The sequence below is a fragment of the Pseudomonas sp. Mn2068 genome, assembly GCF_049319725.1.
In the GTDB taxonomy this organism is placed as follows: Bacteria; Pseudomonadota; Gammaproteobacteria; order Pseudomonadales; family Pseudomonadaceae; genus Aquipseudomonas; species Aquipseudomonas gingeri.
Genome location: NZ_JBMOUG010000007.1, coordinates 341,698 through 399,034, shown reverse-complemented (window position 1 = coordinate 399,034; position 57,337 = coordinate 341,698). Strand labels below are relative to the sequence as shown.

The 57,337-nt window shown below is 63.5% G+C and carries 47 protein-coding genes, 4 tRNA genes and 1 pseudogene (1 of these 52 cut by a window edge); 23 read left to right on the top strand and 29 right to left on the bottom strand.

The window, feature by feature from the left end:
• From ACL9RJ_RS18765 to leuC, 3 genes are all read right to left on the bottom strand, one after another.
• Positions 1–744: the 5' portion of a class I SAM-dependent methyltransferase gene (locus tag ACL9RJ_RS18765; RefSeq protein WP_017129392.1), read on the bottom strand. 21 nt of this gene lie to the left of the window's left edge; the window shows 744 of its 765 coding nt (coding positions 1–744); the start codon lies at positions 742–744; its stop codon lies beyond the left edge, outside the window.
• Positions 745–903: 159 nt separating this feature from the next.
• Positions 904–1,548, bottom strand: coding sequence for a 3-isopropylmalate dehydratase small subunit (gene leuD, locus ACL9RJ_RS18760; RefSeq protein ID WP_177119196.1), 645 nt, complete (start codon positions 1,546–1,548; stop codon positions 904–906).
• Positions 1,549–1,558: 10 nt separating this feature from the next.
• A complete protein-coding gene (leuC, locus tag ACL9RJ_RS18755; protein WP_422765540.1) occupies positions 1,559–2,977 on the bottom strand; it encodes a 3-isopropylmalate dehydratase large subunit in 1,419 nt (472 codons plus the stop codon).
• A 153-nt stretch (positions 2,978–3,130) separates the two neighbouring features.
• On the opposite strand from leuC, the gene ACL9RJ_RS18750 reads away from it, so the two are divergent.
• Complete coding sequence (locus ACL9RJ_RS18750; RefSeq protein WP_103033074.1) at positions 3,131–4,021, top strand: LysR family transcriptional regulator; 891 nt, start codon at positions 3,131–3,133, stop codon at positions 4,019–4,021.
• A gap of 70 nt (positions 4,022–4,091) precedes the next feature.
• On the top strand, positions 4,092–7,376 hold the full coding sequence (locus tag ACL9RJ_RS18745; protein ID WP_177086734.1) for a PAS domain S-box protein: 3,285 nt from the start codon (positions 4,092–4,094) through the stop codon (positions 7,374–7,376).
• Positions 7,377–7,422: 46 nt separating this feature from the next.
• Here the strand turns inward: ACL9RJ_RS18745 and ACL9RJ_RS18740 are convergent, their stop codons facing one another.
• The 10 genes from ACL9RJ_RS18740 to gltX form a co-directional block, all read right to left on the bottom strand.
• Positions 7,423–7,872, bottom strand: coding sequence for an Hsp20 family protein (locus tag ACL9RJ_RS18740; RefSeq protein WP_017129396.1), 450 nt, complete (start codon positions 7,870–7,872; stop codon positions 7,423–7,425).
• Between the two features lie 111 nt (positions 7,873–7,983).
• Positions 7,984–8,943, bottom strand: a complete 960-nt coding sequence (locus ACL9RJ_RS18735; RefSeq protein ID WP_177119195.1) for a tRNA dihydrouridine synthase — start codon at positions 8,941–8,943, stop codon at positions 7,984–7,986.
• Positions 8,944–9,049: 106 nt separating this feature from the next.
• Positions 9,050–9,484 (bottom strand): acyl-CoA thioesterase, encoded by a 435-nt coding sequence (locus ACL9RJ_RS18730; protein ID WP_017129398.1) that lies wholly within the window; start codon positions 9,482–9,484, stop codon positions 9,050–9,052.
• 43 nt (positions 9,485–9,527) lie between these two features.
• Positions 9,528–10,361 carry an alpha/beta fold hydrolase gene (locus tag ACL9RJ_RS18725; RefSeq protein ID WP_042937080.1) on the bottom strand — a complete coding sequence of 278 codons (834 nt, stop codon included), beginning with the start codon at positions 10,359–10,361 and terminating at the stop codon, positions 9,528–9,530.
• Positions 10,362–10,393: 32 nt separating this feature from the next.
• Entirely contained in the window at positions 10,394–10,933 is a 540-nt protein-coding gene (locus ACL9RJ_RS18720) for a TetR/AcrR family transcriptional regulator (RefSeq protein ID WP_017129400.1), read from the bottom strand.
• 188 nt (positions 10,934–11,121) lie between these two features.
• Positions 11,122–11,197 (bottom strand) — tRNA-Glu (locus ACL9RJ_RS18715).
• Between the two features lie 143 nt (positions 11,198–11,340).
• Positions 11,341–11,416: transfer RNA gene (locus ACL9RJ_RS18710), tRNA-Ala, on the bottom strand.
• 56 nt (positions 11,417–11,472) lie between these two features.
• Positions 11,473–11,548: transfer RNA gene (locus ACL9RJ_RS18705), tRNA-Glu, on the bottom strand.
• An 86-nt stretch (positions 11,549–11,634) separates the two neighbouring features.
• Positions 11,635–11,710: transfer RNA gene (locus ACL9RJ_RS18700), tRNA-Ala, on the bottom strand.
• A 223-nt stretch (positions 11,711–11,933) separates the two neighbouring features.
• Positions 11,934–13,415, bottom strand: coding sequence for a glutamate--tRNA ligase (gene gltX / locus ACL9RJ_RS18695; RefSeq protein WP_103033075.1), 1,482 nt, complete (start codon positions 13,413–13,415; stop codon positions 11,934–11,936).
• Positions 13,416–13,644: 229 nt separating this feature from the next.
• Here gltX and ACL9RJ_RS18690 point away from each other — a divergent pair, with 229 nt between their 5' ends.
• Positions 13,645–14,691, top strand: coding sequence for an HlyD family secretion protein (locus tag ACL9RJ_RS18690; protein WP_017129401.1), 1,047 nt, complete (start codon positions 13,645–13,647; stop codon positions 14,689–14,691).
• Positions 14,681–16,231 carry an MDR family MFS transporter gene (locus ACL9RJ_RS18685; RefSeq protein WP_177118812.1) on the top strand — a complete coding sequence of 517 codons (1,551 nt, stop codon included), beginning with the start codon at positions 14,681–14,683 and terminating at the stop codon, positions 16,229–16,231. The genes ACL9RJ_RS18690 and ACL9RJ_RS18685 overlap by 11 nt, the downstream gene beginning before the upstream one ends.
• A gap of 108 nt (positions 16,232–16,339) precedes the next feature.
• On the opposite strand, the gene ACL9RJ_RS18680 is transcribed toward ACL9RJ_RS18685, so the two are convergent.
• Positions 16,340–17,239, bottom strand: coding sequence for a LysR family transcriptional regulator (locus tag ACL9RJ_RS18680; protein WP_177086727.1), 900 nt, complete (start codon positions 17,237–17,239; stop codon positions 16,340–16,342).
• A 103-nt stretch (positions 17,240–17,342) separates the two neighbouring features.
• On the opposite strand from ACL9RJ_RS18680, the gene ACL9RJ_RS18675 reads away from it, so the two are divergent.
• The 4 genes from ACL9RJ_RS18675 to ACL9RJ_RS18660 all read left to right on the top strand — a co-directional run bounded on the left by ACL9RJ_RS18675 (position 17,343) and on the right by ACL9RJ_RS18660 (position 22,391).
• A complete protein-coding gene (locus tag ACL9RJ_RS18675; RefSeq protein WP_017129404.1) occupies positions 17,343–18,779 on the top strand; it encodes an aldehyde dehydrogenase family protein in 1,437 nt (478 codons plus the stop codon).
• Between the two features lie 263 nt (positions 18,780–19,042).
• Positions 19,043–19,987: a 2-hydroxyacid dehydrogenase gene (locus tag ACL9RJ_RS18670; protein ID WP_177118811.1), complete on the top strand. Its 945-nt coding sequence runs from the start codon at positions 19,043–19,045 to the stop codon at positions 19,985–19,987.
• Between the two features lie 61 nt (positions 19,988–20,048).
• Positions 20,049–20,444: an SH3 domain-containing protein gene (locus tag ACL9RJ_RS18665; RefSeq protein ID WP_042937194.1), complete on the top strand. Its 396-nt coding sequence runs from the start codon at positions 20,049–20,051 to the stop codon at positions 20,442–20,444.
• Between the two features lie 105 nt (positions 20,445–20,549).
• Positions 20,550–22,391: a glycoside hydrolase family 15 protein gene (locus ACL9RJ_RS18660; protein ID WP_177118810.1), complete on the top strand. Its 1,842-nt coding sequence runs from the start codon at positions 20,550–20,552 to the stop codon at positions 22,389–22,391.
• On the opposite strand, the gene ACL9RJ_RS18655 is transcribed toward ACL9RJ_RS18660, so the two are convergent.
• The 3 genes from ACL9RJ_RS18655 to ACL9RJ_RS18645 all read right to left on the bottom strand — a co-directional run bounded on the left by ACL9RJ_RS18655 (position 22,392) and on the right by ACL9RJ_RS18645 (position 25,648).
• Positions 22,392–23,597, bottom strand: coding sequence for an OprD family porin (locus tag ACL9RJ_RS18655; RefSeq protein ID WP_370590965.1), 1,206 nt, complete (start codon positions 23,595–23,597; stop codon positions 22,392–22,394).
• Positions 23,598–23,750: 153 nt separating this feature from the next.
• On the bottom strand, positions 23,751–24,230 hold the full coding sequence (locus ACL9RJ_RS18650; RefSeq protein WP_017129409.1) for a DMT family transporter: 480 nt from the start codon (positions 24,228–24,230) through the stop codon (positions 23,751–23,753).
• Between the two features lie 14 nt (positions 24,231–24,244).
• A complete protein-coding gene (locus ACL9RJ_RS18645) occupies positions 24,245–25,648 on the bottom strand; it encodes an amidohydrolase family protein (protein ID WP_042937084.1) in 1,404 nt (467 codons plus the stop codon).
• Between the two features lie 113 nt (positions 25,649–25,761).
• Between ACL9RJ_RS18645 and ACL9RJ_RS18640 the strand changes: the two genes are divergently transcribed.
• Positions 25,762–26,655 (top strand): LysR family transcriptional regulator, encoded by an 894-nt coding sequence (locus ACL9RJ_RS18640; RefSeq protein WP_017129411.1) that lies wholly within the window; start codon positions 25,762–25,764, stop codon positions 26,653–26,655.
• Positions 26,656–26,663: 8 nt separating this feature from the next.
• Here the strand turns inward: ACL9RJ_RS18640 and ACL9RJ_RS18635 are convergent, their stop codons facing one another.
• The 3 genes from ACL9RJ_RS18635 to ACL9RJ_RS18625 all read right to left on the bottom strand — a co-directional run bounded on the left by ACL9RJ_RS18635 (position 26,664) and on the right by ACL9RJ_RS18625 (position 29,017).
• Entirely contained in the window at positions 26,664–27,863 is a 1,200-nt protein-coding gene (locus tag ACL9RJ_RS18635) for an MFS transporter (protein WP_017129412.1), read from the bottom strand.
• Positions 27,864–27,968: 105 nt separating this feature from the next.
• The gene (locus ACL9RJ_RS18630) at positions 27,969–28,325 is read right to left on the bottom strand and encodes a zinc-binding dehydrogenase (RefSeq protein ID WP_422765539.1); all 357 of its coding nucleotides are present in this window, start codon (positions 28,323–28,325) and stop codon (positions 27,969–27,971) included.
• Positions 28,313–29,017 (bottom strand): zinc-dependent alcohol dehydrogenase family protein, encoded by a 705-nt coding sequence (locus tag ACL9RJ_RS18625; RefSeq protein ID WP_422765538.1) that lies wholly within the window; start codon positions 29,015–29,017, stop codon positions 28,313–28,315. Before ACL9RJ_RS18625 ends, ACL9RJ_RS18630 begins: the two co-directional genes overlap by 13 nt.
• A gap of 150 nt (positions 29,018–29,167) precedes the next feature.
• Here ACL9RJ_RS18625 and ACL9RJ_RS18620 point away from each other — a divergent pair, with 150 nt between their 5' ends.
• The 3 genes from ACL9RJ_RS18620 to ACL9RJ_RS18610 all read left to right on the top strand — a co-directional run bounded on the left by ACL9RJ_RS18620 (position 29,168) and on the right by ACL9RJ_RS18610 (position 32,387).
• Entirely contained in the window at positions 29,168–30,073 is a 906-nt protein-coding gene (locus ACL9RJ_RS18620; protein WP_017129414.1) for a LysR family transcriptional regulator, read from the top strand.
• Positions 30,074–30,231: 158 nt separating this feature from the next.
• Positions 30,232–30,735, top strand: coding sequence for a hypothetical protein (locus ACL9RJ_RS18615; protein ID WP_017129415.1), 504 nt, complete (start codon positions 30,232–30,234; stop codon positions 30,733–30,735).
• A 329-nt stretch (positions 30,736–31,064) separates the two neighbouring features.
• A complete protein-coding gene (locus tag ACL9RJ_RS18610) occupies positions 31,065–32,387 on the top strand; it encodes an Nramp family divalent metal transporter (RefSeq protein ID WP_017129416.1) in 1,323 nt (440 codons plus the stop codon).
• A 46-nt stretch (positions 32,388–32,433) separates the two neighbouring features.
• Here the strand turns inward: ACL9RJ_RS18610 and ACL9RJ_RS18605 are convergent, their stop codons facing one another.
• From ACL9RJ_RS18605 to ACL9RJ_RS18580, 6 genes are all read right to left on the bottom strand, one after another.
• Positions 32,434–34,569 (bottom strand): PKD domain-containing protein, encoded by a 2,136-nt coding sequence (locus ACL9RJ_RS18605; protein WP_422765537.1) that lies wholly within the window; start codon positions 34,567–34,569, stop codon positions 32,434–32,436.
• Positions 34,570–34,976: 407 nt separating this feature from the next.
• Positions 34,977–36,080: a type VI secretion system protein TssA gene (gene tssA / locus ACL9RJ_RS18600; RefSeq protein WP_177118808.1), complete on the bottom strand. Its 1,104-nt coding sequence runs from the start codon at positions 36,078–36,080 to the stop codon at positions 34,977–34,979.
• A complete protein-coding gene (locus tag ACL9RJ_RS18595; protein WP_177118807.1) occupies positions 36,077–39,886 on the bottom strand; it encodes a type VI secretion system protein in 3,810 nt (1,269 codons plus the stop codon). The genes tssA and ACL9RJ_RS18595 overlap by 4 nt, the downstream gene beginning before the upstream one ends.
• Entirely contained in the window at positions 39,883–40,644 is a 762-nt protein-coding gene (locus ACL9RJ_RS18590; protein WP_177108992.1) for a DotU family type IV/VI secretion system protein, read from the bottom strand. The genes ACL9RJ_RS18595 and ACL9RJ_RS18590 overlap by 4 nt, the downstream gene beginning before the upstream one ends.
• 18 nt (positions 40,645–40,662) lie before the next feature.
• On the bottom strand, positions 40,663–41,994 hold the full coding sequence (gene tssK / locus ACL9RJ_RS18585) for a type VI secretion system baseplate subunit TssK (protein ID WP_422765536.1): 1,332 nt from the start codon (positions 41,992–41,994) through the stop codon (positions 40,663–40,665).
• Between the two features lie 43 nt (positions 41,995–42,037).
• A complete protein-coding gene (locus ACL9RJ_RS18580; RefSeq protein WP_370590967.1) occupies positions 42,038–42,469 on the bottom strand; it encodes a type VI secretion protein in 432 nt (143 codons plus the stop codon).
• 246 nt (positions 42,470–42,715) lie between these two features.
• Between ACL9RJ_RS18580 and tssB the strand changes: the two genes are divergently transcribed.
• From tssB to ACL9RJ_RS18530, 10 genes are all read left to right on the top strand, one after another.
• On the top strand, positions 42,716–43,267 hold the full coding sequence (tssB, locus tag ACL9RJ_RS18575) for a type VI secretion system contractile sheath small subunit (protein WP_017129423.1): 552 nt from the start codon (positions 42,716–42,718) through the stop codon (positions 43,265–43,267).
• A 28-nt stretch (positions 43,268–43,295) separates the two neighbouring features.
• Positions 43,296–44,783: a type VI secretion system contractile sheath large subunit gene (gene tssC / locus ACL9RJ_RS18570; protein ID WP_017129424.1), complete on the top strand. Its 1,488-nt coding sequence runs from the start codon at positions 43,296–43,298 to the stop codon at positions 44,781–44,783.
• Positions 44,784–44,859: 76 nt separating this feature from the next.
• Positions 44,860–45,357 (top strand): Hcp family type VI secretion system effector, encoded by a 498-nt coding sequence (locus tag ACL9RJ_RS18565; RefSeq protein WP_103033076.1) that lies wholly within the window; start codon positions 44,860–44,862, stop codon positions 45,355–45,357.
• Positions 45,358–45,372: 15 nt separating this feature from the next.
• Positions 45,373–45,822 (top strand): type VI secretion system baseplate subunit TssE, encoded by a 450-nt coding sequence (gene tssE, locus ACL9RJ_RS18560; protein WP_178990822.1) that lies wholly within the window; start codon positions 45,373–45,375, stop codon positions 45,820–45,822.
• Positions 45,806–47,599, top strand: coding sequence for a type VI secretion system baseplate subunit TssF (gene tssF, locus ACL9RJ_RS18555; protein WP_017129426.1), 1,794 nt, complete (start codon positions 45,806–45,808; stop codon positions 47,597–47,599). Before tssE ends, tssF begins: the two co-directional genes overlap by 17 nt.
• Positions 47,563–48,582, top strand: coding sequence for a type VI secretion system baseplate subunit TssG (tssG, locus tag ACL9RJ_RS18550; protein WP_177118805.1), 1,020 nt, complete (start codon positions 47,563–47,565; stop codon positions 48,580–48,582). The genes tssF and tssG overlap by 37 nt, the downstream gene beginning before the upstream one ends.
• Positions 48,583–48,584: 2 nt before the next feature.
• Positions 48,585–51,143 carry a type VI secretion system ATPase TssH gene (gene tssH / locus ACL9RJ_RS18545; protein WP_178990826.1) on the top strand — a complete coding sequence of 853 codons (2,559 nt, stop codon included), beginning with the start codon at positions 48,585–48,587 and terminating at the stop codon, positions 51,141–51,143.
• 166 nt (positions 51,144–51,309) lie between these two features.
• Positions 51,310–52,287 carry a hypothetical protein gene (locus tag ACL9RJ_RS18540; RefSeq protein WP_103033078.1) on the top strand — a complete coding sequence of 326 codons (978 nt, stop codon included), beginning with the start codon at positions 51,310–51,312 and terminating at the stop codon, positions 52,285–52,287.
• 81 nt (positions 52,288–52,368) lie between these two features.
• The gene (gene tssI / locus ACL9RJ_RS18535) at positions 52,369–54,378 is read left to right on the top strand and encodes a type VI secretion system tip protein VgrG (RefSeq protein ID WP_178990820.1); all 2,010 of its coding nucleotides are present in this window, start codon (positions 52,369–52,371) and stop codon (positions 54,376–54,378) included.
• A gap of 9 nt (positions 54,379–54,387) precedes the next feature.
• Positions 54,388–54,933 (top strand): toxin-antitoxin system YwqK family antitoxin, encoded by a 546-nt coding sequence (locus ACL9RJ_RS18530; RefSeq protein WP_177118803.1) that lies wholly within the window; start codon positions 54,388–54,390, stop codon positions 54,931–54,933.
• 3 nt (positions 54,934–54,936) lie between these two features.
• Here the strand turns inward: ACL9RJ_RS18530 and ACL9RJ_RS18525 are convergent, their stop codons facing one another.
• Entirely contained in the window at positions 54,937–55,332 is a 396-nt protein-coding gene (locus ACL9RJ_RS18525; protein ID WP_017129431.1) for a DUF4280 domain-containing protein, read from the bottom strand.
• A gap of 99 nt (positions 55,333–55,431) precedes the next feature.
• Between ACL9RJ_RS18525 and ACL9RJ_RS18520 the strand changes: the two genes are divergently transcribed.
• The gene (locus tag ACL9RJ_RS18520) at positions 55,432–56,295 is read left to right on the top strand and encodes a LysR family transcriptional regulator (RefSeq protein WP_017129432.1); all 864 of its coding nucleotides are present in this window, start codon (positions 55,432–55,434) and stop codon (positions 56,293–56,295) included.
• 3 nt (positions 56,296–56,298) lie between these two features.
• Here the strand turns inward: ACL9RJ_RS18520 and ACL9RJ_RS18515 are convergent, their stop codons facing one another.
• A complete protein-coding gene (locus ACL9RJ_RS18515) occupies positions 56,299–56,679 on the bottom strand; it encodes a CZB domain-containing protein (RefSeq protein ID WP_244861912.1) in 381 nt (126 codons plus the stop codon).
• Positions 56,680–56,730: 51 nt separating this feature from the next.
• Positions 56,731–57,069 (bottom strand): annotated as a pseudogene (locus ACL9RJ_RS18510) (methyl-accepting chemotaxis protein); the annotation flags it as partial.
• Between the last annotated feature and the right edge of the window lie 268 nt (positions 57,070–57,337).

The window sequence follows — 57,337 nt, the reverse complement described above, 5'->3', positions numbered from 1 at the left end:
CAGTACATCTGTACTGAACGAACCATCGGCCTCAATCTCAAAATATTCCCGCACTTCGGCGCCCATCGCCTGCTGCAGGTCGCGAATCGCCACGCGCAACGCCGGCGGCGTACGCATGCGTTCGACCCAGGAGCTGTACTCCAGGCGCAGGCGCTGGCGGCTGGTACTGCGCACGTGCAGGCCGGCTTCGCTGACCTGGCGCAACCACTCGCCCGCCGAGTAATCGCGGACATGACTGGTGTCGCGCAGTACCTCGACACTCTGCAGATAGGTGTCGAACAACGGACTGCCGGGGGACATTACGTCGATAAAGGCCGCGACGCCACCCGGTTTCAGCACCCGCCGCACTTCCCGCAGGGCCAGGCCGAGATCGCTCCAGTGGTGCGCCGAGTAGCGGCTGAAGACGAAATCGAACTCGCCATCGGCGAACGGCAGGCTCTCCGCCGCGCCACACACGGTGGCGATATTACCCAGGCCGCGCTCGGCGGCGGCAGCGGCGACCACATCGAGCATCTGCTGCGAAAGGTCGTAGGCCGCCACCTTGCCGACCAGCGGCGCCACGTGAAAACTCACATGGCCAGCACCACAGCCCAGGTCCAGGACCCGCGCATCGGCACGCCCGGCCAGCTCCGCCTGGAGCAGCGCGAACTCGCTGCCCTGGGCATGCACGGCGCTGCTCAGGTAGGCGGCGGCCTGTTCGCCGAATTGCTTTTGCACCACTGCGGTATGGGCGTTGCTGGTCATGGAACCATCCTCTGGATATCAACGCGGAGCGGGAAAATCAAAAACATCACAACCCTGTGGGAGCCGGCTTGCCGGCGATGGCGCCCCTGAGATCAATGCAGGGCTCAAGGGCCTCATCGCCAGCAAGCCGGCTCCTACACAGGACGTGTCAGCCTCGAATCAAACGTCGCGAAACAACCAGGGCTGGCTCGCCCGGTGCCTGGCTTCAAAGGCCGCGATCGCATCACCGTCGGTCAAGGTCAGGCCGATATCGTCCAGGCCGTTGAGCAGGCAATGCTTGCGGAACGCATCGACTTCGAAGTGGTAGACCTTGCCATCCGGACGGGTCACCGTCTGGGCCGCGAGATCGACCGTCAACTGGTAGCCAGGGGTCGCCTCGACCTGCTGGAACAGCTCGTCGACTTCACTCTCGTCGAGAATGATCGGCAACAGGCCGTTCTTGAAGCTGTTGTTGAAGAAGATATCGGCGTAGCTCGGCGCGATGATGCTGCGGAAACCGTACTCGTCCAGGGCCCACGGCGCATGCTCGCGACTGGAGCCGCAACCGAAGTTTTCCCGAGCCAACAGGACACTGGCGCCCTGGTAACGCTCGGCGTTGAGCACAAAATCCTTGTTCAACGGGCGCTTGGAGTTGTCCTGGTAGGCGTAGCCGACATCCAGGTAGCGCCACTCGTCGAACAGGTTCGGGCCGAAGCCGGTGCGCTTGATCGACTTGAGGAACTGCTTGGGAATGATCTGATCGGTATCGACGTTGGCACGATCCAACGGCGCGACAAGACCGGTGTGCTGGGTAAAGGCTTTCATGTAGTGGTCCTCAGATCAATTCGCGAACGTCGATGAAACGACCGTTGACGGCAGCCGCGGCGGCCATGGCCGGGCTGACGAGGTGGGTACGCCCGCCGGCGCCCTGGCGCCCTTCGAAGTTGCGGTTGGACGTCGACGCGCAGTGCTCGCCGCTTTCCAGGCGGTCAGGGTTCATCGCCAGGCACATGGAGCAGCCCGGCTCACGCCATTCGAAACCGGCCTCGAGGAAAATCTTGTCCAGGCCTTCCGCTTCCGCCTGGGCCTTCACCAGGCCCGAACCCGGCACCACGATGGCCTGCTTGATGGTCGAAGCCACCTTGCGGCCTTTGGCAATCACCGCCGCCGCACGCAGGTCTTCGATCCGCGAGTTGGTGCAGGAGCCGATGAACACGCGATCGAGCTCGATATCGGTGATCGCCTGGTTGGCCCGCAGGCCCATGTACTTGAGCGCGCGCTCGATGGAACCGCGCTTGACCAGGTCGGTCTCCTTGGCCGGATCCGGCACGTTCTGGTCAACCGCCAGGACCATTTCCGGCGAGGTGCCCCAACTGACCTGCGGCTTGATCTGCGTCGCGTCCAGCTCGACCACGGTGTCGAACACCGCGTCGGCGTCGGACACCAGGTCTTTCCAGGCTTCGACAGCCAGGTCCCACTCGGCGCCTTTCGGGGCGAACGGCCGGTCCTTGACGTAGGCCACGGTCTTTTCATCGGCGGCCACCAGGCCCACGCGGGCCCCGGCTTCGATGGACATGTTGCAGATGGTCATGCGGCCTTCGATGGACAGGTCGCGGATCGCGCTGCCGGCGAACTCGATGGCATGGCCGTTGCCGCCCGCGGTACCGATCTTGCCGATCACGGCGAGGACGATGTCCTTGGCGGTCACGCCGAACGGCAACTGGCCTTCGACGCGCACCAGCATGTTCTTCATTTTCTTCGCCACCAGGCACTGGGTGGCGAACACGTGCTCGACCTCGGACGTGCCGATACCGTGGGCCAGGGCCCCGAAGGCGCCGTGGGTCGAGGTGTGGGAGTCACCGCAGACTACGGTCATGCCCGGCAAGGTCGCACCCTGCTCCGGGCCGATCACGTGCACGATGCCTTGACGCACGTCATTCATCTTGAATTCGGTGATGCCATATTCATCGCAGTAGTCGTCGAGGGTCTGCACCTGCAGGCGCGACACCTGGTCGGCAATCGCCGTGATCCCGCCCTTGCGCTCCGGGGTGGTCGGCACGTTATGGTCGGGAGTGGCGATGATCGAGTCGACCCGCCAAGGCTTGCGCCCGGCCAGCTTGAGGCCTTCGAACGCTTGCGGCGAGGTCACTTCGTGGATGATGTGACGGTCGATATAGATCAGCGACGACCCATCGTCGCGCCGTTTCACTTCATGGGAATCCCAAAGCTTGTCGTAAAGCGTTTTGCCGGCCATCAGACGTTTCCTCATCAGCTTGTTTCTATGCCCCGGCTTATTGATGACTATTCTCAATAACCCTTTGGCTTGTGAGGTCGATCCTAGGGGGTTAGAGTGAATAACTCAAATTCATAATTTTTATGCTTTGGATAACCAGATGGAATACAAATAATGGACCTGGCCAACCTCAATGCCTTTATCGCCATTGCCGAGACGGGCAGCTTCTCCGGCGCCGGCGAACGCCTGCACCTGACCCAGCCCGCCATCAGCAAACGGATCGCCGGGCTGGAGCAGCAACTCAACGTGCGCCTGTTCGACCGCCTGGGGCGCGAGGTCGGCCTGACCGAGGCCGGCCGGGCCCTGCTGCCCCGGGCCTACCAGATCCTCAATGTGCTGGATGACACGCGCCGGGCCCTGACCAACCTCACCGGCGAAGTCAGCGGGCGCCTGACCCTGGCTACCAGCCATCATATCGGCCTGCACCGCCTGCCGCCCCTGCTACGGGCCTTCACCCGGCAGTATCCGCAGGTGGCGCTGGATATCCAGTTCCTCGATTCGGAGGTCGCCTACGAGGAAATCCTCCACGGTCGCGCCGAGCTGGCGGTCATCACCCTGGCGCCGGAACCGCATCACCTGGTCCGCGCCGTGCCGGTGTGGGACGACCCGCTGGATTTTGTCGTCGCCCCCGAACATCCCCTGGCCAGCAGCGGCACGGTCAGCCTCGGCGATATCGCCCACCGCCCGGCGGTTTTCCCCGGCGGCAACACCTTTACCCACCATATCGTCCAGCGCCTGTTCGAGGCCCAGGGCCTGACACCGAACATCGCCATGAGCACCAACTACCTGGAAACCATCAAGATGATGGTGTCCATCGGCCTGGCCTGGAGCGTGCTGCCGCGCACCATGCTCGACGATCAGGTGGCACGCATACCTTTACCGGGCATACAACTGAGTCGCCAGCTAGGCTATATCCTGCATACCGAACGGACGCTGTCGAACGCCGCGCGGGCCTTTATGGCTTTACTGGATGGGCAGACGGATTTGCCGGCCTTGTCGGCATAAGCCGGGGCTGGCCCACCCCATCAGGTCTTTTGCAGCAAAAACGTTCCTTTCACCCCAAGGACTGCTGTTGATGCCCAAGCATGCTAACCGTATTCCGCCGTTGCCACGCATCCATGCCCTCGACCCTCACGAGTCGGAAAAAAGCTGGCAAAACGCGCCGCAGTTATTGGCCGCACTCAATGGTGCGCGCCTCGGGGCCTGGTATTGGGACATCGAAAGCGGCCTGGTCAGCTGGTCCCGCGGCACCCAGGCGCTGTTCGGCTTCGACCCGCACCAGCCACTGCCCAAGGACCTCGACTACCTGGAGCTGCTGCCCGCCGAAGACCGCGCCCGCACAGTGCGGGCCTTCCATGCCGTGCTGGCCGGAGAGCCTCTGGAACAGGCGATGCATCACCGCATCCGCTGGCCGGACGGCAGCCTGCACTGGCTGGAGATCAACGGCAGCCTGATCCCGGACAAGAGCGGCAAGCCCCGGATGATCGGGGTGATCCGCGAAATCACTCACCAGCGCCAGCGCGAACATGCCCTCAGCAGTTCGGAAAAGCGCTTTGCCACGCTGTTCCACCTGTCCCCGAACATGGTGTTGCTGACCCGCGAGGAAGATGGCCTGATCAGCGAAGCCAATCAGTATTTCGAAAGCCTGTTCGGCTGGCCGGCGCTCCAGGTGATTGGTCTGACCACCGTGGAACTGGGCCTGTGGGTGCATCCCGAGGAGCGCGAGCGGCTGGTCAAGTCGCTGCGGGCCAAGGGCGAATCGGTCAGCCAGGAAGTGCAGTTCCGGGGCAGCAACGGGCGCATTCACGATGGCATCCTCAGCGCCCAGCGGGTCGAACTGGAAGGCCAGGCCTACCTGCTCAGCACTTTTCTCGACACCACGGAGCAGAAAAACGCCGAGCAGGCCCTCAAGGACAGCCAGGAACGCCTCGACCTGGCCCTGGATTCGGCCCAACTGGGCACCTGGGACTGGCATATCCCCAGCGGCATGCTCTACGGCTCGGCGCGAGCGGCGCAATTGCATGGCCTGGAGCCCCAGCCGTTCCATGAATCCTTCGACGCGTTCTTCGACGGCGTGCCCACCGAGGAACGCGAGAATATGCGCCAGGCCTATCGCAGCCTGCGCGAAGGCCCCGCGGGTAACTACCAGTTGACCTATCGGGTGCAGCTGGAAAACGGCACCTCGCGCTACCTGGAAAGCCGCGCCCGGCTCTACCGCGACAGCGAGGGCAATCCCCTGCGCATGGCCGGCACCCTGCTCGATATCACCGAACAGGTCGAGCGCGAACAGCGCCTGCAAGCCTCGGAAGAGAAGTTCGCCAGCCTGTTCCAGGCCAGCCCCGATCCGATCTGCGTGACCTTGCAGGACAGCGGGCAGTTTATCGAGATCAACTCGGCCTTCACCCAGACCTTTGGCTGGACCATCGATGAAATCCGCCACCGCAGCGCCGAACAGATCGGCCTCTGGGACGACTCGGCCAAGCGCCTGCAACGCATCCAGCAGGTGATTCGCGACCAGGCGCTGAACAATGTCGCGGTGATCGTCCACCACAAGAGCGGCCAGGCCCTGACCTGCGTGATCACCAGCCGGCAGATCGTGGTTGAGGAACAGCCCTGCATCGTCACCACCCTGCGCGATATCACCCAGCAGCAACGGGCCGAGGCCGCGCTCAAGGCCAGCGAGGAAAAATTCGCCAAGGCGTTCCACTCCAGCCCCGACGCCATCACCATCACCGAACGTGAAAGCGGGCGCTACCTGGAGGTCAATGACGGCTTCTGCCGGCTGACCGGCTACACCAGCAGCGAGGTGATCGGTCGCACGGTGTATGAGCTGGGCATCTGGGCCGACCACAAGCAGCGCACCGCCCTGCTCAACGAGCTCAAGGAAAAGGGCCATGTGCCCCATCGCGACATGCTCGGGCGCAACAAGCGCGGCGACGTGCTGACGGTAGAGGTATCGGTCGAACCCATCACGCTCAACGAAACCGCCTGCCTGCTGTTGACCGCCCGGGACATCAGCCTGCTGAAGAATGCCCAGGCGCAGATCCGCCACCTGGCCTACCACGACCCGTTGACCAACCTGCCCAACCGCGCCCTGCTGATGGACCGCCTGAGCCAGCAGATCGCCCTGCTCAAGCGCCACAACCTGCGCGGCGCCCTGCTGTTCCTCGACCTCGACCACTTCAAGCACATCAACGACTCCCTCGGCCACCCGGTGGGCGACACCGTGCTCAAGGTGGTCACCGCGCGCCTGGAAGCCAGTGTGCGCACCGAAGACACCGTGGCGCGTCTCGGCGGTGACGAGTTCGTGGTGCTGCTCAGCGGCCTCGACGGCTCGCGCAGCGAAGTCACGCAAAAGGTCCGCGACCTGGCCGACACGATCCGTGAGCTGCTGGCCGAGCCGATGTTCCTCGACGGCCAGCGCCTGCAGGTGACCCCGAGCATCGGCGTGGCCCTTATCCCGGACCACGGCTCGACCCCCGCCGACCTGCTCAAGCGGGCCGATATCGCGTTGTATCGGGCCAAGGACTCGGGGCGCAATATCACCCAGATGTTCCACAGCACCATGCAGAAGGCCGCCAGCGAACGCCTGCGCATGGAAAACGATCTGCGCCAGGCACTTTCCCGTGGCGAGTTCAGCGTGCATTTCCAGCCCCAGGTCGACGCCCGCGACAACAGCATCGTCGGTGCCGAAGCGCTGGTGCGCTGGCATCACCCGGAACTCGGTGCGCAATCGCCCACCGAATTCATCAAGGTGCTGGAAGACAGCGGGTTGATCCTCGAGGTGGGCACCTGGATCCTCGATCATGCCTGCGAGGCGTTCGGCATACTGCTGCGCGACGGGCTGATCCTGCACTCCTTCAGCCTGTGCGTGAACATCAGCCCGCGCCAGTTCCGCCAGGCCGACTTCGTCGAACGGGTGGAACGCACGCTGCTGCAGCACAACGTGCCTTCATCGATGCTCAAGCTGGAAATCACCGAAGGCATCGTGATCCAGAACATGGAGGACACCATCAGCAAGATGCGCCGCCTGAACAAGCTCGGCGTCAGTTTTGCCATGGACGATTTCGGCACCGGCTATTCGTCGCTGACCTACCTCAAGCGCCTGCCGGTGGACGCGCTGAAGATCGACCAGTCGTTTGTCCGCGACGCGACCCACGATCCCAACGACGCCGAGATCATCCGCGCGATTGTCGCCATGGCCCGCAGCCTCGGCCTGACGGTGATCGCCGAAGGTGTGGAACTGCCGGAACAACTGGTGTTCCTCGAGGGCCTGGGCTGCCACCTGTACCAGGGCTACCTGCACAGCCGGCCATTGCCCATGGAGGAATTCAAGAAATTGCTGACCGGCCTGCCCTGAAACAAAGAACCCCGCCGAGGCGGGGTTCTGTCTTGCAGGCTTGCGCTTAGTGCTGCAAGGCCGGTTGCTGCGCGCCGTTGATCGGGATGCGCTTGGCTTTCGCCTCTTCCGGCACGACCCGCAGCAGGTCGATGTTCAGCAGGCCGTTACTCAGGCCGGCGGCCTTGACCTCGATGTGGTCGGCCAGGCGGAAGGACAGCTTGAAGGCACGCTGGGCAATGCCCTGGTGCAGGTAGCTGACGCTTTCGGCCTTGGCTTCACGCTTGCCGCCACTGACGGTCAGCACGCCCTTCTCGACTTGCAGTTCCAGGTCTTCTTCCTGGAAACCGGCTGCCGCGACGACGATACGGTACTGGTCTTCACCGTGTTTTTCGACGTTGTAAGGGGGGTAGCTGCTACCGGGCTCATTGCGCAACGCGGTTTCGAACAGGTCGTTGAAACGGTCGAAGCCGACGGAAGAACGGAACAGTGGAGCCAGGGAAAATGCGGTAGTCATGTCAATCTCCTGAAATTCAGCGAGTGGTTTTAGCCGCGACCCGAATTCGGCATCGCGTAACCCTTAGATAGGAACGCCCTCACGCATTTCAAGAGATTGTGCTGATTTTTTTCACGCGACTTGCGGCAGCGGCGTATTCACCAGGCGCCCGACCGCGTCGCAATCGGTCTCGCGGCGCACGGTATTGAACAGCTCGACGGCCTCGGGATAATTGCGGGTCAGCATCGCCAGCCATTGCTTGAGGCGACCCGGCGCCTGGCGTGGCGTCAGTTGCGTGACCACCTGCGCCCAGAAGTCGCGGATCAGCGGTTGCAGGTCGGCCCAACTCATCTCGACCACTTCTTCGCCAGCTCGTGCCGCGGCGATCTGTCGGGCCAGGTCCGGACGCGATACCAGGCCGCGACCAAGCATGAAATCCTCGGCACCGCTGACTTCACGGCAACGCCGCCAGTCTTCCACCGACCAGATATCGCCATTGGCGAACACCGGCACCTTGACCACTTCCTGGACCCGCGCCACCCATTCCCAGTGAGCCGGCGGCTTGTAGCCGTCGACCTTGGTCCGCGCGTGCACGACAATCTGCGACGCGCCGCCTTCGGCCAGGGCCGTGCCGCAGACCAGCGCGCCATCCGGGCTGTCGAAGCCCAGGCGCATCTTCGCCGTCACCGGGATATGCGCCGGCACCGCGCGGCGCACCTGCTCGACGATGCTGTTGAGCAGTTCCGGCTCCTTGAGCAGCACCGCCCCGCCGCGGGATTTGTTCACGGTCTTGGCCGGGCAACCGAAGTTCAGGTCGATGACCTGCGAGCCCAGTTCACAGGCCAGTGCCGCGTTTTCCGCCAGGCACACCGGATCGGAACCCAGCAGTTGCACGCGCAGCGGCACGCCGGCAGCGGTGCGGGCCCCGGTCAGCAGTTCGGGGGCGAACTTGTGGAAGTAGGCCGGCGTCAACAACGAGTCATTGATCCGGATAAACTCGGTGACGCACCAGTCGATGCCGCCAACGCGGGTCAGGACATCCCGCAGGATGTTGTCGACCAACCCCTCCATGGGCGCCAGGGCAATTTGCATGGGGACTCTCATAGAAAAAAGCAGTCAGCGAAAAGTGGCCATGGAAAAAAGCGGCCCGCGAAAAAGTGCGGCAGTTTACGGGTTTCTTCCGTAAACCGGTACTTTCTCAGACCGATTGCACCGCCGGGCCATAACCGTCGAGAAACTCCGCCGGCATGCGCTTGGGCCGGCCGCTGGACAGCTCGATGCAGACAAAGGTGGTTTGCGCGCGCAGCAGCGTCAGGTTATCGCTGGGACGGACCAGCTGGAACCGCCGGGTCATCTTCAGGCGCTGGTCCCAGTCGACGATCCAGGTCGCCAGTTGCAGTTCGTCGCCCTCATAGGCTGCCGCCAGGTAATCGATTTCGTGGCGTACCACCGCCATTGCCCGGTCCAGTCGGCGGTACTCGACAAGATCCAGGCCCAGGCGCTGGGAATGACGCCAGGCACAACGCTCCAGCCAGGTGACATACACCGCGTTATTGGCGTGCCCGAGGCCGTCGATGTCCTCGGCGGCCACCTGCAGGTCGAGGGTGAAGGGTGTCGCCAGATCCCAGCTCATGTACCGCTCCCGGTCAATTCAAAGACCGGGGCAGTGTAACGGATCAGGCCGATTGACGCTGCGCGAGGCTGCGGCCCGCCAGCAGCGCGAGCACCCCGTCGATCAGCCGCTGATCGGCCAGCACCTGCAGGTGACCGCCGCTTTCCAGGCGCAGCAGGCGGCTGTCGAACCAGGCTTCGTGAATACGTCGTGATTCATCCACGCGGACCATCCGGTCATCTTCGGCATGGACGATCAACCCCGGCATGTCCATCTGGTAGTGCTCGATATCCAGGTGTGCCGCACGCATCCCGACATCCCGCTCGACTTCACGGATAAACGCCGAACGCGCCCGCGGCGGCAAGCCGACATAACGCGCGAAGCCACGCAGCACCCCCAGCACCCGGGCCGGAGCGGCGATACTGACCAGGGCTTCGGTGCGCAGCCCGAGCTGGGTGGCGAGCATCGCGCTGGCGCCGCCCATGGAGTGACCGACCACCGCCTTGAGCGGCGGCAGTTCGGCGGCGGCTTCGAGCAGGGCCCGGGCAAACACCACCACATTCGCCTCGCGTCCCGGCGAGCGGCCATGGGCCGGACCATCGAGCGCCACGGCGGTGTATCCGGCCGCTACCAGCGCATTGATCAGGTTGGCGAACTGTGTCGGCCGCCCTTCCCAGCCATGCATCAGCAGCACTGTCGGACCTTTCCCCCAGCGCAGGGCGGAAAGGCCGAAGCGCAGGGTGATGCGCTCCGCGGTTGCCAGCAGCGGCAACTCCCAGTCCCGTGGCAAACGCGCGCGAGGGGTCATGAACATCTGGCGCATGCGGCTGGCGACCACCCGTGGCGCCACTCGACCCAAGGTTCCATTGATGCCACGAATCCAACTCAAAGTGCTCATCGCGTGTTACCTCAGGCCAGGGATGAAACCTGTCAGAGCACCGCCGACTTGGCGGCGCGCAGCAATCTGTCGGACAACTCGCCAGGTCCCAGCGCCCGTGCGACGGCCAGGCCGCCGATCATCAGGGCGATGTCGGCCAGGGCCTTGTCGGTGTCCTCGGGGCTGGACGCGAGTTGCGCGACCATCAGTTCCACATGTTCGTTGAGCGCTTCGCGAAAGCATGCCGGCAGGCTGCCGATCTCGCCGACCACGGCGGGAATCGGGCAAGCATGATCGACGGCATCGCGGTGCTTGCGCGACAGATAGAAGGCGGCAAACAAGGCACGGCGCTCTTCACCTGCCAGCTCGCTGTCGACATCGTCCATTTTCGCCCGACGCTGCGACAGCAGTTGCTTGAAGGCCTCGAGCATCAGCGCATCCTTGCTGTCGAAATGCGCGTAGAAGCCACCCACGGTCAACCCGGCGGCGGCCATCACTTCGCTGACGCTCGGCTCGGCCGGGCCACGCTGGATCAGGGCGGCGCTGGCGGCCTGCAGGATTCGCTCGCGGGTCTGAGCTTTCTTGTCGTTCATTGCCACCTCCAAATATTACAATGGAAATATTATTCGCATAATATTTTTTCGCAAGGCTTAAGTATGACCGCTGGTCCGACAAAGATTGCGAAAACGGGATTCAGGGCGAAAAGGCCAAACGCCAGACAAACAAAAGGGCCATTCAATGATTGAATGACCCTTATAAAATCCCGCAGAGCGGGCAATCGTGGCGTCCCCTAGGGGACTCGAACCCCTGTTACCGCCGTGAAAGGGCGGTGTCCTAGGCCACTAGACGAAGGGGACACAAACCCTTCTATACAACTGCAGGATCAACTGCCCGGCGATTCAAGCAACGCATGTCAACAGAACACTGCGTCGATACCATCGCCAGCAAGCCGGCTCCTGCAAACCTCCAGATCGGTGTGGCCAGACCTTGAGGTGTAAATTGGTGGAGCTAGACGGGATCGAACCGTCGACCTCTTGCATGCCATGCAAGCGCTCTCCCAGCTGAGCTATAGCCCCAGGTTTTTCGCCTCGCGGCGGAGTGACATCAACCTGCAACGTCACTTCTGTGAAACTGGCGTCCCCTAGGGGACTCGAACCCCTGTTACCGCCGTGAAAGGGCGGTGTCCTAGGCCACTAGACGAAGGGGACATAACCCTTGCGTACCTGATCGGTGCTGGTTCCGACCTTCCGGTACAAACTCCAGGGCAGTGTAGCCTACCCTGCAGCTTCTAAATTGGTGGAGCTAGACGGGATCGAACCGTCGACCTCTTGCATGCCATGCAAGCGCTCTCCCAGCTGAGCTATAGCCCCACATTCGACTTCACTTCACACCGTCGTTGCCGCCGTGTTTCCGTGTTGTCTTGTGGACGGGGCGCATATTAAGTGCGACCCACTTCCCTGTCAAATTTTTTTTAAACATTTTTCAAAAGAATTTTCCGGGATAACAATCACTTACCGCCCTCCCCCCGAAAAACCGGGGCTTGTCGGCCACGCCTCCGGCCCCTGAAACGGAGGCGGCGCGGCCGACACTGACTCAGGCAATCGTGCCCAACAGCTTTTCCCATTCCTTGTTTTCTTTCTTCGATACGCCACCCAGCAGGTCCAGCGCCTGGCGCAGGCGGAAGCGCGTCAGGTCCGGGCCGAGGATTTCCATCGCGTCGAGCACCGACACCGAACTCGCCTGCCCGGTAATCGAGGCGAACATCAGCGGCATGGCGTCGCGCAGCTTCAGTTCCAGGGCATCGACCACCGCCTGGATCGTCGCGGTGATGCTGTCCTTCTCCCACTGGCGCAGGCTTTCCAGCTTCCACAGGATCAGTTGCATGAGCTTGCGCACATCGTCCGGCGCGAGTTTCTTGTGCTCGAACAGCTTGGCGTCCAGCGGCAGGCTGCCGGCGAAGAAGAAATTCGCCAGTGGCGCGACCTGGCTGAAGGTCTCGACCCGGCCCTGGACCAGCGGCGCGATCTTCATCAGATATTCAGGATTCAATGCCCAGTTCTGCACGCGGCTGGCGAACTCTTCCACCGGCAGGTCGCGCAGCCACTGGCCGTTGAGCCAGGACAGCTTCTCGATATCGAAGATCGGCCCGCCGAGGGAAACGCGGGACAGGTCGAAGTTGTCGACCATTTCCTGCAGCGAGAACTTCTCGCGCTCGTCCGGCATCGACCAGCCCATGCGCCCCAGGTAGTTGAGCATCGCTTCGGGCATGAAGCCCATGCGCTCGTAGAACGTCACCGAGGTGGGGTTCTTGCGCTTGGACAGCTTGCTCTTGTCCGGATTGCGCAGCAGCGGCATGTAGCACAGCTGTGGCTGTTCCCAGCCGAAGTATTCGTAGAGCAGGATCAGTTTCGGCGCCGACGGCAGCCATTCCTCGCCGCGCAACACGTGGGTGATGCCCATCAGGTGGTCGTCGACCACGTTGGCCAGGAAGTAGGTCGGCAGGCCGTCGGTCTTCATCAACACTTGCATGTCCATGCGATCCCATGGGATCTCGACTTCGCCGCGCAACATGTCCGGCACCACGCAGACGCCTTCGGTCGGCACCTTCATGCGGATCACATGGGGCTCGCCGGCGGCCAGGCGACGGGCCACTTCTTCCTTCGACAGCAGCAACGCGCGGCCGTCGTAGCGCGGGGTCTCGCCACGGGCCATCTGCTCGGCACGCATCTGGTCCAGCTCTTCGGCGGTGCAGAAGCACGGGAAGGCATGGCCCATGTCGACCAGTTGCTGGGTGTACTTCTTGTAGATCTCGCTACGTTCGCTCTGCCGGTACGGACCGTGCGGACCGCCGACGTCCGGGCCTTCGGCCCAGGTGATGCCCAGCCAGTTCAGCGCATCGAAAATCTGCTGTTCGGACTCACGGGTCGAGCGCAACTGATCGGTGTCTTCGATCCGCAGGATGAACTCACCGCCATGCTGCTTGGCGAAGCAGTAGTTGAACAAGGCGATGTAGGCGGTGCCAACGTGGGGATCCCCAGTAGGCGATGGCGCGATGCGAGTGCGAACGGTGGTCATGGGCGGTCTCGAAATAGAGATAAAACAAAGGGCGAATGGTAACAGGCGGACAGGCCTCGTCTCCAGCATGGGGCGCCCGACAGAGGGCATATAAGCCAAGCTTCGGTCTAAAAATGGCGCCAGACCGCTAAAACCGGGCTTTCTCCGCGGATGGCATTTACCCATCAATCGGCCTGTGCCAGATTCATCTACTGCCAAGTTCACTAATTATCCTGATTGTTGCCTGCCCATGCCTGCCCAACTCAAGCGTCGCCTGTCGGTTTTCCTGTTGATCGTCCTGTTGATCGCCCTCGGTTTCTTTGCCGAGTGGTTCTGGCGCGGGCGGTTTTATGAAAGCACCGATAACGCCTATGTCCAGGGAGAAATCACCCGGGTTTCCAGCCAGCTCGGCGCACGTATCGATCAGGTGCTGGTGGCCGACAACCAGCATGTCGAAAAAGGCCAGTTGCTGGTCAGGCTCGAAGGCGACGATTTTCATCTGGCGGTCGACCGCGCCAATGCCACCCTGGCCACCCGCGAGGCCGAACGCCTGCAGGCCCAGAGCAAGCTGACCCAGCAGGCCAGCCTGATCGCCGCCGCCGATGCCCAGGTGGCATCCAGCCAGGCCAGCCTCGGCCGCTCGCAGTTGGACCTGTCGCGGGCGCAGACCCTGCGCAAGCCCGGTTATGTCTCGGAAGAGCGGGTCACCACCCTGTCCGCCGACAACCATATCGCCCGCTCCCAGGTGGCCAAGGCCCAGGCCGACCTGCAAAGCCAGCGCCAGCAGGTCAACGCCCTCGCCGCCGAACTCAAGCGCCTCGACGGCCAGATCGCCAACGCCCGCGTCGACCTGGCCCAGGCCGAACTGAACCTGACCCGCAGCGAAATCCATGCACCGATCAGCGGCATGGTCGGCCAGCGGGCGGCACGCAACGGCCAGTACGTGCAGGCCGGCGCCTATCTGCTGTCGATCGTGCCGGACCAGGACATCTGGATCCAGGCCAACTTCAAGGAAACCCAGATCGGTCATATGCAGCCCGGCCAGAGCGCGAAGCTGACCTTCGACGCTTATGAAGACACGCCGATCCAGGGCCGCGTCGAGAGCCTGTTCGCAGCCTCCGGCGCGCAGTTCAGCCTGTTGCCGCCGGACAATGCCACGGGCAACTTCACCAAGGTGGTGCAGCGGATTCCGGTCAAGCTGACCTTTGCCGCCGACAACCCGCTGCGGGGCCGCATCCGTCCGGGCATGTCGGTCACCGTCAAGGTCGATATCCGCGACCCTGACCATGGCCGGTGATGAACTGATCCGCCCGATCGGCGAACCGACCCGGCGGGACTGGATCGCGGTCATGAGCGTCATGCTCGGCGCCTTCATGGCAGTGCTCGACATCCAGATCACCAACTCCTCGCTCAAGGATATCCAGGGCGCCCTGTCGGCCACCCTGGAGGAAGGCTCATGGATCTCCACATCCTACCTGGTGGCGGAAATCATCATGATCCCGCTGACGGCCTGGCTGGTCCAGTTGCTCTCGGCGCGGCGGCTGGCGGTCTGGGTATCCCTCGGGTTTCTCGTCTCGTCGCTGCTGTGCTCGATGGCCTGGAGCCTGGAAAGCATGATCGTGTTCCGTGCCATGCAGGGCTTTACCGGTGGCGCACTGATTCCGCTGGCCTTTACCCTGACCCTGATCAAGCTGCCGGAACACCACCGCGCCAAGGGCATGGCGATGTTCGCCATGACCGCCACCTTCGCGCCGTCCATCGGCCCGACGCTGGGCGGCTGGCTCACGGAAAACTGGGGGTGGGAGTACATTTTCTATATCAATATCCCGCCGGGCCTGATCATGATCGGTGGCCTGCTCTACGGCCTGGAGAAAAAGGACTCGCACTGGGAACTGCTCAAGAGCACCGACTACGCCGGGATCGTCAGCCTCGGCATCGGCCTCGGTTGCCTGCAGGTGTTCCTCGAGGAAGGCCACCGCAAGGACTGGCTGGAATCGCAACTGATCGTGACCCTGGGCAGCATCGCCCTGCTGGGCCTGATCACCTTCGTGATCCTGCAGTTGTCCAAGCCCAACCCGCTGATCAACCTGCGCATCCTGCGCAACCGCAACTTCGGTCTGTCGAGCATTTCCAGCCTGGGCATGGGGGTCGGCCTGTACGGATCGATCTACCTGCTGCCGCTGTACCTGGCGCAGATCCAGAACTACAACGCCCTGCAGATCGGCGAGGTGATCATGTGGATGGGCGTGCCGCAGCTGTTCCTGATTCCGCTGGTGCCCAAGCTGATGAAGTTCGTCTCGCCGAAAATGCTCTGCGCCCTGGGCTTCGGCCTTTTCGGGCTGGCGAGCTTTTCCTCGGGCGTGCTCAATCCCGACTTCGCCGGCCCGCAGTTCAACCAGATCCAGATCATCCGCGCCCTCGGGCAACCGCTGATCATGGTCACCATCTCGCTGATCGCCACCGCCTACATCCTGCCGCAGGACGCCGGCTCGGCCTCGAGCCTGTTCAACATCCTGCGCAACCTCGGCGGCGCCATCGGCATTGCCCTGCTCGCGACCCTGCTGGATGCGCGGACCAAGGTCTATTTCGACTACCTGCGCGAGTCCATCGTCCCGAGCAACCCGCAAGTGGCCGAGCGCCTGGCGCTGCTGGCGGACAAGCTCGGCAGCGATAGCGCGGCCCTCGGCAAGCTCAGTGAAATCACCCACCAGCAGGCGCTGATCATGGCCTACAACGACGCCTTCCATTTTGTCGGGATTGCCCTGGGCATCAGCATGCTGGCGGTGCTGCTGACCAAGGCGCTACCGGCGGGGATCAAGGCTGGAGAGGCGCATTGACCTCACCGGCTGCTTCGCGGGCAAGCCCGCTCCCACATGATCCCGGTTCGACTCGGACACGGTGGGAGTGGGCTTGCCCACGAAGAGGCCAGACCAGGCACTCCATGACTACAGGGGCTGGCCACTGCGCTCCCTGATCAATTCGATCAGCGCCCGCAGCCCCGCCGGTACATGGCGGCGACCGGGGTAGTACAGCGACAGCCCGTCAAACGGTGGCGTCCAGTCTTCCAGGACCGACACCAGTGTCCCCGCCGCCAGGTCGGCGGCGGCATTCCACTGCGTCGCATACACCAGCCCCAGTCCCGCCCGCGCTGCCTCCAGCACCAGGGTCGACTCATCCAGGGTCAGCACGCCCTGGACATCCACCGCCTGGGTTTCGCCATGGCGCTCGAACTCCCAGTGGTAGATCCGTCCACTCGGCAGGCGCAGGCGAATGCAGCGGTGCTTGAGCAGGTCGGTCGGCGTCTGCGGCACCGGATTTCGCGAGAAGTACTCCGGGCTGCCCAGCACCAGCAGACGCAACGGCAAGCCCAGGGGAATGGCGATCATGTCCTGGGGCACGCTGTCGTGCAGGCGAATCCCGGCATCGAAGCCCTCGACCACGATATCGATCAGCTTGCCCTCGGTGACGATATCCACGTTCATCTGCGGATAGCGCCGCATGTATTCGATGAACAACGGCATCGCCTGCTTCGCCGCGCCCGCGGCGGTGTTGATCCGCAAGGTCCCGGTGGGTATGCCGGCATGACTGCCGGCCTGCTCCATCGCCTCGCGAATGGTCGACATGGCCGGCGAAATGCTCTCGACAAACTGCGCGCCCGCCTCGGACAAGGCCACGCTGCGGGTCGTGCGGTTGAACAGGCGGGCACCGATCCGACTCTCCAGCGCCGATACCGCATGGCTCAAGGCCGAGGTCGAGACCTCCAGCTCGGCCGCCGCCGCGCGAAAACTCCGATGCCGGGCCACCGCCAGCACCGCTTCCAGCTCTGTCAGGCCTGAAGTGCGCATTATCCCAAATCACTCATCAAGTCATGCCGGTCTGTCCGGCTTATCAGATCAATCCTAGTCCCATACCGTGTTCGACACCACCCGTGCACGCTCTGGAGCTGCCATGCAACGCATCGATCACATCTATATCAACGGTACTTTTGTCACCCCCCACGGCCAGGAACTGTTCGATCTGTACAACCCGGCCACCGGCCAGGTCATCGGCCAGGTCCGCCTGGGCGACGAGCAGGACGCCGATGCCGCCATTGCCGCCGCCAAGGCGGCCTTCCCGGCCTTTTCGCGCACCGCCAAGGCCGAGCGCCTGGCGATGCTGCAACGCATGCACGCCGCCATTGCCGCCCGCGAGGACCAGCTCAACGATGCCTTGATCGAGGAATATGGCGCACCGGCTTCGCGCTCGCGCTGGATGGCCCAGCACGCGGCGAATGTACTGCTGGAGGCGGCCCGGGTCCTGGAAAACTATGACTTCATCCGCCAGGCCGGGACCGCCGAAGTGAGCATGCAGCCACTGGGCGTGGCCGGCCTGATCACCCCGTGGAACAGCAATGCCGGCTTTATCTGCGGCAAGCTCGCCTCGGCCCTCGCCGCCGGTTGCACCGCGGTGATCAAGCCCAGTGAAATGAGCGCGATCCAGACCCGCATCGTCACCGAGGCCCTGCACGAGGCCGACCTGCCGCCCGGTGTGTTCAATATCGTCACCGGCCGCGGCGAAACGGTGGGCGCCCGGATCAGCAGCCACCCGGACGTGGCGAAGATTTCCTTCACCGGCTCGACCCTGGTCGGCAAGACCATCCTGCGCGCCGCCGCCGAGACGCTGAAGCGCGTCACCCTCGAACTGGGTGGCAAATCCCCGGTGGTCATTCTCGACGACGCCGACCTCGACCAGGCCATTCCCATGGCACTGCAGGCCGGTTTCATGAACAACGGCCAGGCCTGTGTCGCCGGCACCCGGATCCTGGTGCCGGAACAGCGCCTGGCCGAGGTCGAGGCCGCCGTCCTCAAGGCCATCGGCGCCATCCGCTCCGGCGACCCGAGGGCACAGGACACCAGCATCGGACCGATGGTCAGCGAGAAACAATGGCAACGCGTCCAGCGTTACATCCGTGTGGGTATCGACAGCGGCGCCCGCCTGCTCACCGGTGGCGAAGGCCTGCCCGAAGGTCTGCAGGCCGGCTGGTTCGTACGCCCGACGGTATTCAGCGGCGTGACCAACGACATGACCATCGCCCGCGAGGAAATCTTCGGCCCGGTGTTGTCGATCATCACCTACCGTGACCAGGAAGAGGCCCTGCGTATCGCCAATGACACGCCCTACGGCCTGCAGGCCTATGTGATGTCCCGCGATATCGAACGGGCCCGCCGCGTCGCCGCGCACATCGAGGCCGGGCGTGTGCTGATCAATACCCTGGCCCATGAGCCGCAGGCACCGTTCGGTGGTTTCAAGCAATCGGGGATCGGTCGCGAGTACGGCACCTACGGACTCGAAGCCTTTCTCGAACCGAAATCGTTGCTGGGTCTGGGGTCGACGGCTGGCCTCTGAAAAACGGCGTCTCGGCTACATACCGGATGACAGGAGGGTGCGTCCTTGTGGGAGCAGGCTTGCCCGCGAAGCTTCTGGCAACAGCTCTGGCCTCTTCGCGGGCAAGCCCGCTCCCACACAAGCTTGCTCCCACAAAGGTCCACTCCCACACAAGCCCGCTTCCACAGGGGCTCGCTTCCGCACAAGCCTGTTCCCACGCTTGCCCGCCGAGGCCACTCAGGAGTAGTTTGCCGGCATCCACTGACCGATTGGCGGAGCGCCGCATGTCCCACGTAGTTCTGGTGTTGACGGAAACCGTCAACGAATACCTGCCGATCATCGAACGCCAGGGTTTCGAGCTGATCCTCGCCCCGACGACCGCGCTGCGAGCCGAAGCCATCGCCGCCCACGGCAAGCGTATCAATGCGGTCCTGACCCGTGGCCCGCTGGGCCTGTTCGCCGAGGAAATCGCCGCCCTGCCCCTGCTGGAAATCATTTGCGTGATCGGCGCCGGCTACGAAAAGGTCGACCTGCATGCCGCCGCACGACGCGGCATCGTCGTGACCAACGGCGCCGGTGCCAACGCCTCGTCGGTAGCCGACCATGCCATGGCCCTGCTGCTGTCGCTGGTGCGCGATATTCCCCGGGCCGATGCGTCGGTACGCCGTGGCGAATGGCGCAAGCTGATGCGCCCATCACTGGGCGGCAAGCGCCTGGGCATCCTCGGCATGGGCGCGGTCGGCATGGCGATTGCCCAGCGTGCGGCCCTCGGTTTTGGCATGTCGGTGAGCTACCACAATCGCCGCCGGCGCGAGGACATCGGCTATGACTATTGCGCAACCCCGGTCGAACTGGCCCAGGCCTCGGACTTCCTGATCGTCGCCACACCGGGCGGTGCCGGCACCAACGGCCTGATCGGCCGGCAAGCCCTTGAAGCCCTCGGTCCGGACGGTTTTATCGTCAATATCGCCCGGGCCAGCGTAGTGCTGACCGACGACCTCGTGGCCGCGCTGGAACAGGGCCGGATTGCCGGAGCCGCGCTGGACGTCTTCGATGACGAGCCGAATGTGCCGCAAGTGCTCAAGAACTTGCCCAACGTGGTACTCACCCCCCATGTCGCCGGCCTTTCGCCGGAGGCATCGGAAGCCACGGTCAGCCTGGTGGCGGAGAATCTGCTGGCGTATTTTTCCGGCAAGCCGGTACTCACGCCCGTTGCCCTTCCCGGCTGATCGGCAATCCGCCTTGCGCTATGATCCCCCCTTCACCCACCCGCCGATGGACATCGCCTGCATGGAACGCCCCACCCGCCTGCTGCCCCTTGCCTGCCTGCTGCTGAGCCTCTCGCCCCTGGCCGGGGCGGCCGAAGCCCCGGTCGATTGCGACGCCCTGAATGAAAAGGCCAATGCCGAAGCCGGCAGCTATCGCCCGCCCGTCGAAGGCAAAGTGATCGGCAAGGGCCGGGCGTACTTTCACAGTGCCCCCAGCAGTGCCTGTATCAGCAAAAAGGTGTTTGTCGTTCCCGGCGACATTCTGACGGTGTACGCCAGCACCGAAGACGGCTGGGCCCAGGTCATGTACATCGCCAACGGCGGCGAGGACTTCAGCGGCTGGGTCGAGGAAAACCGCGTCGAACTGGGCCAGCACTACGGCGGCGACCCTGAGCCTGCCGACACGCCGGAGCAGTGAACGGCAACCCGCCTGAACTCCGCCGGGGAATGTCAGTCAGCTTTGTGAGTGCCTTCGAACGCACGCACTGACAGCGGCATCCCCTCTATTCGGAGTTTCGCGTCCATGGTCGATCTGTCCAACGAACCTCTTTCCAAAGAGCTCCAGAGCGCGATCGAGGCCCACGGCGTCATCGGCGACATGAGCAGCGCCGCACTGATCAACGACCGTGGCAGCGTCGATTTCTTCTGCTGGCCGGCATTCGACAGCCCGTCGATATTCTGCGCCCTGCTCGACACCCCGGAAGCGGGGATTTTCCAGCTGGCTCCGGACCTGCCCGACGCTCGCCGCGAACAGATCTACCTGCCGGATACCAATGTCCTGCAGACCCGCTGGCTGAGCGCGGGGGCCGTGGTGGAAATCACCGACCTGCTCCCGGTCAGCGACGACGAAGACGACCTGCCCATGCTGATCCGCCGGGTACGAGTGGTCAGCGGCCGCGCCACGTTCCACCTGCGTTGCGCCGTGCGCCATGACTACGCGCGCGCCGCGACCCGCGCCCGCCTCGACGAGCAGGATGTGTGCTTCCACGCACCCGGCCAGCCAAGCCTGCGCCTGTGTGCCGACCAACCGCTGCAACTGCGGCGCGATGCCGCCGTCGCCACCTTCGCGCTGGAACAGGGCCAGTGCGCCGAGTTCCTCCTGGGCGCCGCCGACGATCCGCGGCTCAAGGTCGGCAGCAGCGACCTCGCCCTGCAACGCACCCTGACCTTCTGGCGACACTGGATCGGCCGCTCCAACTATCGTGGCCGCTGGCGCGAAGCGGTCAATCGCTCGGCCCTGACCCTCAAGCTGCTGACCTCGCGCAAGCATGGCGCGATCCTCGCCGCGGCCACCTTCGGCCTGCCGGAAAGCCCCGGCGGCCAACGCAACTGGGACTATCGCTACACCTGGATCCGGGACGCCTCGTTCACCATCTACGCCTTCATGCGCCTGGGCTATGTCGAGGAAGCCAACGGTTTCATGCGCTGGCTGCGCGGGCGCGTCGGCGATTGCAGCGACCAGCCCTTGAAGCTGAATATCCTCTATGCCATCGACGGCACCCAGGAACTCCCCGAAACCGAACTGCAACACCTGTCCGGCCACGGCAATGCCCGCCCCGTGCGCATCGGCAACCAGGCCTACGACCAGATCCAGCTGGACATCTTTGGCGAGTTGCTGGACGCGGTGTACCTGACCAACAAATACGGTGAAGCGATTTCCCATCAGGGCTGGCTGCATGTCGGCCAGATCGTCGACCAGGTCTGCGAAACCTGGGACCAGGCCGATGTCGGGATCTGGGAGATGCGCGGCGAGAAACACCATTTCCTGCACTCGCGGCTGATGTGCTGGGTTGCCCTCGACCGCGCCATCCGCCTGGCCTCCAAGCGCTCGCTGCCGGCGCCGTTCGCCCGTTGGGACCAGACCCGCCAGGCGATCCACAGCGATATCTGGAACAACTTCTGGAACTCGGAACGCGGGCATTTCGTCCAGCATATCGGCGGCACCGGCCTCGACGGCTCGATGCTACTGATGCCGCTGGTGCGTTTTGTCGGAGCCACCGACCCGCGCTGGCTGGCCACCCTGGAGGCGATCGAGAAAAGCCTGGTGCGCGACGGCATGGTCTACCGCTATCGCAACGACGACCATCCCATCGACGGCCTGCCGGGCACCGAAGGCGCCTTTGCCGCCTGCTCGTTCTGGTACGTCGAATGCCTGGCCCGCGCCGGCCGCGTGGAACAGGCGCACCTGGAGTTCGAACAACTGCTGCGCTATGCCAATCCATTGGGGTTGTATGCCGAAGAGTTCGATCCCCAGGCCCGGCACCTGGGCAACACCCCGCAGGCCCTGACCCACCTGGCGCTGATCAGCGCCGCGTGTTTCCTCGACCGCAAGCTGAGCGGCGATGTCACACCATGGCAGCCCTGATCACCAGATTTTCAAGGTATAGGTGACCAGCACCCGGGTTTCATCGGCGTCACGGGAAAAGCTTGAACGGTACGTCGCATTGCGAACCCGCAGTGCGACGTCCTTGAACGGACCGCGCTGGATCAAATACCTGATTTCCGTGTTGCGCTCCCACTCCTTGCCCGTACCGGCGATATTGTTCACCTGGGCATTGTCGCCTCTGATGTAGCGACTCATCAGGGTCAGTCCGGGAATGCCTGCCTGGGCGAAGTCGTAGTCATGACGAACCTGCCAGGAGCGTTCGCCCTGCTCCGCAAAATCGCCGATCTGCGCAAAGTTCACCAGGTACGCGTCATTCCCGTCGAGATAAGGAAAGGCACTGGCACCGGACATTCGCTGGTAACCCGCACTGAGAGTATGCCCGCCCACCGCGAAGCCGAGCATGCCATCGAACGCCCGGTTGTCGATTTTCCCGCCATGGGCGGCACCCTGGTCGCGGCTGCTCGCCCAGCGCAGATCGGCATTCAGGGTGCCCGGCCCCAGCGAGCGGACGAAGACCCAGCCCACGAAATGCTGGCGATAGACATCCTCGAGCTGGGCTACGTGGTAGCTGAACGTGCCGTTCGCGGGTGAGGCGTAATCGCCACCGAGCAGATCGAAGTGCTCGCCCTTGGCCGCCTGGAACCGGTTGTTCTTGTTATTCAGGGCGATGTCCTCGCGATCCGTGCTGTTGCGGTACATGACGCTGTCCAGGCGCCCGGCGGTAAGCTTCAACCCCTTGAGTTCCTCGGAGGTCAACAGCGTGCCTTCGAACGATTGCGGCAGGATCATCCCGTCGTTGGGACGGATCGTCGGCAGCAGCGGAATGAGCGTGCCCAGCTTCAGCTCGGTCGCCGAGACCTTCATCTTTGCCGTCAGCCCGAGCTTCGAATAGTTCGAGGCCGCACGGCCATCGGCATGCACCGGCAACAGGCCGCTACCGGAGCGATCAGGGCTGGAATCGAGCCGGACCCCGAGCATGCCCGTCATGTCCAGGCCGAAGCCGACCACCCCCTCGGTGTAGCCGGAGCGGACTTTCAGGATGAACCCTTGTGCCCATTCATCACGCCGGGACTGCTGGGTGCCCGGACCATCGCGAAAATCACGATTGAAATAGACATTGCGCGCCTCAAGGGTGGCGCTGCTGTCCCTGAATACCTCCGCCCGACTGGGTGGGCTCAGGGACATCAGGCCCACGGCCCCGGCCACGATCAGGCACTGTCGGATCAACACGCCGGACAGCAGGATTCGATACCGCCGAGGCAGATGCATAGGGACTCCAGTAGCGTTGACGATTGAACGGAATGGATGGGAGCGGCGTCCCACATGCTCATTGGAAGCTCAGAAAACGCGGCTCAACCAGGCCAGCAGTCGCTCACCGAACAGCGTCAGCGCCACCCCCAGCAGGAGGACACAGGCTCCGACCAGCTTGACCGGTACCACCTGGCGCTGTACCGCCCCCAACCAGCCGAAGTGATCGATGGCCATGGAAGACAGGAGCTGTCCCGCGATCACCAGCACCAGCAGGTTGGCCAGGCCGATCCGCGGCGCCAGCCATACCGTGCAGAAAATCGCCCCGGCGCCCAGCACTCCGCCGACCAGCCGCCACCAGGGTTGCGCGGGAATCGCGGCCACCGCCTCGGCCACTCCGCCACGGGTAACGGCGATGATCCCCAGTAGCAGCATGCCGGTGAAGAAGGAATAGAAGGCCGCCGAGAAGGTATTGCCCATCATGGACACGGCCAATTGGCTGTTGACCGCCGCCTGTACGGCAATGGCGACCCCCGCGACGAACGCCAGCACAAATGAAAGGAGGATCATGACGGGTTACCTCCTTAGTGGTTGTGGATCGGCGCGAAGCCTTCGGCAAAGGGATCCGGCTGGTATCCGGCGGCGGCAAACAGGTACCCGCGAGACTCTTCGGTCGCATCGACCAGGGCCTGGCGGTCAACCCCCAGCACCACGCCGCCCTGCTTGCGAATCCGCCCGCCAATGATCACGGTGTCGATATCGCCACGCTCGCTGGAGTGCACCACGGTTCCGAAGGCATTGTTGGACGGGTAGACCCCCAGGCCATCGGTACGGATCAGTACCACGTCCGCCTGCTTGCCCGGGGCCAGGCTGCCGATGCGCGACGCCATACCGGCACAGGCCGCACCATCGAGAGTGGCGGCCTGCAGCAACTGGTGAGCGCTCACCAGGCTGGCGTCCGCAGGGCTGCCGTTGAAGCGCGCGGCCTGGGCGGCGGCCCGTTGCAGGTAGAACGCCACACGCATCTCCATGAACATGTCTCCCCCATAGGAACTTTCGTTGTCCACGCTCAGGCCGGGGCGGATACCGTGGTCGCGAGCCGCCTGCCAGGCGAACTTGCCGTCCTCCAGGCCGTAGTGCGCATCGGAACGCGGGCAGACGTTCACCCGTACCCCCGTGTCGCGCAGGATCCCCCACGCATGGCCGGGCATGCAGGTGCAGTGGTTGAAGATATTGTCGCGCCCCAGCAGGCCTTCGCGCTGCAGATCGTCCAGCTCGGCCGCCATGCCGGCGCCGAAGAACTCGGTGACGATGCTCAGCCCCAGTTCACGCGCCACAGCCCATTGCTCGCGATCGATCTGCGACATCATTGCCAGGCTCACCAGCGTCTCCGGCCCCAGGTCCTGTCTGTTCTTCAGGCGACGCAGGTCGCCGGGCCATTGCGCCTTGTCCCATTCCCCCGACAGCGGTGCTCCCGGGGCATGCAGGGCACGGATGCCGGCGTCGGTGAGCGCCTCGATGGCCGCATCCGAATGTGCGCCGCTGCGGGCATTATGGGAGTTGTCGATGATGGTGGTGATGCCAGCATCGATGCAGCCCAGGGCCGTCAGCAGGTTACCCACGTACATGTCCCGTGGCCGATAGTATCTGGCAAAGGAAAAATGCGTGGCATTGCAATAGTCTTCAAGTGTCGGCGAATTCGGATTGATCCGGCGCAACTGCCCTTCCCACGCGTGACGATGGGTATCGACCATCCCCGGGATAACGATCATGCCGCTGGCATCGATCACTTCGGCATCGGCGCTGTGCAGACAGGCGCCCACCGCCTCGATGGTCGTGCCGCGGATCAGTACGTCGCCCCTGGCGAAGTTGCCGAGATCGGGGTCCATGGTGATCACCGTGCCGCCCTTGAGCAACAGCACACGGTCAGGCCTGGACAAAGGCTCGAGAATGGATGACGGCAGATCGGACGCGAGAGGATTGGGCATGATGGCTCCTGGGCAATAGGCGGCACGTGTGTGCGTGAGGTCCATTGTCCGAGCCGGTGACTCTATTTAGAATATTTCATTATCTACATTAATAATGAAGCAGAACATATATAATGCGTGGTAGCGATTTCGCTCAGTTGAAAGCCTTCGTGGCCGTCGCCCAGGAGAAAAACTTCTCCCGTGCCGCCCAGGCGCTGGGGGTTTCGCCGTCCGCCCTGAGCCAGACCATCCGTACCCTGGAAGAACGGCTGGGGGTACGCCTGCTCAATCGTACCACCCGCAGCGTAGCCACCACCGAGGCCGGCGAGCGCCTGCGTATCCGCCTGCGCGCGGCATTTGACGACATGGATGATGCGCTGGCGGAAATGAACACCTACCGTAAAACCCCGGCCGGTACCCTGCGTATCTGCGCGCCCCAGGTGGCCATGCTGCACTTTGTACAGCCGATGCTGGCGAGCTTCCATGCCAATTACCCGGATATCACCCTTGAGCTGACCAACGACGACAGCACCGAAGATATTGTCGCCCGTGGTTTCGACGCGGCAATTCGTCTGGGCGAGTTTATCGAACAGGATATGGTGGCGCTGAAGCTGAGTTCGCCGCTGACCCAGATTGCCGTGGCCTCCCCCGAATACGTAGCCCGACACGGCGCACCACAGACCCCGGCCGACCTGCTCGCGCATCGCTGCGTGAACTGGCGTCGCTCGGGGGAGATCGGTCTATACAAATGGCGCTTTTACAAGGAGGGCACACCCTTCGAAATCAGCGTCAAGGGTTCGCTGGTGGTCAATGACTGCGGGGTCGCCCTGAAATCAGCCCTCGACGGACTGGGTATCACGGTCTGGATCCGCGAATGGATCGGCGAGGAACTGGACCAGGGCAGGTTGATCCCCCTGCTCGAACCCTGGTCGGCGCCGTTTCCAGGGTTCTATCTGTGCTACCCCAGCAATCGCCAGATGCCTGCCAGCCTGCAGGCTTTTATCGGCGCCCTGCGTGCGCAGGCATGAGCCCGCCGTCAGGCCAGCGCACGCCGCACTGACGCCAGACGCTCAAATCCGGCGCCATAGAACATGGCCTTGAGGGCAATGACGATCAACGCCAGCGCCGCGAAGATCAGGCCACAGGCCAGGATGCCGCGGATGCCATAGACATCGATGAATACTCCGCCGATCCAGGCGCCCAGGGCGATCCCTGCATTGGCCGATGACACATAGAGGCTGGTGGCGAACTCGTGGGCTTCGGGCGCGGCACTGGTCATCCACGTCTGGGTCATGACCATTCCACTGGTATGGATAGCCCCCCAGAGGAAGACGATCAGGCTCATCGCGAGAAAGGACGGCGTGGCGAAGAAGTGCAGGACCCCATAGGCTGCCGCCAGCAATACCGGAAACACCAGCACCGTTGCCACCAGATGCCTGGCCAACAGGCGACCGGCCAGCAGGTTGCCCGACACCCCACCTATACCGAAGATCACCAGCATCAGGCTGATGGTCTGCCCATCCATCCCGGTCTGCGTCATCAGGTAATGGGCGGCATAGCTGTACACCGCGAATTTGGCGGTGAAGACCAGCACCGTGGCGGCTATAGCCAACAGTACAGCCGCCTTGCGCAGGATCGCCAGTTGCTGGCCGAAGCCGGTCGTCGCGGGCCTGACCTGGGCGGGCAGCTTGAACAACAGGCCAGCACCGGCCAGCAGGGTGGCCACGGCACAGAACAGGATCGACACCTCGTAGGAGAAGCTGTCCGCCAGCCAGGTGGTCAACGGCACGCCGAACACCAGTCCCAGAGTGGTGCCGATAAACGCCACGGTCGTGGCATGGGTGGCACGCTGCCTCGGGTACAACGAGATCGCCGCGGCAAAGGCAGCGGAAAAGAACACCGGGTGCAGCATCGCCGGCAGCACTCTCAGTGCCATCAATGTCGCGTAGTTGGGGGCAAAGGCCGAAAACACACTGCACAGGGAGAAGCACAACAAGGCGCCGACCAGGATCTTCTTGCGGTCGTAGTTCGAGAAAAACAGCACCAGGAACGGACCGCACAGGGCGACGATAAAGGCAAACAGGCTCATCAGCAGGCCGGCCTGCGCCACTGTTACCTGGAAGCGCTCCACGATCATCGGCAGGATGCCGACCACGCCGAGTTCAAGGGTATAGAGGCCAAACAGGCCCAGAATGATAAACGGCATGACACTCATGGGCTTGATCGGATTTGTCATGGCGGGATCCTTTTCAGGCAGGCAGCCGCCTCAATCCGCAAACCGCGGATGGAGGCGCTGGAAATCGTTGGGGAACCGCCCCCGGAACCAGGGACGGATGGACACTCAGGGCTGGCGTACCTGCACCACCACTTTGCCGAACGCACCGCGCTCGACATGCGCGTAGGCCTCACGGCCCCGGGAGGACGGGTACACCGCGTCGACCACCGGCTTGAGTCCGCTCAGGTCGACCATGCGCACCAGGTCTTCCAGCGCGCGCCGCGGTCCGACGGCAATCGCGACCACGGAGGCTCGCGTACCCAGCAGTGGCATGATCGGCAAGGTCACCTCATCGGCCTCCAGCAAGCCGATCACCGAGATCCGCCCGCCCGGCGCCACGGCCTGGAGCGACTTGCGCATGTTGTCGCCGCCGGCCATTTCGAGGATATGTTCCGCTCCCCGGCCGCCGGTCAATTCACGCACAGCGGTATGCCAGTCGGGCGTGGCGTGGCGTGGCGTGGCGTGGCGTGGCGGTTGATACCATGGCTTGCGCCCAGTTCGATGGCCCGGGCGATCTTGTCGTCACTGCTGCTGGTGACGATCACCCGGGCACCATTGGCAGCAGCGATCTGCACCGCGAAAAGGGATACGCCGCCCGTGCCCTGGACCACCACGGTCTGTCCCGCGTGCAGCTTGCCCTGGTCGATCAACGCCATCCAGGCCGTCAGGGCGGCGATCGGCAAGGTACTGGCCTCGACCGCCGACAGCGAGGTCGGCGCTCGTACACACCAATCGGCCGGGGTAGCGACGTACTCCGAAAGCATGCCGGGGATGGGACCGCCCTGGGTCGGCGAATCGGCCCAGGACAGCGGTGCGCCGTCAATCCACTGGGTGATGTAGCTCGAAATCACTTGATCACCGACGGCAAAGCGGGTAACGCCCTCGCCTACCGCGACCACGCGCCCGGCCATATCCGAGGCGGGTGTGAAGGGAAACACCAGGTTGGCAGTCATGCCGTTTTCGGCGACCACGAGATCCCGGTAATTGAGGGAAACGGCATGCACCTCGACCAGCACCTCACCGGCCTTGGGAGTCGGGATGGGCGCGGGTTGCAGGGCAAGCTTGTCGACACCGTAGGAGGGTATTTCCCAGCGGGACATGGTAGATGTGTTCATGGACAGGAAACCGATGGATGAAGGGTGGCTTCATGTTAAGCAGGCCCCCTATCCGGAGTAAGTAGGGTTAGACTCCACTCACTACGGAGTAAAATCTCCGCAATCGACTCACTGCCCCGTGGACGCTCCACGGGCGGAACAGGAGGAGGAATGGACAGCGTCAGCTCGTTCAATGTCTTTGTGCAGGTGGCTGAGAACCGCAGTTTCGTCGCTGCAGGGCGCTTGCTCGGGGTCACTGCCTCCGCGGTGGGCAAGCGTATCAGTGCCCTGGAAGAGGAACTCGGAGTGCGCCTGTTCCATCGCAGCACCCGCAGCGTCACCCTGACCGCCGAAGGTTCGCTGTTCCTCAACCGCAGCCGACGTATCCTGGCAGAGATAGAAGCCGCGCAGGCGGAACTCTCGCAGGCGCACCAGGCCCCCCGTGGGCGCCTGCGGGTCAGCCTGCCCCAGGTCAGCGAGCCGTTCCTTTCGGTCATCGCCGAATTCCGGTTGGCCTATCCCCAGGTGGACCTGGACCTCGACTTCACCGACCGCCGGGTCGATGTGATCGAGGAAGGTTTCGATGCCGTGATCCGCTCGGGCGAGATACAGGACTCGCGCCTGGTGTCACGCAGCCTCGGCACCTACCGGATGCTGCTGGTCGGCGCACCCGATTACTTCGCCAGGCACCCTTCCCCTGAAACCGCCAGTGATCTGCGGCACCACGCCTGCATCCAGTTTCGCTACCCCAATACCGGCAAGCTCCAGGAATGGCCGCTGCCCTATCCGCAACTGGAGCCGGAATTCCAGCTGACCTCCGCCGTCGTCTGCAACCAGCTCGAAGCCCGGGTGCGCTTTGCCCTCAAGGGACTGGGTATCGCCTACCTGCCGGAATTCGCCATCGCCGGGTTTCTCGCCTCCGGGCAGCTAGTCAGCGTACTGCCCCAGTGCACCGCCAGCGAAGAGCCCTTTCGCATCCTCTGGCCATCGGGCAAGCACCTGGCACCGAAGCTGCGAGCCTTTGTCGACTACCTCTGCAAGCATCTGTCGCTGATGAAAGTCTCGGGGTTTGTATAAAGTTTGTAACACTTATGAATATATTCTCTGCCCTGCCGATACACTTGTTCAGACTCGTTTATCACGCCTATTTTCGACAGGACATTCCCAATGGTTTTCTCGCAAAGACCCCGGCACGATGCTGAAACCCACGGCCACGTAGTCGTTGGGGGTCGGGTATGAGCCTGGGTTCGATCTCTGCCTGGGCCACCGCCGTGCGTTCGCGGGTGGTGCAACAGGATGTCGCGGCAGCCAAGAAGAACAACACCGAGAAGGCCAACGCCGACAAGGTCCTCAAGGACATCAAGCCCGATCCCAAGGCCCTCGACACGGACAAGATGGCCAAGGACCACCTGCAGTCGAAGTTCCAGGGATTCGATCCGAAATCGGTCACCCCGGAACAGTTGGCCAAGTACAGCGATATCCTCAAGGAACAGGGCCTGATCAGTTCCACCACGGCCAACCTGCTGTCCACCGCCGGCTCGCAGAAAAAACCGAATGAGAAATTCAACGCGCTGGACTATTTCGCCAACCAGATCAGCGGCCTGCAGAACAGCCCGACCAAGAACGAGCAGTTCGCCAACTACATGATTCCCGAGTACAAACGGGCGATCAACGTATTGCAGAACCTGCAACAATTCGCCAATTCCGGCGCGAGCATGTCCATCGACACCAAGGCCTGATCCCTCGGCAGCGGGCAGGTGTGGGAGCGGGCTTGCCCGCGAAGCTCCTGGCGCCCTCGAGGGCGCCTTCATCGCAATGCCGCCCCGACAAGCCCACACCCGTCACACACGACGCGAAAATAATCTTCTTGCCGACCTTCCACGCCCCTGGCAGCTGTAGCTCAAACATTTATTTGATTATGCGAATACTTATCATATAGATTCGTAAATATATGTTTCGCCGCCAACCGGGAGTCCCCGCGCAATGCCAAGGTCAACCAACAGGGCTTGGGCCGGAGCCTGCAAGCGTCTAAGCTGGGATGCCCATCTCTTCAGCCTTGGATCGCCGTGTGAAATTCAGCCTGCCGAAAGTTGCCACCGCCCCCTTCTGTCCCTCTGAGGTGAACGGCTCGATAGCAGTCGACAGCGGGGCGCCGTTCTTCAAGCGCGCCCTGCGCTTCGCCGGGCCCGGCCTGCTGGTGTCCATCGGCTACATGGACCCGGGCAACTGGGCCACGGCAATCGAGGCCGGCTCGCGCTATGGCTACAACCTGCTGTTCGTGGTGCTGCTGGCCAGCCTCGCGGGCATGGCCGTGCAATGCCTGTGCTCGCGCCTGGGGATCGCCACCGGTCGTGACCTGGCGCAGCTCTGCCGCGAGCGCTACAGCCCTCGTTCGGCGCGCACCCAGTGGCTGCTGGCGGAGGTCTCGATCATCGCCACGGACCTGGCCGAGGTGCTCGGTTGCGCCCTCGCCTTCCACCTGCTGCTGGGCTGCTCGCTGACCTTCGGGATTGTCCTGACCGCCTTCGATACCCTGCTGATCCTGGCTTTGCAGAACCGTGGGTTCCGTCGCCTGGAAGCGATCATGCTGGTGCTGGTGGCAACCATCGGCGTGTGTTTCTTCATCGAACTGGTGCTGATCAAGCCCTACTGGCCGGACGTATTCAACGGCTTCAAGCCATCGATGTCAGCGCTGAGCGAAGCCGCACCGCTGTACCTGGCGATCGGCATCCTCGGGGCGACGGTGATGCCCCACAACCTCTACCTGCATACCTCGATCGTCCAGACCCGGCTGGTCGCCAGGGACCGCGCCAGCCGCCAGGACGCGGTACGCCTGGCGCGGGTCGATACCATCGGTTCGCTGGCCCTGGCGCTGCTGGTCAACGCGGCGATCCTGATCCTCGCGGCGGCGGCCTTTCACCAGTCCGGGCACACCGACGTGGTGGAGATTCAGGACGCCTACCACCTGCTCGATCCACTGGTGGGCGGAGCCTTCGCCAGCACCCTGTTCGGCATCGCGCTACTGGCTTCGGGACAGAGTTCGACCTTCACCGGAACCATCGCCGGACAGGTCATCATGGAAGGTTATCTGAACCTGAAGATCCCCTGCTGGCAGCGCCGCCTGATCACCCGTGGACTGGCCCTGATCCCGGCCTTTATCGGCGTCTGGCTGATGGGCGAAGGGGCCGTGGGCAAGCTGCTGGTCCTGAGCCAGGTGGTGCTCAGCCTGCAGCTGCCGTTCGCCCTGTACCCGCTGATCCGCATGACCAGCGATGAACGCCTGATGGGCGAGTTCGTCAACCGCTGGTACACCAAGGGCCTCGCCTGGGGGCTGTTCGTGGTGATCAGCGGGGCGAATCTCTGGCTGATCGCGCAGGTGTTCAGCGAGTGATCCAGCAGCGCCCCGAGCCGGCTCGGGGTGCTGCTTCATCAATGGCTCACGGACAGGCATGGTCACCGAGCAATGTCCAGGCAGCCCCCGGCGGTGCGGTGTTTATCCAGTACTTGGCCGAATACAACTTGCCCTGGTGAATCACCTGGTTGCCGGCGACATAGGGCCGCCCGGCCTGCCAGGGCACCGGCAGCGGGCTGACCAGGCTGAAGGCGTCGGTCTTGTCCGGCGAGACACCACGGCTCGACCAGCCGGCGCGCCAGACCACCCCGTTGTACTGCACGGTATCGCCGCCGACATAAGTCTTGAGCGTATCCCATTGCGGGTATTGCCCGGCGTTCGGGTCGGTCGGCATGCAGCCATCCCCGCCGCCGGATCCGGCGACCACCCGGACAACCTGGGTTTTCCTGCTCTCGCGCCCCTGCGCGTCGCGCACGGTGAGTTGCACGGTACGGTTGCCCGCGGTGGCCGGAGCAGTCGCGTTCACGCGCTGGCTGCTGGAGCTGGCGGGGGTGAAGCCGGGCAGGCTCCAGGCATAAGTCAGCTGGTTGCCCGTGGAGGACGCCGCCGAAAACTCCAGGGACTTGCCGGTTTCGACCTGTCCGTCGGCCGTGATCACGGCCATGGGCTCGGGGCTGGACGGCTCGGCGCTGACCGTCACGGCCTGGCTGTCGCTCAGGTCGTCGCTATTGGTTACCGTCAGGCGGAAGATGAAATGGCTGCTGCGGTTCACCGGAGGAATATTCGCCCGCGCCTCCCGGGATGAACTGCCGGTGATGCTCACGTCCGGAGTCCCGTCCGTCTGCTCCCAGCGATAGCGCAACGCCCCGCCCGCCGGGTCGGAAGACTGCGAGCCGTCGAGCCGGACCACCGTTGGCCCGGTAACGGCGGAAGGCTCTGCCCGGGCAACCGCATAGGGCGGATTGGCCTCCACCGGGTCAGGGTAGAAATTCGCCACCACCGGCGCGCGCAATACCCAGACCCTGGCGTTATCGCTGACGTTCACAACCCCCAGGGGCGCCTCCTTGTAGGTGCGATAGGGGTTCGACCAGTAATTGATCACGCTGCAACGGGAACAGTAAGGCGCCATGATCGTGGACCAACGAATGTCGCCCGAGGTTTTCTGATGGCCGGAACCGTAGGGAAACACATTGCTCTGGGCTTCTTCCGGCGTATGGTCGGCACCGATATTGTGGCCGATTTCGTGCTGCACCGTGGTGCCGTCGGAGAAACACGTCCAGTCGATCGCCCCATAGGCCGTTGCCTTGGTCGAGTTCAGATTGGCCAGGCCACAGTAGGAACGGATATCGGCCACCAGCACCACCAGGTCGGCACGCTGCTCATCGCGCAGTGCCCAGGTCGGCGCACCGAGATCGCGGTCGGTGCGGCTCTCGATCTTGTCCAGCAACCGATCGCCATCCGCCTGGGCCTGCTGGGCATAGTTCGCGATATAGGTGCCGGCACTCTCGAACCGTGCGGGAATATCACTGTTGACGAAGGACTGGTTCGACTCCTCGATCACCAGGGCGGACTGGGCCTGAAAGCCCGCACTGCCGCCGAGCTTTTCCACCGCCAGTGGCGTAGCGACGATCATCACCCGGATCGTGCTGATGCCGTCACGCGGGGGCGACCCGCTTGCCGATTCCAGCGTTGCCGCGGACGAATCCTTGCGAATGACATGCCGATCCTGATCGTGTTCCTCGTCGAAGTGGCGCTTCTTGCTCTGGTCGACCTTTACCAGGACCTGCCCGCCCTGATTGAGCGGCAGGATCCGGTAGACCTCGCCACCCACCCGGACGATCCCGGTGATCTGGTCGGCGTTGCGCACCAGCACCACCGAATTCAGTTGATCGATCAGCCTCTCATCCCCGGCACTACCCTGGCTGGCCGCTCCCGGCACGGCGATCTCGCCGCGCCAGACAGCCCCGGTGGCAGTGGTGCGATAGAACAGCTTGTGCGCACTGACAATCCGACCATCCCCCAGCGGTATCTGCAGCACATCGAGTTGATCGGACAGCAGATCCGCATGCGCCTGCACCCGATGCACCGAAGTAAACGCCTGCACGTCCAGGATCGACACCAACGCCGGGTCAGTGGTTTGCCGCATCTGCTGGGGCGATTGCGCGGGTTCGATCGTAAAGAGGCTGTCTGCCGCCCATGAGGCCGGGGCAACGGTCAGCATGAAGAGAATCCACGCGAACAAGCCGTCGCGTTTCCATGAGCCGGATCGCACACCCGACAAGTGACAAGTCATGACACCCTCCCATTCGAACGGACAAAGCGCTGCCTTGGCAGTTCGCACATTGGTGTTTTCGTGGGGGTGCTGGTGACGATCGACTACGCGCTACAACTGATGGGTACGTGAACACGCACCCTACGACTCAAACGCCTGCTCGCCGGCATTCGAAAGCCGTTTCAACACGACGGGGAACTGACTTGATCACTGCGCCTACTGCCTTTCCCAGGTGAAACAGACATCCGGCCCCGACCAGTACCCTGGACAGTAAGGCCTGTTGCACTGCTCTGGCTGCAATACTCACGACAGTCTAGACGTAAAATCGCCAGGCCAGCGACCTTGCCCGAGAATTGTCACAACACGCCCAGCAAGGTCCACACCCGCCGCGCCTCGGCATCGGAGGAGATCAGCTCCGACAGCAGCTCGTTCAACGGTTTGTTGCCCCACTCCACGGCCTTCTTCACCACATAGGGCACCGGGCTGTGGGGCTCGGTCTTCGCCAGGTAGTCGGCGATCAGCAGCAGTTGCCGGTAAGCCTCCTCGCGATTGCGCGGCGCGGCCGGGCGGGTTGCCTGCTCCGTGGCCTCGGCAGCGGGTGCCGGCGCAACCGCCCGGTCCTCCTCGACAGTGTTCTCGATCGGCGCCACGGGCGGCTCCGGCTGCTGCGGGTGCATGGCGATGAACTCCCGGGTCAGTGTGCTCAAGGCCTGCATGATCTCACGCAAGGGCCTGCAGGTCGGGGCCAGTTCCCCCAGGTAGCGGTCGGTCCACTGCTCCAGCGCCTCCAACTGGCGCAACGACGCCAGCAACAGGTTCTGGCTGTGCAGCCACCAGGACAGCGGCGTGGCGCGGATCAGTTCATTGACCTTCTGCTGTTCCAGCCGCGCCGTCTCGACGATGGCCTTGGCGTTCTTGTTGTCGCCGGTGAGCACTTGCCGGCCCTGCAACTGCTGCCAGCCATACAGACTCAATCCGGCCAATCCGTTGCTGCCACCGGGGGCGAACAACGGCACCCGCGTATGCAGCACCTCGGCATAGCGCCGCACCAGCCAGTCCACCGGCGTCACCCGCCAGGACTGGTCGCCATCCTCGGCCTGCGGATGCACCTGCTCGGGATAGCGCTCGCACAACCCCAGCAACAACGCCAGGGCCGCCTGCAGGCCTTCGAGCCCGTGACGATGAAGCCAGGCCTCGCCGAGCCAGGCGGCGACCATCAGGTCCTTGCTGCGCCCCACCAGGATGTCGCTGGCCAGCTGTTCGACGCCGGCCCACTCGGCCCGCTTGATCTCCTTTTCCCAGACCCCTTTGGGCAGGCTGGTGTCATCCTCGCGCCGCAGCTCGCGCAGGCGATCGTAATCGGCTTCGTAGCGCAGGTTCTGCCCGCAGGGCGCGTCCACGGAAATCGCTTCGAGCAGCGGCTCCACCAACAGCGACAATCCTCCATCCGGCTGACTCATAACGCCCCCTGATTACCGGTCACGGTGCTGGCCGTGCCAAAACTCGAAAAAGGCGACGACGGTGCCCGCACCGGCAGCGGGGCCAGCGACAACGGCAGCTTGCCGCCCTGGGTCATCAACGACAGGCGGATAAACATGGTGGTCTGGCTGTCACCATTGACCGAACCGCGCACCGGCAGGCGCAGGGTCAGCGGAAAATCGGTGTAGTCCATGCTCGGCTGGCGTATCACCGACAGGTGTGAACGCATCATCCGCAACAACGACCAGGGCCCGCCATACTCCCAGCCGGCTTCCAGGTCGGCCACCGCCAGGCTCGGCTGCAACGGATCGCTGACCGGCCGCTCGGGTCCGTTGCGGGCCCAGCGCAGGGTCAGGCGGATCGGTTGCCCGACCATCCAGCGCAAGCGCTGCTGGGCGTCTCCCGGGTAGTTGATCTGCTGGCTGCCGGCATTCAGGCCCCAGGCGATCACCTGGTCAGCACCCCGCTCCTCCTCGCGGTCGGTACGCCAGCGCACGTCCATGTCGAAGCCGATCATCCCGCTCGGGTCACGCTGGAACAAGGGCCCGAGCCAGACCCGCGCCTGTTTCAGGCGTTCGAGGAAATCCGCCGCCGCCAACCGCTCGGGTGACTGGCTCAACACCAGTCCGGCCTGGGCCTTGGGCAGGCGTGTATCGATCAGCTCCAGCAGGTGCTGGACCCGCGCCGGCTCGGCGTCAGTCGCCTGGATACCGTGGGAAAACGGAAAACGCTCGGACAGGTACTGGTTGAAGTAGCCCGCCAGCTCGTTCCAGGCACTGACCGCCTGTGCCTGCTGCAACGCCTGGCAACGGCGCATCGCGCCCTGCTGCAAGGCCACTGCCCGCAACGCCAATTCACCCTGGCCGGCCGGCAGGTTGGCCGACGAGAGGATCTGTCCACAACTGCTGGCGTCCATGTCGATAAAGTCGCGACTGACCAGTTGCTCGATCAACGCCGGCGAGCTGGCCGGGTTCTGTTCCTTGTACTTGAGCAACTCATCGTGCAGGGAGTTCAGGCGCGTGAACCGCTCATAGTCCCCCGCCCCCAGGTTCTGCTGCTGGGCCCGGAGCCACTCCAGCGCCGGTGCCCGCGCCTCGGCAATGCTCTGCATGCTGCTGAACTGCTGCTTGAGATCGAGCTTCAGGTCCGGTACGTCGTTGGCCCGGAACAACTGCAGGCCGAGGTTCTTCGACCCGTCCCAACTGTCGATATCGACCCGTTCATGGAACACCGCCTGCGCATTGATCTGCTCCAGGCCGCTGCCGACCTCGGCCAGTGCCCGGCGATTGAGGGAGTTCTGCAGGTTGCTCGCCAGGTCCGCCCGCTTGAGTTCGATGAACGCGCTTTGCACCGCCAGGGCCTGATCGGTCTTGATATTGAACGACGCCGTCCCCGGAACCTGGCCACGACTGCTTTCCAGGCTCAGCCACATGGCCTTGGCCGCGGCATTCTCGGCGGCACGCAGCATCGGCCCGCGATAGGCCGGCGGGATACGCGGCATTTCCTCGCTGGCGTAATTCTTGTAGCTGGAAAAATACGTCAGGGCATTGTTCAGGCCGTCGCTGTCGAGGCTCTGATAACTGCCCCCGGCGCTGTCGTCGGCGCGCATGGCCATGGCGACGAAGTCGCGACGGAACAGCGCCGCGATGGCGTTGTTCAACTGCAGGACATGCTCCTGCAACACCAGTTGCCCGCTGCCCTGCTGGATCAGCAGGTTGCCCCGGGAACCGGCCTTGGCGATCCACTGGTCGCGGAAACTCTGCTGCAGCCTGGACGCCTGGTCCTCCAGGCTCTGCTCCAGTGGTGCGCCGAGCAGCGCGCTCTGGCGCACCTTGTCCATCAGCGCACTGTAGCCGGGGACCAGATCCTGGCCCTTGCCCCGGCTCCATGCCGAGTTGGTCAGGCTGACGACCGCCTGCAGGTCGTCAATCATCGCCTTGAGGTCTTCCAGCTCCGTCAGGGAATTCACGGCACCGGACTCCAGCTGGTCCAGGTGCAGCTTGAGGTAGCCGGCCTGGCGGACGAAGTTCTCGGCCAGGTAATACTGGTCCAGCCAGCGCCCCATCAGTTCCTTGAAGTTACCGCCGATGGTCAGGCGTTCGGTGGGCAGGTCCAGGTGGATCAGGTTCGACAGCTCCATCTTCGCCAGATGCTGGTTGTAGAACGCCGCCCGGTGCAACGTCGCGGCGTTGAGGTTGAGGCCCAGGGCCAGGTTGCCCAGGGACGCCAGGTCATCCAGTGGCGTCTTGCGGTTGTTCCCCGCCTTGGTGAACAACAGGTATTGCTGTTCCAGCGCCGTGGCCCGCTCCACCAGGTCCCTGGACTTGACGTAGGTCTGCCATTGCGCCGGATCCTCGCTTTCCAGATTGGGACGCCGGTCGGTGTTCTGGATCGCCCTGAGTTGCGTCAGGTTCATCTGCAACAGATCACGCAGCGGCAGCACCATATGCTTCATCGCCACTTCCCGCAGTATCTGGTCACGCTCCTGGTCGAGATAGGAGAACCACGAGGTCGGCAATACCAGTGAGGTGAAGTGCCAGCGCGGCGACTGCTCCATCAGTTGCCAGAACGCCTGCACATTGCGCCGGGTCGGCCCCAGCCGGTGATTATCATCGACGACCGTGACATAGCCCTTCTGTGCCCCCTCCAGCAGGCGCGCCAGTTCCCGGGCATCCTTGAGCGAGTCCTGCCAGATCCAGACCATCGCCACCGCCCAGACCAGCCCGACAAGCGCCGCCGTCACACCGACCACCCGCTGCCAGCGCTGCCGCAACCGCAACAGCCGTGGCACCACCTGGGCCAACCCCTGCTCGGCGACGATCCGCCGTTGCCAGAGCTGCCGCGAGAAGGTGCTTTGCAGCAGCGGGATATCGCTGGCGGAAAACACCGGAGCCGAGCCCGGCGCCTCGCTGGCGGTGAAATATATCCCGCGAAAGCGCGGTGCCTCGTTCTGTGCATTGCCCTGGAAAACCGGATCGAGCAGGGTCTGCAGGTTGCGGCGCAGGGCCTCGAAACGCTCCGGCAGGCCGTACAGGTCTTCGCCCAGGTGCCCGGACAACGCGCCGACTTCGGTGATCGCCTCCACCAGCACCCGTGTCACCTGGTCCAGCGCCTGGTCGCTCCACTCCGATTGCCAGAGGGTTTCCGGGGCGAACGGCGAGGTCCAGCCGAGGGTCCGTTCGCGGGACTCCTTGGGCAATGCGGCGATCAGTTCCTGGAAGCCGGGAATCTGCTCCATCTCGGTGACTACCACATACACCGGCAGGCTCAGGCCCAGGCGCTGCAACAGATCGATGAAACGCCGGCGGGCAGCGATGCCCAGGGCCGCCGCCTGTTCGTCATCCCACAGGCGACTGGCCGAGACGGTCCAGATCACCCCGTCCAGCGGTCGCCGGGCACGCAGGCGCAGGATCAGGCCGAGCAGGCGCCACCAGCTGCCACGCTTGAGCTTGAGTCCTTCATCCGGCAGGAACAACGACTCCGGCACCACCAGCACCGCGCCGTCGGGATCGGACCACCAGCGCCCGAACCAGGCCGGCTTGTCCGTGGGCAGCAGGTGCCAGCTGGAACACAGCTGCGCGCCCTGGGCATCGTTGCCGAGCATCAACAGCCAGGGCGACTGGTAGCGGTCCTGTACTCCCTGTTCCTGCTCCATGTGCCGCACGGCACCGTAGAAACTGCGAATCGCCGCGCCGCTCTGGGTGCGCAACCACCAGATCGCCACAGCCAGCAAGGCCAGTACCAGCAGCACGCCGACCACCCACGCGACAATCGCCAGCGGGCTCATGGATTCTGCTCCGCCGAAGCATCAGGGCCGTCCTGCTGGATCGCCGATTGCACCTGCGCGTTGATGTCGTACCAGAAGTAGTGGCTGAGACCGATCAGCAGCAGCGTCCCCGCGAGAATCACCAGGCCCAGGCGCAGGCCGTCCGGCAGCGACTGGCGAATCGGCAGACGCCGCGCCGGCACGTTGCTCGGTCGTTCGAGGCAATCGCTGACATCGACATAATCCGCCTCGCGCTGCCAGGCGAAGGCAAACAGCGCATGGCGCCATTTCTCATGCAGGGCCAGCCCGCTTTCCCCGCGCAGGCGCCCATGGAAGCCGAGGATCAGGCATTGCAGGTAGACATTGGCAAGATCACGACTGGCGGGAATCTCGTCGGCCAGGAGTTTCTCGATAGCCAGGGGGATCTGCTCGCCGGCATGGCGCGAGGCATACAGCAGCGACTCCAGGGGGTCGCTCTGCCAGGTCGGCTGTCCCGGCCAGGTGGCGTACAACAGGGTTTCATCAACCAGCGCGACAAAGGCATACACCGTGGCCTTGACCTGATGCTCGGCCGAGTCACCGACGCTGGCAAACGCGCTGCGCCAGAGCTTGCGACTGATCTTCGTGGAAAACTCCGCCACCGTGCCGACCTGCCGTGGCACGTCCTCGTCGTCCTTGTTCAAGCCGTTCCAGGCCTCCAGCCACTCCAACCAGGCCTGGCGAAAGGCGCTGCTCAAGGGTGACTGCTGCAACCCCGTTCCGACGCTCCCATCTGGCATTGCCTTCCCCTTCCTTGACTACGGTGCTTCGCTGGCCTGCTCGACGAACAGGACGATCTGCCATGGGTTGACCGCCAGCTTCGAGGCCGGGGCGATGATGTGCAGCGGTTGCTCGGGGTCGAACCACTCGCCGCGGGCCTCGACGACAAACAGCCGGGTGTCGCCGCCGACGCTGTAGGCCACCTGCTCCTGGCGACTCATGACCTGGTGCCGCAGCCCGGGCATGCGTTGCCGGGCCAGCACGGTCAGGTTGCTGTCGGAGGCGATGATGGTGCGCTCCAGCCATTCGATCGCCGCGCTTTCACCGGCCCCGGCGGGCATCCGCAGGCCGATCACCAGGCGCTGCTCGGGCTGGCGCTCGGGCAATTGCAGGGAGAACAGCTCGCCGGACTGCTCGAACGGCAGGCAGCGATAACCGACACGGATCAGTTCCAGGCCGAGCTCGAGCCAGTTCAGCACTTCTTCGTAGCCGCGCTGCAGTTCCAGATAATCCAGCGGCATGAACGCCGGCACACCGGCCAGCGGGTCGAGCACCGACCAGCCCCCGGCCATTCCCAGCAGCAGCCCATGCAGGTCCCGGGGACTGGCGACGCGGCTGTTCAACAGGCCTTCGACCTCCGGCAGGCGGGCCCAGAGCGCGCCGAGCTGGCGGCGGATTTCAGCGGCATCTTCCTGGCTGCCCGCCTGTTGCGCCTGGCGCAGGCGACCGGCGAGAAACAGGCATTTTTCCCGGCTCCGCGCGCACAGAGCCGCGACTCGCCGTCCCAATGGCGACTCCGGCAGCAACCGCGCAGTCGGCGGCACATAGGGCACCTGGACAAAGCCGCCGCCCTCCTTGCGGATACGCAGCAGCGGCAGGCACACCGAATCGGCCTTGTTGGTGTCGGTGCACAGGTGCGGATTGGGCCGCCAGACCGTGACCGGCTGCGGATTCTGGCCGCTGGTGAGGTCCTGCAGCGACTCGCTGGTCAACGATTGCAGGCGGCCCTTGAGCTCGCGCAACTGCCCCGCCCGCCAGAGCGGAGTGACCGCCAGGTACACCGTGACCATCGAGTGAATCGAGTTATCGATGGCATCGCCGACGTCCAGCTCGAGGCGCGCGCCATCGGCGGCGTCGAGGGTCACCGGCAAGCCGTCGGGAAAGGTGGCCTCCAGGGACAGGATCCGCACCTGCCCGGCGCACAGCGCGGAGGGATCGATCTCCAGTTGCTCGACCCCCCAGAACCACGGGTTGCCCGCCTTGGCCAGGTGCGCGGCCAGGACCTCGGCCCGCAGGCCCTGCAACTGGAAGTGCTGGGGCAGCAACTGCATCCCCTCGTACCAGCAGACCGCATCAGGTAACAGACTCATACGTCTCCCTTCGACATCCGATAGTGCTCCTGAGCGGCGCGGATCAGCGATCGGCCGGATTCAACAGACTCATTTCCCGGCTGTTGAACTTCAGCCAGGCCTCCCGCTGGTCGTCTAGCCTGAGCCGGTGCGCACCGGGAGTGTTATAGCTGGCGAACACCAAAAGTCCAGCCGCCTTCTCGCCCTTCAACGGGAAGTCCTGCTCGGCGACAAACTGCCCGGGAACCAGCTCCAGTCCCCACACGCTCAACTGCTGGCGATAATCACGCTGGAACTGCTCACGCTCGCCGAACCACTGCTTGGCGCTCATCCCTGCCAGTTGCTTGAGCAGGTCGGGGTCCTTCACCGCAACGAAGTCCACGGCAATCGGCGTGTTGTCGTTGGCCAGGGGCGCCACGTCCAGCGTGAGGCTCGCCACACCGACCTTGGGTCCGAAAAACGAGCAGCCGGAAAGTATCAGCGCGACTACAAATATAAGAATTTTCTGACACAAAGTTGAATTTTCCCTTTCTTGTGTAGGTCATATGGCGTTTTGCCTTGCTTTTTTATAGACCTGTTCTAGCTTCTTGGGTAGTTCGTCATCGCGACGAATCGGAGGGACCGTCGAAGGATTGGCAGGATCGCATTCTCCACCCCCTGTCTGGCTTTCGCGGTTCGGCAAGGGATGCGATCACGGGCAACCGATGCATTGCGCCCGCTCAACGCATCGGAGTCAGCCCAAATGGCCGAAAGTACCCAGCACAAGCTCGACCGGATTCGTCCGCCGCGCGTCCAGATCACCTACGACGTGGAGACCGGTGGCGCCATCGAGAAAAAGGAACTGCCCCTGGTGGTCGGCATCCTCGCCGACCTGTCGGGCAAGCCCGTCAATCCACCGGCGAAACTCAGCGAACGACGCTTCGTCGAGATCGACCGCGACAACTTCAACGAAGTCCTCACGTCCATCGCCCCGCGCTCGGTGCTGCAGGTCAGGAACACCCTGGCCAATGACGACAGCAAGCTCAATATCGAACTGAAGTTCGGCCATATCGACGACTTCGACCCGGTCAAGGTGGTGGAACAGGTCACCCCGCTGCGCCGCCTGTTCGAGGCCCGCCAGCGCCTGCGCGACCTGCTGACCAAGCTCGACGGCAACGACGACCTGGACAAGCTGCTGCGCGACGTGATCGCCAACACCGAAGGCCTGCAGGAGATCAAGTCGTCCGCCCGCGTGCAGGACACCCCGGCCGCCAACGAAGACGGCGTCGCCCCTGCCGAAGAGCCACAAGCCTGATCGCCCACCCACTCACGGAGGATTTGTCATGCCCAGTTCAGCCAGTGCCGAAAATACCAGCAGCGAAGGCAGTACCCAGACGTTATCCCTGTTGGACCAGATCATTGCCGACGGGCGCATGGCCCACGACGACAGCCAGCAGGAATATGCCCGCGACATGCTCGCGGAGTTCGCCACCCAGGTCCTCGATGAAGGCATGGCGATCGACAAAGACACCGTGGCGATGATCAACGACCGCATCAGCCAGATCGACAAGCTGATCAGCGCCCAGCTCAACGAAATCTATCACCACCCGGACATGCAGAAGCTTGAAGCCTCCTGGCGCGGCCTGCACATGCTGGTGCAGAACACCGAGACCAGCTCGCGGCTGAAACTGCGATTGCTCAATGTCAGCCAGAAAGAGCTGCAGAACGACCTGGAAAAAGCCGTCGAATTCGACCAGAGCTCGCTATTCAAGAAGATCTACGAAGACGAATACGGCACCCTCGGCGGCCATCCCTACAGCCTGCTGGTGGGCGACTACACCTTCGGTCGCCACCCCCAGGACATCGGCCTGCTGGAGAAACTGTCGAATGTCGCGGCCGCGGCCCACGCCCCGTTCATCGCCGCCGCCAGCCCGAAACTGTTCGACATGACCAGCTTCACCGAACTGGCCGTGCCCCGCGACCTGTCGAAGATCTTCGAGAGCCAGGAACTGATCAAGTGGCGCTCCTTCCGTGAAAGCGAAGACTCGCGTTATGTTTCCCTGGTCCTGCCGCATACCCTGCTGCGCCTGCCCTACGGCCCCGACACCAAGCCGGTGGAAGGCATCAACTACGTCGAAGACGTGAACGGCTCGGACCACAGCAAATACCTCTGGGGCAATGCCGCCTGGGCCCTGTCCCAGCGCATCACCGAGGCCTTTGCCAAATACGGCTGGTGCGCGGCGATCCGGGGTGCCGAAGGCGGTGGCGCGGTGGAAGGCCTGCCGGCCCATACCTTCCGCACCAGCTCCGGCGACCTGTCGCTCAAGTGCCCGACCGAAGTGGCGATCACCGACCGCCGCGAGAAGGAGCTCAACGACCTCGGCTTCATCGCCCTGTGCCACAAGAAGAACAGCGACGTCGCGGTCTTCTTCGGCGGCCAGACCACCAACAAGTCCAAGCTCTACAACACCAACGAGGCCAACGCCAACGCGCGGATCTCGGCGATGCTGCCCTATGTGCTGGCGGCGTCGCGCTTCGCTCACTATCTGAAAGTGATCATGCGCGACAAGGTCGGCAGCTTCATGACCCGCGACAACGTGCAGACCTACCTCAACAACTGGATCGCCGACTACGTGCTGATCAACGACAACGCGCCCCAGGAAATCAAGGCGCAATACCCGTTGCGCGAAGCCCGCGTCGATGTCACGGAAATCGCCGGCAAGCCCGGTGCCTACCGCGCCACGGTGTTCCTGCGGCCGCACTTCCAGCTGGAAGAGCTGACCGCTTCGATCCGCCTGGTCGCCAGCCTGCCACCACCGGTCGCAGCCTGAGCCTGTGCCCGCCGACCACCTGGCCGGCGGGTTTCCCCCTTCTTTGCAGTGACCACCCTTTCAGGAGTTTCAGGCGATGGATGCAATCATTCTCGACCTCGGCGGCGACATCAAAGGCGACAGCCTGCTCGAGGGCTACAAGGACAAGATCGAGATCATGTCCTACAGCCACAACGTGGCGATGCAAGTGACCAACGACGTCAGCAACTCGGAACGGACGTCGGGCAAACCGCATATCGGCGAATTCACCCTGACCAAGTTCGTCGACACCTCGACCCCGTCGCTCAATGAATACTGCTGCGCCGGCAAACCGATCCCGGAGGCGAAGATCACCATCGGCCGTAACGCCGCCGAAGGCAGCGGGCAGTTGCTGCCGTTCATCATCTACACCCTGACCAATGTGGTGCTGTCCAACGTCAGCGTCAGCGGCGGTGCCGGCGGCAAGCCGGTGGAAACCATCTCGCTGAACTTCACCAAGATCAAATGGGAACTCACCGCGCAGAAAGACGACGGTACCAAGGAAGGCACGGCCGCCTCGACCTGGGACATGGCTGCCAACAAGCTGGTCAAGTAAGGGAGCCGGGCGGCCATGTCAGCGACCGGTATTCTTCCCCCGCTGTTCGAGCGCCTCGCCGGTGGCGAGGATCAAGTGCAGGCGCTGGAAGCCTTCGATCACCAGGCACTGGCCGACTCGGTGCGCGGCGAACTGCTGCGCCTGTTCAACACGCGCCGGGCGCGCGAGGCCCTGACCTCGCCGCCCAGCATTCTCGATTATGGCGTCGCCGACTGGACTGCACTGCAAGGCCAGCGCAGCGACGACCGACGCAAGCTGGCCCGGGAAATCCGCCAGGCCGTGGAACACTTCGAACCCCGCCTGGCCCTCGACGAGGTCGATGTGCAACCGGTGGAAGGCCAGCCCCAGCAATTGAGCATCGTCCTGCATGGCGCCCTGCGCAGCGGTCATCGACATTGGCCGGTGGCCTTTGTCATCGAGAAGACCCACCAGGGTCTCGAGGTCAGCCATGAGCGACTCGATTGATGCCGAACTGCTCGACTATTACCAACGGGAACTGACCTGGCTGCGGCATGCCGGCGGCATCTTCGCCCAGCAATACCCCAAGGTGGCCCGCCGCCTGGAACTGTCGCCGGGCGAATGCCCCGACCCCCATGTCGAACGCCTGCTGGAAGGTTTCGCCCTGCTGGCCGCACGCCTGCAACGCCGGCTGGACGATGACTACGCGGAATTCAGCGACGCCCTGCTGGAACAGCTCTATCCCCTGGCCGTGCGCCCCCTGCCCTCCTGCGCCATCGTCCAGTTCCAGCCGGACCCGAGCAAAGGCAACCTGGCCGCCGGTTATCGCCTGCCCCGGGACACACCGCTGTTCGTCACCACCCGCAAGGGCGAAAGCATCCATTTCCGCACCAGCGCCGAGGTCAACCTGTGGCCGCTGGAGATCACCGAGGCGCTGTTGCTCGACAGTGATGAAGCCCAGGCACTGACCGGGGCCAACCAGGCCCGCTCGGCCCTGCGCCTGAGCTTTCGTTGCCAGGGCAAGACCCTCTGGTCGGAGCTGGAAGCCCAACAGTTGCGCCTGCACCTGGCCGCCTCGCCGGTGGTCAACGCCAGGCTCTATGACCTGCTCGGCGCCCATACCACCCAGGTGCTCGCCGGTCCGCCCGGCAGCCCGCCGCGGCCCCTCGGCGGCCTGCCACGGATTGTCGGTTTCGCCGGCGACGAGGCCTTGTTGCCGGAAGAAGACGGCGTCCATCCGGGCCTGCGCCTGCTGGCCGAGTACTTCGCCTTTCCGGACAAGTTCAGCTTCTTCGACGTGCCCTTCGGTGGTGGCCGGGACGACAGTGAAAGCCTCTACCTGTACTTCGTGTTCGATCACACCCCCGGCAGTCGCCTGCACCTGCAGGCCAGCGATATCGTGCTGGGCTGCAGCCCGGCACTCAACCTGTTCCCGCGTACGTCGGAACCGTTGCGCCCGGACGGCACCCGCAGCGAATACCGGCTGATCGCCGACAGCCATCGGGAAAACAGCGTCGAGATCCACAGCATTCACGGCCTGCGCGCCATGACCCCGCAGGGTGTGCAGAAGGTCCCGGCCTACTACGGCAGCCAGCATGCGCTGGGCGAAAGCCATCTGTACTGGCATGCCCGCCGCATCACCGGGCTGACGCCCAATCGGTTGGGCAGCGACCTGATGCTGAGCCTGGTGGACACCCGCTTCAAACCCCGCGAGGACGCGCCGCAATACAGCGTCACCGCCGAATTGCTGTGCACCAACCGGCACCTGGCACAAAGCCTCGGTGCCGGGACGCCACTGGGCTTCGAGCGCCCGGGACCGGTGGCCTGGGCACGCCTGCGCAATCCGCCCAGCCCGCAGAGTCTGCCGCACCTGGGCGGTGAATCGCGCTGGAAGCTGGTGTCGCAACTGACCCTCAATCACCTGTCACTGGTGGAAGGCCCGCAGGCCCTCGATGCCCTCAAGGAAATCCTCGAATTGCACAACCTGCGCGACGAGGCCAGTGCCCGCCGGCAGATCGAAGGCCTGCTGGGCCTGGCCTGCGAACGGGTGGTCGCCCATGTCGGCGAGGATGCCTGGCGCGGCTGGCGCAATGGCCTGGAAGTGCGGGTGCAACTGGATCCGCAACTTTTCGTCGGCCATAGCGCGGTGCTGTTTTCCGCGGTCCTGGCGCAGTTCTTCTCACTCTATGCCACCGCCAACCGCTTTGTGCGCACGGTGCTGGTCCAGTCCGACAAGGAGGTCAAGACATGGCAACCCCAACCCGGCCAGCCACTGTCCCTCTGAGTCGGCAACTGCGTGACGACCCGCAGGCCTTCGAGCTGCTGCAGGCTCTGTTGTTGCTCGAATGCGAACGTCCGCAGGCCGTGCCGCTGGGCACCGGCACCGCTCCCGATGCCGAAGCCGTGCGTCTACGTGGCCCGCTGACGCCGTTGTTTCCCAGCAGCGAAGTGGAAAGTCTGAAGGAAACCGAGGGGCGGCAGCCGGTGCTGACCACGCCGGTATTCGGTCTCGGCGGCCCTGATGGGCCACTGCCCTATGCCGACCAGGAATGGCTGCAACAACGGGCCCGACAGAAGGACCACGCCCCCGCCGAATTCCTCGATCTGTTCCAGCATCGACTGATCAGCCTGCTGTATCGGGTGATGCGCAAGCATCGGGTCGCCGTGGGCTTTGCCTTGCCCGCCGCGACACCGGTACACCGCCAGTTGCGCGCCCTCAGTGGCCTGCTGCCCAAGGCCCTGCATGACCGCGGCGCCCTGCCCGACGCGGCGGTACTGGCGCGCAGTGCGCTGTTTGCCGGTGGGCGACGCTCATTGGCGGGGTTCGCGGCGGTGGTACGCCAGCATTTCAACGTCGCGGTGGCAGCCGAGGCCTATATCGGCGCCTGGCGGGAAATCCCCCCGGCCAGCCGCAGTCGCATGCAGCCCGGCGGCCGCAACCTGACCCTGGGCCGCGATGCCGTCGCCGGCACGCGGGTCTGGGATGAACATGCCGGCATCCGCCTGACCCTCGGCCCGCTGCCCAATCACCAGGCCGTGCGCTTTCTCCCCGACGGCGAAGCGCATCCGGCCCTGGCCGCCCTCGCCGGCCTGTACTTCGGCCCCGACCTGGATTGCAGCCTGACCCTGCTGATCCGCGGCGCCGGACCGATGACCCTCGACAGCGTCGCACCGCCGCAACTGAGCTGGAATGGCGGCCTGCAAGCGCAACCCACTGAGCATGTGCAACGGATCGAAACCCGCTTGCGCCAACTGGAGATCGCTTGAGCATGGAACTGGGCAGCCTGATCGGACGCCTCAACGCCGACAACCGTCGCGCCCTGGAAAAGGCTGCCCAGCGCTGCCTGCAACGGGGTCATCACTATGTGGAAATCGAGCACCTGCTGCTGGAACTGCTGGAGATCGAAGGCGGCGACTTTGCCTGGCTGCTGCCGCGCTTCGGCCTGGAGCGCGATGCCTTGTCGGCGGAGATCAACAAGGCCCTGGAACTGTTCAAGTCCGGCAGCACCCGGACCCCGGCGCTGTCGGCACAGACCATCGGCCTGCTCGAAGACGCGGTGGTCCAGGCCAGCGTGCTCGGCCTCGACAGCATTCGCTCGGGGCTGTTGCTGCTGGCCCTGCTCGACCGCGACGAGCGGCGCAGCCTGCTGCTCAACAGCGCCTCGTCATTGCTGAAAATCCCCCGGGATGCCCTGCGTAGCAATCTGCTGGAATGGACCGAGAACTCCCGCGAACATACCGGGCCGAAACGTTCGGCTGCCACTGCCACGGAAAAGCCCGCCCACCGCAACTCGGCGCAGGACTCGGTGCTGGACCAGTACACCCAGGACCTGACCGCCGATGCCCACGCCGGGCGAATCGACCCCATCGTCGGCCGCGACGGCGAGATCCGCCAGTGCATCGATATCCTCCTGCGCCGCCGGCAGAACAACCCGATCCTGGTGGGCGCCCCCGGGGTCGGCAAGACCGCGGTGGTCGAGGGCCTGGCCCTGCGCATTGCCGCCGGCGATGTCCCCCCCTCGTTGCAGGAAGTCAGCCTGCGGGTCCTGGACCTGGGCCTGTTGCAGGCCGGGGCCGGGGTCAAGGGCGAGTTCGAGCAACGCCTCAAGGGGGTGATCGATGCGGTGCGCGGTGCCGACAAGCCGATCATCCTGTTTATCGATGAAGCCCATACCCTGATCGGCGCGGGCGGCGCCGAAGGCGGCAGCGACGCGGCCAACCTGCTCAAGCCGGCGCTGGCCCGGGGCGAGTTGCGCACCCTGGCCGCCACCACCTGGATGGAATACAAGAAATACTTCGAGAAAGACCCCGCCCTGGCCCGGCGTTTCCAGCTGGTGCAAGTGGAAGAACCGGACGAAGCCACCGCCGTGGAGATGCTGCGCGGGGTGGCGGCCAAGCTGGAACAGCACCACGGTGTGCAAGTGCTGGATGCCGCGATTCACGACGCGGTGAAGTTGTCCCATCGCTACATCTCCGGGCGCCAGTTGCCGGACAAGGCCATCAGCATTCTCGACACGGCCTGCGCCCGGGTCGCCCTCGGTCAACATGACGTGCCGCCTCCGCTGGAAAGCCTGCGCCATCGCCAGCAGAGCCTGAAGGAGGAAGTCGACCGTCTGCGCCGCGAACAGGCGACGGGACTGGACCACCGCGAACGCATCACCGTGCTGGAAAGCGAGTCCACGGGCAATCTGCAAGCCATCCGCGAGCTGGAAACCCGTTGGGGCGAAGAGCGCGAGGCAGTACGCGAGCTGTTGGAAAAACGCCGTGAATTGCTGGCCCTGAGCGACAGCCTGGACAACGGTAAATCCGACCAGGAAACCGATGGCCGCATCGATACCCTGGCTGCCGAACTGGTGCGCCTGGAAGCCGGGCTCGATGCCATCCGCCAGGACGATCCGCTGGTGCCGGAACAGGTCGACTCGAAAACCGTGGCGGCGGTGATTGCCGGCTGGACCGGGATTCCCGTGGGCAAGATGCTCGCCGACGAAGCCCACGCCGTACGCACCCTCGGCCAGCGCATGGGCCAGCGGGTGATGGGCCAGACCACCGCGCTGGGAACCATCGCCCAGCGCCTGCAGGCTTATCGCGCCGGGCTGACCGACCCGCAGAAACCGGTGGGAGTGTTCCTGCTGCTCGGCCCCACCGGCGTGGGCAAGACCGAAACCGCCTACGCCCTGGCGGATGCCCTGTATGGCGGCGAACGCAACCTGATCAGCATCAACCTCTCCGAATACCAGGAAGCCCACACCGTCAGCCAGTTGAAAGGCGCCCCGCCCGGTTATGTCGGCTATGGCAGCGGTGGCGTACTGACCGAAGCCGTGCGGCGCAAACCCTATTCGGTGGTGCTGCTGGACGAAATCGAAAAAGCCCATCCGGATGTACTGGAAGCCTTCTACAACGTCTTCGACAAGGGCGTGATGGAAGACGGTACCGGGCTGGTGGTGGACTTCAAGAACACCGTGATGCTGGCCACCAGCAATGTCGGCGCGGAGTTGATCCTGGATACCCCCATTGCGCAACTGGGCACCGATGCCTTCAACGAGCATCTGCGCAAGGTATTGCTGCAAGCCTTCCGCCCGGCGTTCCTGGCGCGCATGACGATCGTGCCTTATCGGCCACTGGATGAAACGACCCTTGAAGGCATTGTGCTGGCGAAACTGGAGAAACTGCGCGAGCGCTACAAGGCCGCGACCGGCAAGCAGTTCGAGTTTGATGCCGGGATTGTGAAAGCCGTACTCGCCAAGTGCAGCGCCGCGGGTGCCAGGGATGTCGAGAATGTGTTGATGACCCAGGTGACGGGGAAACTGGCGGAGTGGGTGTTGGAATGAAATACAGAACAGCAACTTTCCTTAGAAAAGCTCACCCTCAATACACAGTCATAATTTTACTCCACGAAAACATCGAACACATCGCCATTCAACTTTTATTTCTAGAAAACGTAAATTTTCTGAACTTTATTTGAAAATCCACACATCTCTTTAAAAAGGATAAAACATGCACAAAGGAAAATACGGAACATACTTCGCAGATAGCCTTAAGCAAGCAACAGAGATAAATCAAGGCGCCCTGATTTATGGAAATTTCATGTTCGATCCTGTAACAAAAGGCGGCACAAGCAACCCTAACAACTTAAGATCCGAATTTGGAGTTGTCGCACTAGTAAAATTTTGCGGCTTCATCCTGGGTAATTTCTCAAATGCCGGAACAGAAAAAGTCTACAATGTAAATGGTGTAAGCCAACATGGAAATCATGCTGAAGACCAATTTATGTCTGCTTGGGAAGAATTTACTGAAACATCAGTCTACAAGGAAATCCTAGCACTACAAACGCTTAATCAAAAAAAACCTTACATCACAATAAAACTATCACGCTCTCCTTGTTCAACGTGCACACCAAAACTGATCGAGTTCATCAAGTCAAATAAAATTAAAATTCGTATGAAATTACTCCAACTCTATGGAGGGGAGGAAGGTTTACTGACCAATCGGCTAAGTGTTCTAGCTCTCATCAGCTACGGCTATGCGATTAAGGTATGGGACGCACAAGCACCTAGAAAAGGTTTCAGAGCAAGGACGAAGGCCAATTTACCACATGAAATGATGTTCGCAACGATTCACCTAAAAAACTCGTCCCGCGATGAAGAAATGGATGCCGACCGCCTACTTTCCCCCGAGGAAGAAGAGTTCCTTAACTTTCGACATTATGTCGAAGAATCCAGCAGAAAAATTGATGAACACCTGCTAGAAGCATATAGCTACTTCTCAAACCCGCCCGACATCTTAAAGCTGGATTCATCAAAAAGAGAGAAAGCAAGAAAGCTTCAAGAATATATGAAAATTATAAAAAAAGAACCTGACCTCTACAATCGTGTTCTTCTACTTGAACAGTACTACACAAATGCCCGCCCCTTAACGGCTGACGGCACTGGGGAAAGTGGCGCTACCAGCAGTAACGCTGCGATGCTTGATTAGTCACTCTAAGCGAAAGGACTTCATTTATCGATCGTCGGAAATGAATGCTATATCTATATCCCTTGTACTTGAGATACCTCAATGCCCCGCTCCGTCGATACCAACACCAGCCTGTCCCTGACCGCCTCATCACTGGCCGCGCTTTACCCTGCGTCCTTTTCCGGAGAGGAGCTCCTCAACCAGCTCGGCCAATACAACCTGCTGGGTCTCAACGACGGCACCACCCTCACCCTGTCCACCGCCATCGCCACCCATGTCACCGCCACCGTGCACAACGACGCCCTGCTTCGTCCACTGGACGCCCTGGTCGCCGAAATCCGCCAGTTACCCGCCGATGCCACGGCCGAGCGCTATCAGCTGGTGCTGAGGCCATGGCTCTGGTGGCTGACCCTGGCCAGCAACAACCGCGTGTTCCAGAACCTCAGTACCTCGGATATCGTCACCACGATCTTCAAGGCCCATGCCTTCACCGATTTCAAACTCTCGCTCACCGGCAGCTACACCCCGCGCGAATACTGCATCCAGTACGGCGAGACGGATTTCGCCTTTGTCTCGCGGCTGCTGGAGGAAGAAGGCATCTTCTGGTTCTTCACCCATGAGGACGGCAAGCACACCCTGGTGCTGGCGGACAGCAATGACGCGTTCCCGCCGATCCCCAACGGACCGAAAGTGCCGTACCTGGGCCAGGAAATCGGCGTGCGCGAACTGCACGGCATCCGCTCGGGCCAACAGTGCCTGCAGGCCGTCGCCGGGACCTACAAGACCACCGACTACGAATTCACCACCCCCACTACTTCGCTCTACGGCCAGGCCGAAGCGGTTGCCGGACCGCGCTCGATCTACGAGCATCCCGGCGGCTACACCGCCAAGGCACGCGGCGATACGTTGACCAAACAGCGGGTGGATGCCCTGCGCAGCCAGGAAAAACGCTTTGTCGGCGAAAGCGATTGCCGCTGGCTGGTGCCGGGGCACTGGTTCACCCTCACCGGTCATGATGACGCCAGCCTGAATATCGACTGGGTCGTGACGTCGGTGACCCACGAAGTCGATCACGAAAACTACCGCAATCGCTTCGAAGCGATTCCCAAGGCGACCGCCTTTCGCCCGACACGCAGTACGCCCAAACCACGCATGCACACGCAGACCGCCCTGGTGGTGGGCAAGTCCGGCGAAGAAATCTGGACCGATGAATATGGCCGGATCAAGCTGCAGTTTCCCTGGGACCGCGACGGCAAGAACGATGAAACCAGCTCCTGCTGGGTCCGCGTGGTCCTGCCCTGGAGCGGCAAGGGCTTCGGCATGCAGTTCGTGCCGCGGATCGGCCAGGAGGTGATTGTCACCTTCATCGACGGCGACCCGGACCGGCCGCTGGTCACCGGCTGCGTCTACAACGGCGACAACGCCCTGCCCTATGCGCTGCCGGCGAACCAGACCCAGTCCGGGATCAAGACCAACTCGTCCAAGGGCGGCGGCGGGTTCAACGAGCTGCGCTTCGAGGACAAGAAGGATGCCGAGGAAGTGTTTCTCCAGGCCCAGAAGGACTTCAAGATCAATGTGCTCAACGACACCACCGCCACCGTCGGCCACGATGAAACCCTCACGGTGCAGAACGCCCGCACCCGCACGGTGAAAGAAGGCGACGAAACCGTGACCCTGGAAAAGGGCAAGCGCAGCGTCACCATCCAGACCGGCAGCGATACCCTCGATGTGAAGGACAGCCGTACGGTGAAGGTCGGTGCCGACCAGACCCACAGCACCGGCGGCAATTACGAGCACAAGGTCACCGGCAACTACAACCTCACCGTCGACGGCAACCTGACGATCAAGGTGACCGGCACCCTGACCCTGCAAAGCGGCGGCAGTTTCGCCATCAAGAGCGATGCCGACCTGGCGGCCCAGGCCGCGACTTCCATCAGCCAGAAGGCCGGAACCTCGCTGAGCAACCAGGCCGGCACCTCGCTGGAGAACAAGGCCGGCACCACCATGACCAACGATGCGGGCGTCAGCCTGATGAACAAGGGCGGTGCCGAGCAGACCGTCGACGGCGGCGGCATGCTGACCATCAAGGGTGGCCTGGTGAAGGTCAATTGAGGAACGCACATGAGTGAGTCGACGAAGCTCGACCTGATACGCGGCGACAGCCATCTCACCGGCCGCCTGCTGGACGACCAGCTGGAAGGACCGCTGAAGATCGAGGAAGCCGGGCGTCCCCAGGCCAGCCTGAGCTACAGCCAGGGCGAGTTGCAGGGGCTGTCGACGCTCTATCACCCCAACGGCAAGGTCTCGGCCCAGGTGCCCTACCAGGTCGGGAAAACCCACGGCATCGCCAGTTTCTTCAGCCCGGAAGGCGTCCTGCAGCGCAAGGCCGGTTATCGTCACGGCTTGCTACATGGCGAGGCGACCAACTACTTCGCCGATGGCAGCGTCGCGGAAGTCGAGCACAATCGCGATGGCGTGCGCGACGGCCTGTACCAGCGCTTCCACCAGAACGGCCAGCTCGCCCTGAGCAGCCGTTATCGCAACGGCCAGTTGCTCGATGCCGGACAGCCCTATGCCGAGGACGGTCGTCCGCTGGACGCCGAGGGCAAGCCGATCTCGCGCTGGCGCTGGTGGTGGTTGCGCCGTGAAGGTCCGGAAGAAGCCTGAGTTTCAGGGAATCAGCATCTGCACCTGCCCCGGCACGACGATCTTGATCACCCCGCCCCATGTGCACATCACGCAACTGTTGGCATCCAGCGCCGGCATGCTGCCCAGCAGCAGGGTCGGCGGGCCACCGGGAATCCAGGGCGCGGCGGTGGCCGGGATGCACGGCATGGGGGTCAGCACGCCGAGGGCGGCGGCGGTCGCGGCGGCCACCATCGGATTGGCGATGCTCTGGCACATGGCGAAGGTGCCGATGTTCACCAGCGGAATGTAGTCCATGATATTCGCGGCGGGCATGCTGCTGGTCAGGGCCCGGTTGATCGGCAAGACGTTGAGCATGCCCGGCGCGGCGCCGAAGCTGCATTGCAGGGTGGCGCCGCTGCACACCTGGGGACTGCCCATGGCGCTCTCCTTTTCCTGTTGGCTGCGGGACACTGGCAGCGTAGACCAGATCGGCTCGTTAGCGATTACACTGTCTTTCCTTCGCGCCCCGGACGCCCCATGGATATCGACCTCGCCCGCACCTTTCTCGAAATCGCCCGCTACGGCAGCCTGGTGGCCGCCGCCGAGAAACTGCATGTGACCCAGACCGCGATCACCGCCCGGGTGCAGAAACTCGAAAGCCAGCTCGATGCCACGCTCTTTGTGCGCAATCGTGCCGGTGCCAGGCTGACGGCGGATGGCGAGGCCTTCGTGGTCTATGCCAACCAGCTGGTGCAGACCTGGGAAGCCGCCCGCCGCGACCTGCCGCTGCCGGACGGGTTCAACAACGTGCTGCATATCGGCGGCGAGGTCAGCCTGTGCAATCCGTTGATCCTCAGCTGGGCCAAGGCCTTGCGCGAGCAGATCCCGACCCATGCCCTGCGCACCGAAATCCGCGACGGCGAGCAGTTGCTGCGCCAGCTCGAACTGGGTGTGCTGGATGCCGCCCTGGTCTATCAGCCGGCGTACTGGCCGGGGTTGCAGGTGGAGCAGTTGCTGGAGGAAAAGCTGATCCTGGTGCGCCTGGCGGAAAAGCCCGAGCCCTATGTGTACATCGACTGGGGCGAAGACTTCCGCCGCCAGCACGACGCCGCCCTGCCGGACAAGGCGCGGGCCGCCGCCAGCTTCAACCTGGGGCCGGTGGCCCTGCAGTTCATCCTCGGCAACGGCGGCGCCGGGTATTTCCGTACCCGGGTGGTGCAGAGCTATCTGGACAGCGGCGTCCTGGAGCGGGTGCCCAAGGCGCCGGAGTTCAGTTACCCGACCTATCTGGTGTACGCCCGCGAGCGGGACTCGGCCACCCTGCAGAGGGCCTTCGAGCTGCTGCGCGAGATCGTCAAGGCCGACAGCGACTGGTCCCAGCGCTGGGACCCGATGATCTGAGTCTCAGACCGGGCTGGTTTGCGCCCGCCGTTCATGCTCGGCGAGCACACTCTGGATGATGTCCATCACTTCCACGTTCGAGCGCTCCATCACCGCCAGTTGCACCAGGGTCTCGTCGAGCCGGCCCTGGCGGTGGGCGGCCAGGGCCTCGGCACCGGCCGAATGCACCAGACCATGGGGACGTTCGATGCGGTTGAAGGCCTTGTAGCTTTTCAGCTGCTGATTGCCTTCGCCGTAGTACCAGCGACCGAACGGGCAGTCATGATCGCTGATCAACGGCGCCTCCACAGCCTCCCCGAGTATGCCTTCATAGACCGAGACCTTCAGCGACAGCTCGGCCAGGTTGGCCTGTTCGATACCCGCCCGGAAGCATGACTGGCTCATCTCCTGCTGCATGCGCTGGGCCAGGGTATAGACCTCGAACATTGCCCCACCGGCTTCGTTGGTCAGGCCATGAAACACGCTGGCGGTGCTGGCCTGTTGCTGGATGCTGCTCTGGGCGACACCGATCATCGCCTTGATATCGGCGGTTTCGCGAATGATGTCCTGGGTGGCGCTGGCGGTCTTTTCCGCCAGGTCGCGGATCTCGCTGGCGACCACCGCGAAACCGCGACCCGACTCACCGGCCCGGGCCGCCTCGATAGCCGCATTGAGCGCCAGCAGGTTGGTCATGTTGGCAATGGCGCTGATCAGACCGACGATCCGGTCGATCTCGCTGGCGCGGATCACCAGTCGCGAGATCTGCTCGTCGAGGTCCGCCAGCCCGTCCTGCATGACATGGGTCTGCTCTTGCAGGACACCGAACTTCTGCTTGTTCTGGATCGCCGCCACGGCCACGCTCTTGGCCCTGTGGTTGTTATCCACCAGGCGCAGGTTGAGGTAATCGAAGGACTCGCCGACATGGGAAATGGAGCGGCCGAATTGCAGCAGGTTACCCGCCAGTCCCTGGTAGAACGCCAGTTCGGCCGTCGGCGCGGCCTGCTGTTCCCGACAATCGCGACCGGACTCCAGTTCGGCGATGCGTTGCCGGGCCTGGTCCAGT

Bases quoted from the DNA above. Each gene is read 5' to 3' on its own strand.
- leuD (WP_177119196.1), bottom strand. From the start codon at position 1,548: ATGAAAGCCTTTACCCAGCACACCGGTCTTGTCGCGCCGTTGGATCGT.
- leuC (WP_422765540.1), bottom strand. From the start codon at position 2,977: ATGGCCGGCAAAACGCTTTACGACAAGCTTTGGGATTCCCATGAAGTG.
- ACL9RJ_RS18750 (WP_103033074.1), top strand. From the start codon at position 3,131: ATGGACCTGGCCAACCTCAATGCCTTTATCGCCATTGCCGAGACGGGC.
- ACL9RJ_RS18745 (WP_177086734.1), top strand. From the start codon at position 4,092: ATGCCCAAGCATGCTAACCGTATTCCGCCGTTGCCACGCATCCATGCC.
- ACL9RJ_RS18740 (WP_017129396.1), bottom strand. From the start codon at position 7,872: ATGACTACCGCATTTTCCCTGGCTCCACTGTTCCGTTCTTCCGTCGGC.
- ACL9RJ_RS18735 (WP_177119195.1), bottom strand. From the start codon at position 8,943: ATGCAAATTGCCCTGGCGCCCATGGAGGGGTTGGTCGACAACATCCTG.
- ACL9RJ_RS18730 (WP_017129398.1), bottom strand. From the start codon at position 9,484: ATGAGCTGGGATCTGGCGACACCCTTCACCCTCGACCTGCAGGTGGCC.
- ACL9RJ_RS18725 (WP_042937080.1), bottom strand. From the start codon at position 10,361: ATGAGCACTTTGAGTTGGATTCGTGGCATCAATGGAACCTTGGGTCGA.
- ACL9RJ_RS18720 (WP_017129400.1), bottom strand. From the start codon at position 10,933: ATGAACGACAAGAAAGCTCAGACCCGCGAGCGAATCCTGCAGGCCGCC.
- gltX (WP_103033075.1), bottom strand. From the start codon at position 13,415: ATGACCACCGTTCGCACTCGCATCGCGCCATCGCCTACTGGGGATCCC.
- ACL9RJ_RS18690 (WP_017129401.1), top strand. From the start codon at position 13,645: ATGCCTGCCCAACTCAAGCGTCGCCTGTCGGTTTTCCTGTTGATCGTC.
- ACL9RJ_RS18685 (WP_177118812.1), top strand. From the start codon at position 14,681: ATGGCCGGTGATGAACTGATCCGCCCGATCGGCGAACCGACCCGGCGG.
- ACL9RJ_RS18680 (WP_177086727.1), bottom strand. From the start codon at position 17,239: ATGCGCACTTCAGGCCTGACAGAGCTGGAAGCGGTGCTGGCGGTGGCC.
- ACL9RJ_RS18675 (WP_017129404.1), top strand. From the start codon at position 17,343: ATGCAACGCATCGATCACATCTATATCAACGGTACTTTTGTCACCCCC.
- ACL9RJ_RS18670 (WP_177118811.1), top strand. From the start codon at position 19,043: ATGTCCCACGTAGTTCTGGTGTTGACGGAAACCGTCAACGAATACCTG.
- ACL9RJ_RS18665 (WP_042937194.1), top strand. From the start codon at position 20,049: ATGGAACGCCCCACCCGCCTGCTGCCCCTTGCCTGCCTGCTGCTGAGC.
- ACL9RJ_RS18660 (WP_177118810.1), top strand. From the start codon at position 20,550: ATGGTCGATCTGTCCAACGAACCTCTTTCCAAAGAGCTCCAGAGCGCG.
- ACL9RJ_RS18655 (WP_370590965.1), bottom strand. From the start codon at position 23,597: ATGTCCCTGAGCCCACCCAGTCGGGCGGAGGTATTCAGGGACAGCAGC.
- ACL9RJ_RS18650 (WP_017129409.1), bottom strand. From the start codon at position 24,230: ATGATCCTCCTTTCATTTGTGCTGGCGTTCGTCGCGGGGGTCGCCATT.
- ACL9RJ_RS18645 (WP_042937084.1), bottom strand. From the start codon at position 25,648: ATGCCCAATCCTCTCGCGTCCGATCTGCCGTCATCCATTCTCGAGCCT.
- ACL9RJ_RS18640 (WP_017129411.1), top strand. From the start codon at position 25,762: ATGCGTGGTAGCGATTTCGCTCAGTTGAAAGCCTTCGTGGCCGTCGCC.
- ACL9RJ_RS18635 (WP_017129412.1), bottom strand. From the start codon at position 27,863: ATGACAAATCCGATCAAGCCCATGAGTGTCATGCCGTTTATCATTCTG.
- ACL9RJ_RS18625 (WP_422765538.1), bottom strand. From the start codon at position 29,017: ATGAACACATCTACCATGTCCCGCTGGGAAATACCCTCCTACGGTGTC.
- ACL9RJ_RS18620 (WP_017129414.1), top strand. From the start codon at position 29,168: ATGGACAGCGTCAGCTCGTTCAATGTCTTTGTGCAGGTGGCTGAGAAC.
- ACL9RJ_RS18615 (WP_017129415.1), top strand. From the start codon at position 30,232: ATGAGCCTGGGTTCGATCTCTGCCTGGGCCACCGCCGTGCGTTCGCGG.
- ACL9RJ_RS18605 (WP_422765537.1), bottom strand. From the start codon at position 34,569: ATGCTGACCGTTGCCCCGGCCTCATGGGCGGCAGACAGCCTCTTTACG.
- tssA (WP_177118808.1), bottom strand. From the start codon at position 36,080: ATGAGTCAGCCGGATGGAGGATTGTCGCTGTTGGTGGAGCCGCTGCTC.
- ACL9RJ_RS18595 (WP_177118807.1), bottom strand. From the start codon at position 39,886: ATGAGCCCGCTGGCGATTGTCGCGTGGGTGGTCGGCGTGCTGCTGGTA.
- ACL9RJ_RS18590 (WP_177108992.1), bottom strand. From the start codon at position 40,644: ATGCCAGATGGGAGCGTCGGAACGGGGTTGCAGCAGTCACCCTTGAGC.
- tssK (WP_422765536.1), bottom strand. From the start codon at position 41,994: ATGAGTCTGTTACCTGATGCGGTCTGCTGGTACGAGGGGATGCAGTTG.
- tssB (WP_017129423.1), top strand. From the start codon at position 42,716: ATGGCCGAAAGTACCCAGCACAAGCTCGACCGGATTCGTCCGCCGCGC.
- tssC (WP_017129424.1), top strand. From the start codon at position 43,296: ATGCCCAGTTCAGCCAGTGCCGAAAATACCAGCAGCGAAGGCAGTACC.
- ACL9RJ_RS18565 (WP_103033076.1), top strand. From the start codon at position 44,860: ATGGATGCAATCATTCTCGACCTCGGCGGCGACATCAAAGGCGACAGC.
- tssE (WP_178990822.1), top strand. From the start codon at position 45,373: ATGTCAGCGACCGGTATTCTTCCCCCGCTGTTCGAGCGCCTCGCCGGT.
- tssF (WP_017129426.1), top strand. From the start codon at position 45,806: ATGAGCGACTCGATTGATGCCGAACTGCTCGACTATTACCAACGGGAA.
- tssG (WP_177118805.1), top strand. From the start codon at position 47,563: ATGGCAACCCCAACCCGGCCAGCCACTGTCCCTCTGAGTCGGCAACTG.
- tssH (WP_178990826.1), top strand. From the start codon at position 48,585: ATGGAACTGGGCAGCCTGATCGGACGCCTCAACGCCGACAACCGTCGC.
- ACL9RJ_RS18540 (WP_103033078.1), top strand. From the start codon at position 51,310: ATGCACAAAGGAAAATACGGAACATACTTCGCAGATAGCCTTAAGCAA.
- tssI (WP_178990820.1), top strand. From the start codon at position 52,369: ATGCCCCGCTCCGTCGATACCAACACCAGCCTGTCCCTGACCGCCTCA.
- ACL9RJ_RS18530 (WP_177118803.1), top strand. From the start codon at position 54,388: ATGAGTGAGTCGACGAAGCTCGACCTGATACGCGGCGACAGCCATCTC.
- ACL9RJ_RS18525 (WP_017129431.1), bottom strand. From the start codon at position 55,332: ATGGGCAGTCCCCAGGTGTGCAGCGGCGCCACCCTGCAATGCAGCTTC.
- ACL9RJ_RS18520 (WP_017129432.1), top strand. From the start codon at position 55,432: ATGGATATCGACCTCGCCCGCACCTTTCTCGAAATCGCCCGCTACGGC.
- ACL9RJ_RS18515 (WP_244861912.1), bottom strand. From the start codon at position 56,679: ATGAGCCAGTCATGCTTCCGGGCGGGTATCGAACAGGCCAACCTGGCC.